The sequence below is a fragment of the Pseudomonas sp. GW821-FHT09D08 genome (assembly GCF_059416305.1).
This window is the reverse complement of the sequence record NZ_JBWKOX010000003.1, coordinates 501,726-559,396: the sequence shown is the minus strand read 5'-3', so window position 1 is coordinate 559,396 and position 57,671 is coordinate 501,726. Positions and strand designations below refer to the sequence as shown.

At 61.7% G+C, this 57,671-nt stretch carries 47 protein-coding genes (1 of these 47 only partly in view); 27 read left to right on the top strand and 20 right to left on the bottom strand.

The genetic code is table 11. The annotated features are described in order from the left end of the window. Both AC07OP_RS08780 and treR read right to left on the bottom strand, forming a co-directional pair. Positions 1-1,046 carry the 5' portion of a membrane-targeted effector domain-containing toxin gene (locus tag AC07OP_RS08780; RefSeq protein ID WP_495100474.1) on the bottom strand. It extends 2,014 nt beyond the left edge of the window, so the window shows 1,046 of its 3,060 coding nt (coding positions 1-1,046); the start codon lies at positions 1,044-1,046; its stop codon lies off the left edge, out of view. Between the two features lie 65 nt (positions 1,047-1,111). Beyond that, positions 1,112-1,816 (bottom strand): trehalose operon repressor, encoded by a 705-nt coding sequence (treR, locus tag AC07OP_RS08775; protein ID WP_092358326.1) that lies wholly within the window; start codon positions 1,814-1,816, stop codon positions 1,112-1,114. Between the two features lie 238 nt (positions 1,817-2,054). Between treR and treP the strand changes: the two genes are divergently transcribed. The 5 genes from treP to AC07OP_RS08750 all read left to right on the top strand — a co-directional run bounded on the left by treP (position 2,055) and on the right by AC07OP_RS08750 (position 9,462). Next, the gene (gene treP, locus AC07OP_RS08770; protein ID WP_495100475.1) at positions 2,055-3,497 is read left to right on the top strand and encodes a PTS system trehalose-specific EIIBC component; all 1,443 of its coding nucleotides are present in this window, start codon (positions 2,055-2,057) and stop codon (positions 3,495-3,497) included. Between the two features lie 56 nt (positions 3,498-3,553). Next, positions 3,554-5,200, top strand: a complete 1,647-nt coding sequence (treC, locus tag AC07OP_RS08765; protein WP_092358330.1) for an alpha,alpha-phosphotrehalase — start codon at positions 3,554-3,556, stop codon at positions 5,198-5,200. 164 nt (positions 5,201-5,364) lie between these two features. Next, complete coding sequence (locus tag AC07OP_RS08760) at positions 5,365-6,585, top strand: maltoporin (protein ID WP_027605435.1); 1,221 nt, start codon at positions 5,365-5,367, stop codon at positions 6,583-6,585. A gap of 61 nt (positions 6,586-6,646) precedes the next feature. Then, positions 6,647-9,172 carry a phosphoenolpyruvate--protein phosphotransferase gene (gene ptsP, locus AC07OP_RS08755; RefSeq protein WP_495100476.1) on the top strand — a complete coding sequence of 842 codons (2,526 nt, stop codon included), beginning with the start codon at positions 6,647-6,649 and terminating at the stop codon, positions 9,170-9,172. 2 nt (positions 9,173-9,174) lie between these two features. Then, positions 9,175-9,462 (top strand): PTS sugar transporter subunit IIB, encoded by a 288-nt coding sequence (locus AC07OP_RS08750; protein ID WP_495100477.1) that lies wholly within the window; start codon positions 9,175-9,177, stop codon positions 9,460-9,462. 187 nt (positions 9,463-9,649) lie between these two features. Here AC07OP_RS08750 and mltF read toward each other — a convergent pair whose 3' ends face one another. Next, on the bottom strand, positions 9,650-11,110 hold the full coding sequence (gene mltF, locus AC07OP_RS08745) for a membrane-bound lytic murein transglycosylase MltF (RefSeq protein WP_027605438.1): 1,461 nt from the start codon (positions 11,108-11,110) through the stop codon (positions 9,650-9,652). Between the two features lie 286 nt (positions 11,111-11,396). On the opposite strand from mltF, the gene purL reads away from it, so the two are divergent. Both purL and AC07OP_RS08735 read left to right on the top strand, forming a co-directional pair. Then, positions 11,397-15,293 carry a phosphoribosylformylglycinamidine synthase gene (purL, locus tag AC07OP_RS08740; protein WP_115487230.1) on the top strand — a complete coding sequence of 1,299 codons (3,897 nt, stop codon included), beginning with the start codon at positions 11,397-11,399 and terminating at the stop codon, positions 15,291-15,293. Between the two features lie 4 nt (positions 15,294-15,297). Continuing rightward, positions 15,298-15,609, top strand: a complete 312-nt coding sequence (locus tag AC07OP_RS08735; protein WP_141155938.1) for a YqfO family protein — start codon at positions 15,298-15,300, stop codon at positions 15,607-15,609. 94 nt (positions 15,610-15,703) lie between these two features. On the opposite strand, the gene AC07OP_RS08730 is transcribed toward AC07OP_RS08735, so the two are convergent. Beyond that, entirely contained in the window at positions 15,704-21,421 is a 5,718-nt protein-coding gene (locus tag AC07OP_RS08730; RefSeq protein WP_495100478.1) for a membrane-targeted effector domain-containing toxin, read from the bottom strand. Between the two features lie 251 nt (positions 21,422-21,672). Between AC07OP_RS08730 and AC07OP_RS08725 the strand changes: the two genes are divergently transcribed. From AC07OP_RS08725 to AC07OP_RS08715, 3 genes are all read left to right on the top strand, one after another. Next, the gene (locus tag AC07OP_RS08725; RefSeq protein WP_131697962.1) at positions 21,673-22,311 is read left to right on the top strand and encodes a DUF6036 family nucleotidyltransferase; all 639 of its coding nucleotides are present in this window, start codon (positions 21,673-21,675) and stop codon (positions 22,309-22,311) included. Further along, a complete protein-coding gene (locus AC07OP_RS08720; protein WP_495100479.1) occupies positions 22,295-22,744 on the top strand; it encodes a hypothetical protein in 450 nt (149 codons plus the stop codon). The genes AC07OP_RS08725 and AC07OP_RS08720 overlap by 17 nt, the downstream gene beginning before the upstream one ends. A gap of 360 nt (positions 22,745-23,104) precedes the next feature. Then, positions 23,105-23,368 (top strand): DUF6124 family protein, encoded by a 264-nt coding sequence (locus tag AC07OP_RS08715; protein WP_495100480.1) that lies wholly within the window; start codon positions 23,105-23,107, stop codon positions 23,366-23,368. A 124-nt stretch (positions 23,369-23,492) separates the two neighbouring features. On the opposite strand, the gene nagE is transcribed toward AC07OP_RS08715, so the two are convergent. The 7 genes from nagE to AC07OP_RS08680 all read right to left on the bottom strand — a co-directional run bounded on the left by nagE (position 23,493) and on the right by AC07OP_RS08680 (position 31,997). After that, positions 23,493-25,199, bottom strand: a complete 1,707-nt coding sequence (nagE, locus tag AC07OP_RS08710; RefSeq protein WP_495100481.1) for an N-acetylglucosamine-specific PTS transporter subunit IIBC — start codon at positions 25,197-25,199, stop codon at positions 23,493-23,495. Positions 25,200-25,225: 26 nt separating this feature from the next. After that, positions 25,226-27,736: a phosphoenolpyruvate--protein phosphotransferase gene (ptsP, locus tag AC07OP_RS08705; protein ID WP_495100482.1), complete on the bottom strand. Its 2,511-nt coding sequence runs from the start codon at positions 27,734-27,736 to the stop codon at positions 25,226-25,228. 29 nt (positions 27,737-27,765) lie between these two features. Then, on the bottom strand, positions 27,766-28,776 hold the full coding sequence (locus AC07OP_RS08700) for an SIS domain-containing protein (RefSeq protein WP_495100722.1): 1,011 nt from the start codon (positions 28,774-28,776) through the stop codon (positions 27,766-27,768). After that, positions 28,769-29,875, bottom strand: coding sequence for an N-acetylglucosamine-6-phosphate deacetylase (gene nagA / locus AC07OP_RS08695; RefSeq protein ID WP_495100483.1), 1,107 nt, complete (start codon positions 29,873-29,875; stop codon positions 28,769-28,771). Before nagA ends, AC07OP_RS08700 begins: the two co-directional genes overlap by 8 nt. A gap of 10 nt (positions 29,876-29,885) precedes the next feature. Next, complete coding sequence (locus AC07OP_RS08690; protein WP_027605447.1) at positions 29,886-30,644, bottom strand: GntR family transcriptional regulator; 759 nt, start codon at positions 30,642-30,644, stop codon at positions 29,886-29,888. Positions 30,645-30,907: 263 nt separating this feature from the next. Continuing rightward, positions 30,908-31,411, bottom strand: a complete 504-nt coding sequence (locus tag AC07OP_RS08685) for a L,D-transpeptidase family protein (RefSeq protein WP_027605448.1) — start codon at positions 31,409-31,411, stop codon at positions 30,908-30,910. A 37-nt stretch (positions 31,412-31,448) separates the two neighbouring features. After that, positions 31,449-31,997 (bottom strand): NUDIX hydrolase, encoded by a 549-nt coding sequence (locus tag AC07OP_RS08680; protein WP_092489929.1) that lies wholly within the window; start codon positions 31,995-31,997, stop codon positions 31,449-31,451. 146 nt (positions 31,998-32,143) lie between these two features. Between AC07OP_RS08680 and AC07OP_RS08675 the strand changes: the two genes are divergently transcribed. From AC07OP_RS08675 to purT, 5 genes are all read left to right on the top strand, one after another. After that, entirely contained in the window at positions 32,144-32,746 is a 603-nt protein-coding gene (locus AC07OP_RS08675; protein WP_015885706.1) for a CoA pyrophosphatase, read from the top strand. A gap of 35 nt (positions 32,747-32,781) precedes the next feature. After that, positions 32,782-33,306 (top strand): gamma carbonic anhydrase family protein, encoded by a 525-nt coding sequence (locus AC07OP_RS08670; protein ID WP_065939223.1) that lies wholly within the window; start codon positions 32,782-32,784, stop codon positions 33,304-33,306. Continuing rightward, positions 33,303-33,518, top strand: a complete 216-nt coding sequence (locus AC07OP_RS08665; RefSeq protein WP_027605451.1) for a DUF1289 domain-containing protein — start codon at positions 33,303-33,305, stop codon at positions 33,516-33,518. Before AC07OP_RS08670 ends, AC07OP_RS08665 begins: the two co-directional genes overlap by 4 nt. A gap of 164 nt (positions 33,519-33,682) precedes the next feature. Next, positions 33,683-34,150 (top strand): VUT family protein, encoded by a 468-nt coding sequence (locus tag AC07OP_RS08660; protein ID WP_281112847.1) that lies wholly within the window; start codon positions 33,683-33,685, stop codon positions 34,148-34,150. A 69-nt stretch (positions 34,151-34,219) separates the two neighbouring features. Continuing rightward, on the top strand, positions 34,220-35,401 hold the full coding sequence (gene purT, locus AC07OP_RS08655; RefSeq protein ID WP_141155932.1) for a formate-dependent phosphoribosylglycinamide formyltransferase: 1,182 nt from the start codon (positions 34,220-34,222) through the stop codon (positions 35,399-35,401). Positions 35,402-35,466: 65 nt separating this feature from the next. On the opposite strand, the gene AC07OP_RS08650 is transcribed toward purT, so the two are convergent. From AC07OP_RS08650 to AC07OP_RS08640, 3 genes are all read right to left on the bottom strand, one after another. Beyond that, positions 35,467-36,777 (bottom strand): MFS transporter, encoded by a 1,311-nt coding sequence (locus AC07OP_RS08650; RefSeq protein ID WP_495100484.1) that lies wholly within the window; start codon positions 36,775-36,777, stop codon positions 35,467-35,469. Positions 36,778-37,023: 246 nt separating this feature from the next. Continuing rightward, positions 37,024-38,262 carry a transporter associated domain-containing protein gene (locus tag AC07OP_RS08645; RefSeq protein WP_495100485.1) on the bottom strand — a complete coding sequence of 413 codons (1,239 nt, stop codon included), beginning with the start codon at positions 38,260-38,262 and terminating at the stop codon, positions 37,024-37,026. Positions 38,263-38,274: 12 nt separating this feature from the next. Continuing rightward, positions 38,275-39,087, bottom strand: a complete 813-nt coding sequence (locus tag AC07OP_RS08640; protein ID WP_065939219.1) for a cytochrome C assembly family protein — start codon at positions 39,085-39,087, stop codon at positions 38,275-38,277. Positions 39,088-39,321: 234 nt separating this feature from the next. Here AC07OP_RS08640 and ffh point away from each other — a divergent pair, with 234 nt between their 5' ends. The 9 genes from ffh to thrC all read left to right on the top strand — a co-directional run bounded on the left by ffh (position 39,322) and on the right by thrC (position 47,687). Continuing rightward, positions 39,322-40,698 (top strand): signal recognition particle protein, encoded by a 1,377-nt coding sequence (ffh, locus tag AC07OP_RS08635; protein WP_003175900.1) that lies wholly within the window; start codon positions 39,322-39,324, stop codon positions 40,696-40,698. 250 nt (positions 40,699-40,948) lie between these two features. Continuing rightward, positions 40,949-41,200: a 30S ribosomal protein S16 gene (rpsP, locus tag AC07OP_RS08630; protein WP_003238923.1), complete on the top strand. Its 252-nt coding sequence runs from the start codon at positions 40,949-40,951 to the stop codon at positions 41,198-41,200. Positions 41,201-41,205: 5 nt separating this feature from the next. After that, the gene (rimM, locus tag AC07OP_RS08625; protein ID WP_495100486.1) at positions 41,206-41,742 is read left to right on the top strand and encodes a ribosome maturation factor RimM; all 537 of its coding nucleotides are present in this window, start codon (positions 41,206-41,208) and stop codon (positions 41,740-41,742) included. After that, positions 41,724-42,497 (top strand): tRNA (guanosine(37)-N1)-methyltransferase TrmD, encoded by a 774-nt coding sequence (gene trmD / locus AC07OP_RS08620; protein ID WP_016977714.1) that lies wholly within the window; start codon positions 41,724-41,726, stop codon positions 42,495-42,497. Before rimM ends, trmD begins: the two co-directional genes overlap by 19 nt. 45 nt (positions 42,498-42,542) lie before the next feature. Further along, positions 42,543-42,893, top strand: a complete 351-nt coding sequence (rplS, locus tag AC07OP_RS08615; RefSeq protein ID WP_003175895.1) for a 50S ribosomal protein L19 — start codon at positions 42,543-42,545, stop codon at positions 42,891-42,893. A 112-nt stretch (positions 42,894-43,005) separates the two neighbouring features. Then, complete coding sequence (gene xerD / locus AC07OP_RS08610; protein WP_115487219.1) at positions 43,006-43,902, top strand: site-specific tyrosine recombinase XerD; 897 nt, start codon at positions 43,006-43,008, stop codon at positions 43,900-43,902. A 142-nt stretch (positions 43,903-44,044) separates the two neighbouring features. Then, complete coding sequence (locus AC07OP_RS08605; RefSeq protein ID WP_027605460.1) at positions 44,045-44,776, top strand: thioredoxin fold domain-containing protein; 732 nt, start codon at positions 44,045-44,047, stop codon at positions 44,774-44,776. 129 nt (positions 44,777-44,905) lie between these two features. Further along, a complete protein-coding gene (locus tag AC07OP_RS08600; RefSeq protein ID WP_065939217.1) occupies positions 44,906-46,210 on the top strand; it encodes a homoserine dehydrogenase in 1,305 nt (434 codons plus the stop codon). A gap of 67 nt (positions 46,211-46,277) precedes the next feature. Next, positions 46,278-47,687, top strand: coding sequence for a threonine synthase (gene thrC, locus AC07OP_RS08595; RefSeq protein ID WP_027605462.1), 1,410 nt, complete (start codon positions 46,278-46,280; stop codon positions 47,685-47,687). A gap of 85 nt (positions 47,688-47,772) precedes the next feature. On the opposite strand, the gene AC07OP_RS08590 is transcribed toward thrC, so the two are convergent. Then, positions 47,773-47,994: a hypothetical protein gene (locus AC07OP_RS08590; protein ID WP_495100487.1), complete on the bottom strand. Its 222-nt coding sequence runs from the start codon at positions 47,992-47,994 to the stop codon at positions 47,773-47,775. Positions 47,995-48,304: 310 nt separating this feature from the next. On the opposite strand from AC07OP_RS08590, the gene AC07OP_RS08585 reads away from it, so the two are divergent. Then, positions 48,305-48,589, top strand: a complete 285-nt coding sequence (locus tag AC07OP_RS08585; protein WP_115487217.1) for a DUF3509 domain-containing protein — start codon at positions 48,305-48,307, stop codon at positions 48,587-48,589. Positions 48,590-48,759: 170 nt separating this feature from the next. Here the strand turns inward: AC07OP_RS08585 and AC07OP_RS08580 are convergent, their stop codons facing one another. Both AC07OP_RS08580 and AC07OP_RS08575 read right to left on the bottom strand, forming a co-directional pair. Continuing rightward, positions 48,760-49,644, bottom strand: coding sequence for a TIGR02285 family protein (locus AC07OP_RS08580; protein ID WP_495100488.1), 885 nt, complete (start codon positions 49,642-49,644; stop codon positions 48,760-48,762). Then, positions 49,644-50,843, bottom strand: coding sequence for a CaiB/BaiF CoA transferase family protein (locus AC07OP_RS08575; RefSeq protein ID WP_495100489.1), 1,200 nt, complete (start codon positions 50,841-50,843; stop codon positions 49,644-49,646). Before AC07OP_RS08575 ends, AC07OP_RS08580 begins: the two co-directional genes overlap by 1 nt. 148 nt (positions 50,844-50,991) lie before the next feature. Here AC07OP_RS08575 and AC07OP_RS08570 point away from each other — a divergent pair, with 148 nt between their 5' ends. After that, positions 50,992-51,534: a YaeQ family protein gene (locus AC07OP_RS08570; RefSeq protein WP_027605467.1), complete on the top strand. Its 543-nt coding sequence runs from the start codon at positions 50,992-50,994 to the stop codon at positions 51,532-51,534. A 95-nt stretch (positions 51,535-51,629) separates the two neighbouring features. After that, positions 51,630-53,339: a single-stranded-DNA-specific exonuclease RecJ gene (gene recJ / locus AC07OP_RS08565; RefSeq protein WP_495100490.1), complete on the top strand. Its 1,710-nt coding sequence runs from the start codon at positions 51,630-51,632 to the stop codon at positions 53,337-53,339. 136 nt (positions 53,340-53,475) lie between these two features. Here the strand turns inward: recJ and AC07OP_RS08560 are convergent, their stop codons facing one another. The 3 genes from AC07OP_RS08560 to AC07OP_RS08550 form a co-directional block, all read right to left on the bottom strand. Continuing rightward, entirely contained in the window at positions 53,476-54,756 is a 1,281-nt protein-coding gene (locus AC07OP_RS08560) for a virulence factor family protein (RefSeq protein ID WP_495100491.1), read from the bottom strand. Next, positions 54,756-57,398, bottom strand: a complete 2,643-nt coding sequence (mprF, locus tag AC07OP_RS08555; protein WP_141155926.1) for a bifunctional lysylphosphatidylglycerol flippase/synthetase MprF — start codon at positions 57,396-57,398, stop codon at positions 54,756-54,758. Before mprF ends, AC07OP_RS08560 begins: the two co-directional genes overlap by 1 nt. 48 nt (positions 57,399-57,446) lie before the next feature. Next, the coding region (locus AC07OP_RS08550; RefSeq protein ID WP_495109906.1) for a hypothetical protein at positions 57,447-57,671 on the bottom strand (225 nt) is incomplete at its 5' end.

Below are 57,671 nucleotides of genomic sequence, written 5' to 3'. Positions count from 1 at the left end.
GCTTGATTGATCAGGCGGTGGTCCCAGGTGCCCCAGTCGACAAACAACTGGTCGAGTTGGTGGGACAGGCCCTTGTCCACCCAGTCCGGCGGCAAGGTACCCGCCAGGGCCTGGGCGGTGCGATAGATCAGCACGGGGGTGAGCAGCATCTGTTTCCACGTCACGGCATCGGTGTCGTCCTGCTGCACCTGGGCTGACAGTGGAAAGTGAGCCATGAAGCGTGCGCGATTATCCGGGTGGCTGGTCTGGTTCAGCAGCCAGAAATGCAGGTCAGCTGCGGTCTCGAAACAGTGGAAGGCCTGGGACTCACCCGGAACGTAGAGAATTTGCCGGCCATCGCCGTCGACGATGCGCAGGATATCCGTAGCGGTATGTCCACCAATATCCAGCGCCGCCACACGCAGTCCGCCGACTGAAGGGGCCTTGGCTTGCAGGTTGGACAGGGTTGGAGGCCAGCACAGATTGCTGGCCAGGGCTCGAATCACCGTCTGCAACTGCGACTTGCTGAGATGCCCGGCCTGTTGTGCTTGCAGGGCCTCGGCCAGGCAGTTGACCTTGGCCAGGGTGCGAAAATCATCGAAGTGAGCGCGCCAGAATGCATCCATGCGCGTGGTGTAGCGATCGCTGAAATTGATCGCCCAGAAGTCCTTGAGCACCGCGCTGGCGGACAGCGGCACTTCGTTATGCTGATCGAATAGCCGCGCCTCGGCACCCTCGCGATAAAAGCCACCATCCCCGTCGAGCAGGTCGGCATTGTCCTGGTCATGGACCTCGAAGCGGTGAATGACCAACTGCGTCAGCGTCATCGACGCCTGGGGTTTTTCGTTGTGGCTCCAGCCCGTAAACGTCGCCGGATCACCGACGCCGCCGTTGAAGCGGTGCCAGTGCACGTGATCGGGATCCAGGGTCGCCAGACCGTGTTTTGCGAGAATCTCGCGGGCGGCCTCGATGGCCATCCTCTGCATGTTCGGGCACGCATCCAGCACGATGGGCGCCAGGGCCCTGAGTTGTTGCTGAGCGGCGGGGGAGGTATTGGCAAGCGGCATGCTGCTCTCCTTAAGGGGGAAGAGCCGAGCATGCCAAGCCGTTTAGACGGGCGTTGGGTAGATAGTTAGCGCCTGGCGATATCGGAGAAGTAAAACTTATCCAACGTATGCCGCGACTCGGTGTACTCGAACTGCCGCCCGTCCTGCAAAAACGTCTGGTTGCTCACCACGATCACATGGCTCTGACCTTCGAGGTCCAGGTGCGTCTGGTCGTCCTTGCTGCGGGGCAGGGCTTCGATGGTGCGCTGGGCGTAGCTGATCTGCAGTTGCAAGGTCTGCTCGATGAAGGCGTAGATCGACTGTTCGGCAATCGCCTGGTCCAGGCCGGGGATCAGGTCGGCGACGAAGTGGTTGATGTCGAGGATCACCCGTTTGCCGCCGATGCGCCGTACCCGTTTGATGCGTGTGATGACGCTGCCGGGTTCGGCCTCGATGTGTTGCAACAGCGGGCCTTCCAGGGGGAGCTGGGTGAATTCGACCACTTCGGTGCGTACGTCATCGCCCAGGTCGGCGTGGGTTTCGTGGAAGCTGACGATGCCGCCGAGTTGGAACTCAATCGGGTTGGGCGAGAGCACGAAGGTGCCCTTGCCGTGGATCTTTTGCGCAAACCCACGTTCCTGCAGTTGCTCGATGGCGCGACGCACGGTGCCTCGGCTGGCCTGGTAGCTGTCCATCAATTCGGTTTCGGAAGGCAGGCGCGTGCCGCGTTGCAGGCGTTCGGTGGTGATGCTGGCAAGCAGATCGGTATAGATCTGGTTGTATTTGCTCATGGGTAGGGCTCTGTGCCGCGTTGGCGTTCAAGGCAGGAACCTTAGAGGCAGAGCGGCGGTTTGTCCATTAGACCCAAGGATTTCTGCGGCTTGCAGCGCAGCGGTGTCCTACAGGGAGTAAACAAAATCAAACTCGTACAGACGAGTTGTTGCTTTAACTCGTCTGTACGAGTACTTTTGCCTTCGGCGTGCTGCCAATGACTGCCCCCAAATAAAAAAATCAAAGTGGAAACCAAGCATGAGCCACGACTATTCCAACATTGCCCGCGAGATCCTCGAGCACCTCGGGGGCCGCGACAACCTTGAGCAAGCTGCCCACTGCGTGACCCGCCTGCGCCTGGCGCTCAAGGACCCGAGCCTGGTCAACGGCAGCGCGTTGAATCAGGTCGATCTGGTCAAGGGCTCGTTCTTCACCGGCGGTTTGTTCCAGGTGGTGATCGGCCCCGGCGAAGTGGAAAAGGTCTACGCCGCCCTGCGCGAACAGACCGGCCTCGCCGCCGCCACCATCGCCGATGTGAAGAAGAAGGGCGCCGACAAGACCAACGCCATGCAGCGCCTGGTGCGGGTGTTCTCCGATGTGTTCATGCCGATCCTGCCTGCGCTGATCATCGCCGGCCTGCTGATGGGCGTGAACAACCTGATGGGCGCCAAGGGCATGTTCATCGAGGGCCAGACGCTGCTGGAGGCGTATCCGAACCTGGATGGCCTGTGGAGCCTGATCAACCTGATGGCCAACACCTCGTTCGTGTTCCTGCCGGCGTTGGTGGGCTGGTCGGCGGCCAAGCGCTTTGGCGGCAGTGAAATCCTCGGCATCGTGCTCGGCCTGATGCTGGTGCATCCCGATCTGCTCAATGCCTGGAACTACGGCAAGGCGGTCGCCGGGCTCGACGGCCAGAGCCTGCCGTACTTCGATATTTTCGGTTGGTTCAAGATCGAGAAAGTCGGCTACCAGGGGCAGATCCTGCCGATCCTGATGGCGGCGTATGTGATGAGCGTCATCGAGAAATGGCTGCGCGCTCGCGTGCCCAACGCCATTCAATTGCTGGTCGTGCCGATCACCACCATCGTCGTCACCGGCGTGCTCGCGTTGGCGATCATCGGCCCGGTGACCCGTCACCTCGGCATCCTGATCACCGAAGGCGTGGTCACCCTGTTTGACCTGGCGCCGATGGTCGGCGGAGCGATTTTCGGCCTGCTGTACGCGCCGCTGGTGATCACCGGCATGCACCACATGTTCCTCGCCGTGGACCTGCAATTGATCTCCACCCAGGGCGGCACCTTTATCTGGCCGATGATCGTGATGTCCAACCTGGCCCAGGGCAGCGCCGCGCTCGCGGTGTTCTACACCACCCGCAATGCGCGGGATAAAAGCATGGCCTCGACCTCAGCGATTTCCGCTTACTTCGGCATCACGGAACCGGCGATGTTCGGGGTGAACCTGCGCTTCAAGTTTCCGTTTTATGCGGCCCTGGTGGGCTCGGCGCTGGGCAGCATTTTCCTGTCACTGAACAAGGTGCAGGCCTCGGCCATCGGCGTCGGTGGTTTACCTGGGTTTATCTCGATCGTGCCGCAATCCATCGCGATGTTTGTGATCGGGATGGTCATCGCGATGGTCGTGCCGTTTGCACTGACCTGTGCGTTGAGCATGAAGATTGTTCGGCCGGGTTATCGCGTCGCCTGATCAATCGCCATCAAGGCCCGAGAGGCCAGCACAAAACTCTATTGAAGGAACCCACCATGCAAGACTGGCAACACTCGGTGATCTACCAGATCTACCCCAAGAGCTTCCACAGCCACGCGGGTAACGCCACCGGTGACCTGCTGGGCATCGTGGACAAACTCGACTACCTCAAATGGCTGGGCGTGGATTGCCTGTGGATCACCCCGTTCCTGCGCTCGCCGCAACGGGACAACGGCTACGACATCAGCGACTACTACGCCATCGACCCCAGCTACGGGACCATGGCCGACTGCGACCGGTTGATCAGCGAAGCGGCCAAGCGTGGCATCAAGCTGATGCTCGACATTGTGGTCAACCACACCTCCATCGAGCATGAGTGGTTCCAGCAGGCGCGCAGCAGCCTCGACAACCCCTACCGCGATTTCTACATCTGGCGCGACCAGCCGAACAACTGGGAATCCAAGTTCGGCGGGTCGGCCTGGGAATACGAGGCGCAAACCGGCCAGTACTTCCTGCACCTGTTCGACCACACCCAGGCCGACCTCAATTGGGACAACCCCCAGGTGCGTGCCGAGGTGTTCAAGTTGATGCGCTTCTGGCGTGACAAGGGCGTGGGCGGTTTCCGCCTGGATGTGATCAACCTGATCTCCAAGCCCGCCGATTTCCCCGAAGACAACAGCGACGGCCGCCGCTTCTACACCGACGGCCCGAACGTGCATGAATACCTGCAGGAGATGCACCGCGAAGTATTTGAAGGCCATGACCTGATCAACGTCGGCGAGATGTCGTCCACCAGCCTGGAACACTGCATCCGCTACTCGCGGCCAGAGTCGAAAGAGCTGTCGATGACCTTCAACTTTCATCACCTGAAAGTCGATTACCCGAACCTGCAGAAGTGGGTGAAGGCTGACTTCGACTTCCTGCAACTCAAGCAGATCCTCTCCGACTGGCAACTGGGCATGCAGGCCGGTGGCGGCTGGAACGCGCTGTTCTGGTGTAACCACGATCAACCCCGGGTGGTCTCGCGGTTTGGTGACGACGGTGAGCATCGTGTGGTCTCGGCCAAGATGCTCGCCACCGCGCTGCACTTCCTCCAGGGCACGCCGTTCGTGTACCAGGGCGAAGAACTGGGCATGACCAATCCGGGCTTCGACAGCATCGATCAGTACCGCGATGTGGAGACCCTGAACATCTTCCGCCTCAAGCGCGATGCCGGTGAATCCGAAGCGGCGAGCATGGCGGCGATCATGCAGAAGTCCCGCGACAACGGCCGTACGCCGATGCAGTGGAACGCGCAGCCGAATGCGGGTTTCAGCACCGGCGAGCCCTGGATCGGCCTCCCGGCGAATGCCGCGCAGATCAACGTTGAACACCAGCTCGACGATCCCGACTCCGTGCTGCATCACTACCGCGCGCTGATCGCCCTGCGTCGTCACGAACCGCTGATTCAAGAAGGGGTTTACCGCCAACTGCTGCAAGACCATTTGCAGGTCTGGGCGTACCTGCGCGAAGGCCACGGCGAGCGCCTGCTGGTGCTGAACAACTTCTATGGCCAGCCCTGTGAAATCCAACTGCCTGGCGACGTGATCGGCGCAGCGACCGAGCAACGCCTGCTGATCAGCAACTACCCCGACTGCCCACCACGCACGGCCACGGTCGTCTTGCGTCCCTACGAATCGTTCGTGCTGCACCTGATTGATTGATACGCCCCCTGTAGGAGCGAGCTTGCTCGCGAAAAACCTGAGAGCGCCGCGTTAAACCAGTATCGCTGCGTAATCGTTAGCGTTCTTCGCGAGCAAGCTCGCTCCTACAGGGAATCGTGTCGTGCAAGGACAGTAATAAAACAATAAAAATAGAAGGAACATTCATGAAAACAACAATAAAGCTGGGCCTCGTTGCATCCTGCCTGAGCCTGCCATTCGGCGCGCAGGCCCTGGAATTTGCCGGTTACTTGCGCAGCGGCGCGGGGACCTCGACAGGCAGTGGCAAGCAGCAGTGTTTCCAGTTGCCGGGGGCGCAAACCAAATACCGACTGGGCAACGAATGCGAGCAGTACGCCGAACTGGAACTGCGTCAGGACCTGCTGACCCTCGACGACGGCTCGGTGCTCAGCGTCGACGCCATGGCATCGCTGTACAACCAATACGACCGCGCCCTTAAATTCCAGGGCGAAGACAACGGCTCGGCGCGCATGCCGCAGATGTATGCGCAGTGGTCGAACCTGCCTGCCCTCAATGGCGGTTCGCTGTGGGCCGGTCGGCGTTACTACAAACGCAACGACATCCATATTTCCGACTTCTACTACTGGAACCAGAGCGCCACCGGCGGCGGTATCGAGGACGTGCTGATCGGCGACCTCAAGTACAGCTACGCCATTTCGCGCAAGGACAACCTGTACCAGAAGGAATACGCCACCCGTCACGACTTCAACGTCGCGGGCTTCAAGACCAACCCCGGCGGCGAGCTGGAGCTGGGCTTGAGCCATATCGAAAAGGCCGGCGGGCGTGACACCCACAGCGGCTGGGCACTCACCGCGCAGCATGTGCAAAAACCCTTCCTGGGCGGCAAGAACAAATTCGCTTTGCAGTACGGCGAAGGCCCCGGCACCGGCCTGGGCTACACCGGCAATACCTTCCTGGATAACAGCAGCAAAAGTTATCGCGCCGTGGAGTTCTTCGACTGGCAGGTGACCCCGCGTTTTGGTGGGCAGATCGAGGCGGTGTACCAGAAGGATATTCGCCCCGGCAGCCAGGACCAGACCTGGATGTCCATCGGCGTACGCCCCGCGTATGCGATCAGCGAACAATTCAAACTGGTCACCGAGCTTGGGCATGATCAGGTCGATGCCACCGGCGGCACGCGCAAGCTGAGCAAATTTACCTTCGCCCCGACCTGGTCGCCCAACGGCCCGGATTTCTGGGCGCGGCCGGAAGTGCGTTTGTACTACACCTATGCGACCTGGAACGAAGCGGCCAAGCGTGCAGCGAATGAACTGGCGGCGGGCTCGGCGTTGTCCGACACCGGCGCCTATGGCACCGCGCGGCATGGGTCGAACGTGGGCGTGCAGGTTGAATACTGGTGGAAATAAGTTATCCATGGGGAAGGCATCTACCCAAGGATTTTTACAGAACAAAACAGCAGGTGACGTCATGACCGCAACTCAACCCCTGGAATTGCTGGCGCCCTTGTCCGGCGTGCTGCTGGCACTGGACAAGGTGCCTGACCCGGTGTTCGCCAGCCGCATGATCGGCGACGGCCTGTGCATCGATCCCACCTCGCAGACCCTGTGCGCGCCCCTGGCCGGGGTGATCAGCAATATCCAGGACAGTGGGCATGCGGTCAGCGTCACCGACGACAACGGCGTGCAGGTGCTGATGCATATCGGCCTGGACACCGTGAGCCTGGCGGGCAAGGGCTTCACCCGCCTGGTCGAGGAAGGCCAGCGGGTGGAGGCCGGGCAAGCCTTGATCGAATTCGATGCCGACTATGTGGCACTCCACGCACGCAGTTTGCTGACCTTGATGCTGGTGGTCAGCGGCGAGCCGTTCACGCCATTGGCAAGCGGCCTGGTGGAATTGGGCCAACCGGTGTTGCAGGTTGCGCCCGGCAACCGGGTAGAGGAGGCCGATGAGGAGGAGGGCGATGCACGCTTCTCCAAGCCGTTGACCTTGCCCAACGCCAACGGTTTGCACGCGCGCCCGGCCGCCGTATTGGCCCAGGCGGCGAAAGGTTTTAACGCGAGCATTTACCTGCACAAGCAAACCCAGAGTGCCAACGCCAAGTCGCTGGTGGCGATCATGGCGCTGCAAACCGTGCAGGGCGATACCTTGCAAGTGAGTGCGGCCGGTGACGACGCCGAGGCGGCGATCCAGGCGCTGGTCGCGCTGTTGCTTGAAGGTTGCGGCGAGTCCATCGCGGCACCGGCTGCACAGCTTGAAGCGCCGGTGCCGGTATCGTTGGCGACGCTGCTGCGAGGCGTTTGCGCATCGCCGGGATCGGCGTTTGGCCAGGTGGTCCAGGTTGCTGAGCCCGAGCTGAAGGTGACTGAACAGGGGGCGGGAGAAACCTTCGAACGTGCTGCTTTGGCGCGTGGCCTGTTGGCTGCAACCGAAGCGCTGCAAGCCCTGCAAACCCAGGCGGCAGGCAGTGCCCAGGCTGAGATTTTCCGCGCCCATCAGGAATTGCTCGAAGACCCGACGCTGCTGGAACAAGCCCACGGTCTGCTGGCCGAAGGCAAGAGCGCCGCTTTCGCTTGGAACAGCGCCACGGTCGCCACTGCCCAGCTGTTCCAGAACCTGGGCAACGCCCTGTTGGCCGAACGTGCGGCGGACCTGGCGGATGTCGGCCGGCGTGTGCTGAAGCTGATCCTCGGTATTCAAGACCGCGCCTGGGACCTGCCCGACCGCGCGATCCTGGTCGCCGAGCAACTGACGCCTTCGCAAACCGCCAGCCTCGACACCCAAAAGGTACTGGGGTTTGTCACCGTCGGCGGCGGGGCGACCAGCCATGTCGCGATCCTGGCGCGGGCCCTGGGCCTGCCTGCCATGTGCGGGGTCGGGCCTGAAGTGCTGGCGCTGGCCAACGGCAAACAGGTCCTGCTCGACGCCGACAAGGGCGAGTTGCACCTGGACCCCAACCTGGCCGAGATCGAACAGCTGGAAGCTGCGCGTAAGCAGCACGTGCTGCGACGTCAGCGTGACGTGGCGCAGGCGTCAGTGCCGGCGATTACCCGCGACGGCCATCACGTCGAGGTGACCGCCAACGTCGCTTCGTTGCAGGAAGTGGAGCAATCCCTGGCCCTGGGGGGTGAAGGCGTCGGCCTGCTGCGCTCGGAGTTTTTGTACCTGGATCGCAATCGCGCCCCAAGCGTGGATGAGCAGGCCGCCACCTACAGCGCCATCGCCCGTGCCCTGGGCACCGAGCGCAATCTGGTGGTGCGCACCCTGGACGTCGGCGGCGATAAACCCCTGGCTTACGTGCCGATGGACAGTGAAACCAACCCGTTCCTGGGCCTGCGCGGTATACGCCTGTGCCTGGAGCGCCCGGAGCTGTTGCGTGAACAGTTGCGCGCGATCCTCGCCAGTGCCGGGCTGGCACGCCTGCATATCATGTTGCCGATGGTCAGCCTGCTGTCGGAGCTGCATCTGGCGCGCCAGATTATGGAGGAAGAAGCCCAGGCCCTTGGGCTCAGCGCGTTGCCCAAACTGGGCATCATGATCGAGGTGCCGTCGGCGGCCCTGATGGCCGATGTGTTTGCGCCCCATGTGGATTTCTTCTCCATCGGCACCAACGACCTGACCCAATACACCCTGGCCATGGACCGTGATCACCCGCGCCTGGCCAGCCAGGCCGATAGCTTTCACCCGGCGGTATTGCGCCTGATCGCCACCACCGTCACGGCCGCCCATGCCCATGGCAAGTGGGTGGGTGTATGCGGCGCACTGGCGTCCGAAGCCCTGGCGGTGCCGGTGTTGATCGGGCTGGGGGTGGATGAACTGTCGGTCAGTGTGCCGCTGATCCCCACCATCAAGGCCACCGTGCGCGGGCTGGACCTGGCCGGCTGCCAGACCATCGCCCGTCAGGTACTGGGCCTGGAAGAGGCCGCCCAGGTGCGCGAGGCCATGCGCCTGTACCACGCGGCCACCGTTGAAACCTCACCCGTCATGGAGCACTGAGCATGTTCGAGAAATTGCAGCGGGCGTTCTGGAAAGCCCTGACCCCGGATTTGATTGCCGAGACGGTGGCGGTGCCGACACAGGGGCTGTTGTCGGCCGAGGTGCTGAGTGCGCTGGGAGGTGCGGATAACCTCAAGTCGCAACAGCGTGTGGCGCTGACGCGGGTGAGGGTGCAATTGCAGGATGCTGAGAAGTTTGATGCTGCGGCGTTAAAGGCCGCGGGGGTCTCTGGGGTGATGGTATTGACGGGTGGGGTGGTCCATTTGCTCATCGGGCTCGAAGCCAAGTAGGCGTACATCGCCGCCTGTAGGAGCGAGCTTGCTCGCGAGAAACGTCAATGATAACGCGTGCTTCCTGAATGAACGCGGTGCCTGTGAGTTTTTCGCGAGCAAGCTCGCTCCTACAAAAAGCCTTAACTGACTGGCATTAGGGCAAGCCCCCTCCCACATTGATTTTGTGGTATTGGGAAGATCAGTTTTACAGCTGCGGGGTGTCTTCCGGCGGCTTGGTTTTATCCACACCCGGCACATGCAGATTACCTTCCACCACCTGGTTACCCTCCAACTGCGGCTGGGTCACCCAGGTCAGGATGTCGTAGTAGCGCCGGATGTTCGCCACGAAGTGCACCGGCTCGCCGCCCCGGGCGTAGCCGTAGCGGGTCTTGCTGTACCACTGCTTCTGCGACAGGCGCGGCAGCATCTTCTTCACGTCCAGCCACTTGTTCGGGTTCAGGCCTTCCTTCTTCGCCAGGATGCGCGCGTCGTCCAGATGGCCGGTGCCGACGTTATAAGCAGCGAGGGCGAACCAGGTGCGGTCGGGCTCGGCGATCTTGTCGTCCAGCTCGTCCTTGATCTTGGCCAGGTACTTGGCGCCGCCCATGATGCTTTGCCTGGCATCCAGGCGATTGGACACGCCCATGGCCTGGGCGGTGTTCTGGGTCAGCATCATCAGGCCGCGCACGCCGGTCTTTGAGGTGACCGCCGGTTGCCACAGCGATTCCTGATAGCCGATAGCCGCAAGCAGGCGCCAATCGACTTTTTCTTCCTTGGCGTAGGCGCGAAAGTGTTTCTCGTATTTGGGCAGCCGCTGCTGCAAATGCTGGGCGAAGGTGTAGGCGCCGACATAGCCGAGTACATCGACGTGCCCGTAATAGCGGTCTTTAAGGCGTTGCAGGGTGCCGTTCTTTTCCACCTTGTCCAGGTAGCTGTTGATCTCGTTGAGCAGGCTGTTGTCGTCGCCGGCGGCCACGGCCCAGCTCTGGTTGCTGGCATTGCCGAGGTCGAACGCCACCCGTACGTTGGGGAAGTACACCTGGTTCATCGCCACTTCGTTGGAGTCCACCAGGGTCAGGTCGATTTGCCCCTCGTCCACCATGCGCAGCAGGTCGACCACCTCGACGGCATCGGATTCTTCGTATTCGATGGCCGGGTTCTGCTTCTTAAGCGCCGCCAGTTGTTCGGCGTGGGTGCTGCCTTTGAGCACCATGATCTTCTTGCCCACCAGGTCCGCCGCGTTCGTCGGGCGTGACTGGCCGTTGCGGTAGATGATCTGCGGGGTGACTTCCAGGTAAGGATGGGAGAACCGCACCTGTTGCTGGCGCTGCTCGCTGCTGACCAGGCCGGCGGCGGCGAGCACCGGGCCGTTGGGTTTGCCCAACTGGCCGAACAGGTCGTCAAGGTTGTCGGCGGTCTCGATTTCCAGCTTCACGCCCAGGTCATCGGCAAAACGCTTGACCAGTTCGTATTCGAAACCGGTTTCACCGTTGCGGTCCTGGAAGTAAGTTGCCGGGCTGTTTCGGGTAATCACCCGCAATACGCCATCCTCCTTGATTCGCTCGAGCGTGCTGGGTTTATCAACACAGGCGCTGAGCATCAGAAAGAGTCCGGTGACGATGAGCCATCTGGCGCATCGCGGGCGCAAAGCAGTTGGGGAGAACATCTGCGCAGTATACGCAAACGGCCCACGGCGCCATATCTCGACAGCGGCGGACTTGTCTGCTAGCGCCGCCAAAACTGTGCTGCAGCCCGCAGAAACGTGGCTTGGCGCCCGATTGTGACGGTTAAAATAACTGCGCGGAATGCCTTGGATAACGCCCCGATAGCGTGCAAACCGTGCCAACTGACGTTCGGCAGCCGCCAGCGGTGCCGTTTCGGGTGCCGTTGGCGATGGTTTACGCTAGAATGCACGGCCTCAAAGCACACCCCTTCCCGAGGCTGTCCCGAAGATGTTGATCCTGCGCGGCGCTCCTGCCCTTTCTGCCTTTCGCCACAGCAAACTCCTTGAACAACTGAGCCAGAAGGTTCCAGCGGTTACAGGCCTGTATGCTGAATTTGCTCACTTCGCCGACGTTACCGGCGTCTTGACCGCCGACGAACAGCAAGTGCTCGCACGCCTTCTGAAGTACGGCCCCAGCGTTCCCGTTCAAGAGCCGACCGGCCGCTTGTTCCTGGTTCTGCCGCGGTTCGGCACCATCTCGCCCTGGTCGAGCAAGGCCAGCGATATCGCCCGCAACTGCGGCCTGGAGAAGATCCAGCGCCTGGAGCGTGGTATCGCGTTCTACGTCGAAGGTGGGTTCAGCGACGCCGAGGCCGAGCTGATCGCCAGCAGCCTGCACGACCGCATGACCCAGATCATCGTCAGCCAGCTGGAACAGGCTGCCGGCCTGTTCAGCCACGCCGAGCCCAAGCCGTTGACCGCGATTGACGTGCTGGGCGGTGGCCGCGCGGCGCTGGAGAAGGCCAACACCGAGCTGGGCCTGGCCCTGGCCGAAGACGAGATCGACTACCTGGTCAACGCCTTCACCGGTCTCAAGCGCAACCCCCACGACATCGAACTGATGATGTTCGCCCAGGCCAACTCCGAGCACTGCCGTCACAAGATCTTCAACGCCAGTTGGGACATCGACGGCGAAAGCCAGGAAAAAAGCCTGTTCGGCATGATCAAGAACACCTACGTGATGCACAGCGAAGGTGTTCTGTCGGCTTATAAGGACAACGCCTCGGTGATCGTCGGTTCGGTCGCCGGCCGTTTCTTCCCGGACCCTGAAACCCGCCAATACGGCGCGGTGCAGGAGCCGGTGCACATCCTGATGAAGGTCGAGACCCACAACCACCCGACCGCGATTGCCCCGTTCCCGGGCGCAGCCACCGGTTCCGGCGGCGAGATCCGCGACGAAGGTGCCACCGGCCGTGGCGCCAAGCCAAAGGCCGGCCTGACCGGTTTCACCGTGTCCAACCTGCAGATCCCGGGCTTCGAACAGCCATGGGAAGTGCCGTACGGCAAGCCTGAGCGCATCGTGACGGCGCTGGACATCATGATCGAAGGCCCGCTGGGCGGCGCCGCGTTCAACAACGAGTTCGGCCGTCCGGCGCTGACCGGTTATTTCCGTACCTTCGAACAGTCCATCACCACGCCCCGTGGCGATGAAGTGCGCGGCTACCACAAGCCAATCATGCTGGCCGGCGGCATGGGCAACATCCGTGAAGAACACGTCAAGAAAGGCGAGATCCTGGTCGGCTCCAAGCTGATCGTGCTCGGCGGCCCGGCGATGCTGATCGGCCTGGGCGGCGGCGCTGCTTCCTCCATGGCCACCGGCACCAGCTCGGCAGACCTCGACTTCGCCTCCGTACAGCGCGAAAACCCTGAGATGGAACGCCGCTGCCAGGAAGTCATCGACCGTTGCTGGCAGTTGGGTGACAAGAACCCCATCAGCTTTATCCACGACGTCGGTGCCGGCGGTTTGTCCAACGCCTTCCCGGAGCTGGTCAACGATGGCGACCGCGGGGGCCGCTTCGAACTGCGCAACATTCCAAACGACGAGCCGGGCATGGCCCCGCACGAAATCTGGAGCAACGAATCCCAGGAACGTTACGTACTGGCGGTCGGCCCTGAAGACTTCGCGCGCTTCCAGGCCATCTGCGAACGCGAGCGTTGCCCGTTTGCCGTGGTCGGCGAAGCCACTGCCGAGCCGCAACTGACGGTCACCGACAGCCACTTCGGCAACAGCCCGGTGGACATGCCCCTCGAAGTGCTGCTGGGCAAGGCCCCGCGCATGCACCGTTCGGCGGTTCGTGAAACCGAGCTGGGCGATGATTTCGACCCAAGCACGCTGGACCTGACTGACAGCATTGAACGCGTGCTGCACCACCCGGCCGTGGCGAGCAAAAGCTTCCTGATCACCATCGGCGACCGCACCATCACCGGCCTGGTGGCCCGTGACCAAATGGTCGGCCCATGGCAGGTGCCGGTGGCCGACGTTGCCGTCACCGCCACCAGCTTCGACGTCTACACCGGCGAAGCCATGGCCATGGGCGAGCGTACGCCGCTGGCCCTGCTGGACGCCCCGGCGTCGGGCCGCATGGCCATTGGTGAAACCCTCACCAACATCGCCGCGTCGCGCATCGGCAAGCTGTCCGACATCAAATTGTCGGCCAACTGGATGTCCGCTGCCGGTCACCCCGGTGAAGATGCGCGTCTGTACGACACCGTGAAAGCGGTCGGCATGGAGCTGTGCCCGGAGCTGGGCATCACCATTCCGGTGGGCAAGGACTCCATGTCCATGGCCACCCGTTGGAACGATGAAGGCGTGGACAAGAGCGTCACCTCGCCGCTGTCGCTGATCGTCACCGGCTTTGCGCCGGTCACCGACATCCGCCAGACCCTGACCCCGCAACTGCGCATGGACAAGGGCACCACCGACCTGATCCTGATCGACCTCGGCCGTGGCCAGAACCGCATGGGCGCCTCGATCCTCGCGCAAACCCACGGCAAGCTCGGCAAACAGGCGCCGGACGTGGATGACGCCGAAGACCTGAAAGCCTTCTTCGCCGTGATCCAGGGCCTCAACGCCGACGGCCACCTGCTGGCCTACCACGACCGTTCCGACGGTGGCCTGCTGACCAGCGTGGTCGAGATGGCCTTTGCCGGTCACTGTGGCCTGAACATCGTGCTCGACAGCGTTGCCGAGGATGCGTCCGAAATCAACGGCATCCTCTTCAACGAAGAGTTGGGTGCGGTGATCCAGGTTCGCCAGGACGCAACCCCGGACGTACTCGCACAGTTCAGCGCCGCTGGCCTGGACGACTGCGTCGCGGTGATCGGCCAGCCGATCAACAACGGTGAAATCAATATCTCCTTCAACGGCGACACCGTGTTTGCCGGCCAGCGCCGCTTGCTGCAACGCCAGTGGGCCGAGACCAGCTACCAGATCCAACGCCTGCGTGACAACGCCGACTGCGCCGAGCAGGAATTCGACGTGATCCTGGAAGAAGACAACCCGGGCCTGAGCACCAAGCTCAGCTTCGACGTCAACCAGGACATCGCCGCGCCGTACATCAAGAAAGGCATCCGCCCACAAGTTGCCGTGCTGCGTGAGCAGGGCGTCAACGGCCAGGTGGAAATGGCGGCCGCGTTCGACCGCGCCGGCTTTAATGCGATCGACGTGCACATGAGCGACATCCTCGCCGGTCGCGTTGACCTCAACGAGTTCAAAGGCCTGGTGGCCTGCGGCGGTTTCTCCTACGGCGACGTACTGGGTGCCGGCGAAGGCTGGGCCAAATCGGCCCTGTTCAACAGCCGTGCCCGCGACGCGTTCCAGGGCTTCTTCGAGCGCAACGACAGCTTCACCCTGGGTGTGTGCAACGGTTGCCAGATGATGTCCAACCTCCACGAGCTGATCCCGGGCAGCGAGTTCTGGCCGCACTTCGTGCGTAACCGCTCGGAGCAGTTCGAAGCCCGTGTCGCCATGGTGCAGGTGCAGGAATCCAACTCGATCTTCCTGCAAGGCATGGCCGGTTCGCGCATGCCGATCGCCATCGCCCACGGTGAAGGCCATGCCGAGTTCGAAAGCGAAGAGGCGTTGCTCGAAGCCGACTTGTCCGGTTGCGTGGCCATGCGTTTCGTCGACAACCACGGCAAGGTCACCGAAAGCTACCCGGCCAACCCGAACGGCTCGCCGCGTGGGATCACCGGCCTCACCAGCCGCGACGGTCGCGTGACCATCATGATGCCGCACCCGGAGCGCGTGTTCCGCGCCGTGCAGAACTCCTGGCGCCCGGAAGAGTGGAACGAAGACGGTGCGTGGATGCGCATGTTCCGCAACGCCCGCGTGTGGGTGAACTAAGGCGGTGTACAAGCTTGCCTTCTTTGTGCCCGACAGCCATGTGGAGACGGTGAAAGCCGCCGTCTTCGCTGCTGGCGGTGGGCGCATCGGCGACTACGACCGCTGCGCCTGGCAAGTGCTGGGCCAGGGCCAGTTTCGCGCGTTGGACGGCAGCCAGCCGTTTATCGGGCAGGTTGGCCAGGTTGAAGTGGTTGAAGAATGGAAGGTCGAGCTGGTGGTGGCCGATGAGTTGATCAACGCGGTGGTCGCCGCGTTGAAACTCAGCCACCCCTATGAGACACCGGCTTATGAAGTGTGGCCGTTGGCGGATTTCTGATCCGCCCGCTGTAGAAACAAGAAACCCGCTGGGCCGGTTTGGCCAGCGGGTTTTTTGTGGGTGGTCATGAACCCGGTGTCAAAGCCTCAATGGCTCAGGGTGCGGGGGTCAACCCGACTTCTGCCTTCAATGCACTGATCAACATGTTTTCGTAGCTGAACCGCTTGCCCTGCATCGGCTCCCAGCGGTCGACATAAAACAGGCCATTGTGGTCGACCTTGATCGGCGTCGACACGATCTCGCCGCTGCGCGAACGATGCAGCAGGATGTTCTGCGAGGGCGACGGGCGTTCGATCAGGAACAGGCCGGGCCGGTTCAGGCGTGTCCTGTCCACCGCTGCGAAAGGCGTCGGGGCTTTGGTGCCGGCAACCCCTGCGTCGAGAATGAAGTCGCTGCGCAAGGCCCTGGTGTAAGGGCTGATGCCTTCGGAGACGGTCTCCCAGGCCCCCGCTCGAATGTTTTGCGCCAGCGCCGGGGCGGTGTCCCGCACATGCAGGCTGACGGCACCCTGGAGTTCCGCGAGGCCAGGCACGCTCAGGTGGGTGTTGGTGTGCGCGCTGCCCACGAAGGCCACCCACTTGTGGGGCCCGTGTGCGGCCTGGTCGGCGTCGATGACCTTGGAGGCGAAGTAACTGAACAGCTGGTTGCGTGAGACATCCGCGTCCCCCAACCCCTTGATGTGGTAACTGGCGGTGCAGTCCAGGGCGCGGATGCGCATGCCGTGTCTTGCCGCGATCTGGATCACTTCGGTGTAGGTATCGCTGCCGTTGTAGCCCGGCATATGGCCCCGATCCAGCTGGGAGAGGTAGCGCTTGAGGTTGTCCGGCAGCCGTTGGGTCTGCAGAAAAATATCCAGCTCGTGCTGGTGCAAATCGGTCAGCAGATGCTCCACGTACAGCGTCTTGAACTCCAGTTCCTTGAGCTTTCCCATGTAATCGCGCAGCAGGCGTTTGCTCGATTGCGCATTGTGCCCTTCACCGATCACCAGCCCCGAAAACTCACTGTGACGGATTTTCTCCAGCAATGCCTCGGGGGTGTTCGGCAGGCCCAGTACGGATGGCTCGGGCCGGGCTGGCGGCACTTGGCTGGCCAGGTACGTGTCGGCATCCGCACTCAGGCGCGCGCGGGTATCCACAAATGCCCTGAAGGCTTCCTGATGCTCCGGGTTCTGCGGGAAGTAGCGCGTGTCCAGGCCATGCCGTGTGCTGGTCTGTCGGACGATGCTCTCCCGGAGCGGGACGGCAATGTCGTACTCGCTGTAATGCGCTGCGGCCACAGGCGCAGCGCTGGGCGATGTTGCCGGTTCGGGGGCTTTGTACGGGGTGCGCATGGTCAATTGGTAATCGCCTCTGGCCAGCGCTTCACCCGCCAAGGGGGTGTCGATCCACACGCCCACGGGTTGGTCCGTACCCACATCCACCACGCGCAGGGCGACCGCGTCCTGCAGGTCCGCCAGGCCAGGCGTTTGCTCGAAAGTACGCAGCCGGGAATGATCCACCAGGGCCACCCAGCGTTCATCCTGCTCGTCGAGGGCATCGGTCTGAATGGCTTTGTGGGAGTAATAGTTTCTGATGCTGTTGCCGCGTGGCGTCGTCGGTGGGGTGTCGCCCATTTGCAGGGCGTCGTCCAGCAAGTACGAGGTTGAGGCATCCAGGGCCTTGATCTTCACGCCCTTTTCCTGAGCCTTGCGTACCAGGGCGACGTAGGAGTACTCGGCGTTCTCGGCCAAGCCAAAGGCTTTGTCGACGGTCTTCAGGTGCCGCTCGATGTGCTGCCAGGATTTTCCGCTGTTGAGCTTCTCCAGTTTTGGACGAAATACATCACCGGGCAGGTACTCGATATAAAGGTGTTTGAAACCCTTGCTGATCAACGCCTCCATGTGTGTGACCAGCAGCTGTTTACTGGCAATGGAGCCGGGCACCGCGCCAATGACCAGGTTCTTGTTACCGCTGAAGGCATCGCTGGCGATCAGTTGTGCAAACGACGTGCTGGCGTCCAGGGCCGGAAGCTCGGCGCGGGCCGGCAACGGGTCAAGGGTCTTGAAAAAGTCCTGGGCGTCGGTGGCCAGGCGTTCGGCCTGTTGCAGGTAAGCGGTACGAAGGGATTTGAGTTCAATGGCGGCGCTTCCCAGGATCACGTCTTGCGAGCCGAAATCCCACTCCGACCGCAGCAGTATCCCGGTGCGCACATCCGGGTCGAGCACCAGTTCCAGTTTGTTGGCGTACTTTGCCGGCATCTCATAAGGCTTGAGCGGCTCTGGTGTGTCGGGCAATTTTTCATACTTGGGCGCGCCACCGGTGACGCCGGTGCGGTGCCAGACGCCTTGTGCATCGGGCGCGGCCACGCGAGTCGTGGAGATCAGTTTGCCGGTAGGCGGATCGAGTCGGTACAGCAAATAACGTCCGATCGGGTCCGGGGTGTTTTTTGCCCAAAGCAACTCGCCGTCGAACAGCACCGCCTGCATGTCTGCCGGCGCAAGTACCGGGGGTTGCAGGGAATGCACCAGCTTCAGGGTCTCGCTGGTCGCGGTGGCGCTCTGGGCGGCCTCGCGCAGGGCCGGTCTTGCCAGCTGTTTAAGGGAAACCAATGCCGGACGCAGGTCGGTGAACGCCGCGCCGGCGCTGTTCAGCACATAACCGATCAGGTGTTCCACGGCGGCACTTGTATCGCCTTGTTGATAGGCGTTCAGGGCCAGCATGCCGTCCTTGAACGCCAGCAGCATGCCCAGGCTCAGGCTGACGATGGGAAACGGTGCGGTAGCAATGGCGGTGACCCATTCCACGCAGGTCCAGAGGATGCCCGTGATCATCTGGGTGCGATTGGCCGTGGTGCCTTCAACGTCGTCGATCCTGCGCTGCTGCTTCATGTCGTACAGGGCCCGACGCAGATCCAGCAGGGGCGGCTGTGCACGGGTTGCGTCATAGCGTGCCGGGCTGGTGTCGGTTTTGTTCAGGTCCTCGGGCAACTGCGCCTTGGCGGTTTCCAGAAAGGTACGCACTTTAACCTGGGATTGGGCACCGACCCGTAGGGTGAAATAGGCGACCATGCCGGGCACCTTTTTCAGCAGGTAGTTGAACTGCCTGGCCTCGCGGAAGCTGATGCCATCCGGTGCGTTGGGGGTATAGAGCAGCGTCGGAAAATCAGCATGGCTGAAGAGGAAAGTGCCCATCACCCATTCGCCATTGATCATCAGGCGATGAATGGCGTAGGTGCCGCGTGTCTCGGTGGCCGTTTCCCCCATGCTGGCGATACTGCGCTCCAGCCAGTCCCAATCGACCCCGGCGATGTGGCCCTCGAGCCGGCACTCCAGGGCGGCGTTCTGCATCTGGCGCTGGGTGATACTCAGCGTTGCATTGCGCCGCAGGTCATAGTCCGCGCTGCCGACATTCAGCAATCGGCTCCGCACTTCGCTGATATAGCGCGCGCCGACCCAGGTGCCGGTGACCGAGCGGGCGACTTTCTCGGCGGTCAATGCGCTCAGGTTAATCCCCTTGGGGCCTTTGAATTGGGCGGCGCGGGAGAACTTCTCGTCGAGGAACCCCACACCGTCGGCATAACCGTCGCGGTACAGCTGGGTGTAGGTCAGGGGCGGCGGGGTCAATGAACCGAGCAGCGCCGGCGGTGAAAATGCCCAGACGGTGTCGGGGTCGACATCGTTCTGAGGACGTCCCAGCAGCAGGTTCAGGCGTTTTTTTGCCTGGTCATGCAGATAGTCAGCGAAGCTGAGAAACTGCGCGTCAGACAGCGGAAAATCCTCGTAGGTGAGCAACGCGCCTTCACTGTCCTCGGCCAGTTTCAACAGCTTGCGGCGGTTGTCGGCGTGGGTGGAGCGGTACCAGTTCGGGGTGCTGAATTCGTAGTCGTCGACGCGGGTCGCCAGCACATGGGCGGACATCGCCTTGAGGCAGTCGGCGTGGCTGCCGACGTTGCCAAAGCTGATCGCTGTGTACTCGCGGTCTTGAAACTTGAAGCTCAAGCCGCTCAGCACCCGCTTCATCGCTGCGCGAAAACGCAGGGCGACCCGCTTGATCAGGTAGTCGGTCAGGCTGCCAGGCGGGTGTTTTGCACCGTTGTCCAGGCTCCAGCCGAGGATGTGCTGCTGGCACGCAAGCTCAGTGTCGAAGGCCTGGAATTGCTGCTCCCTTGGTGCCTCGGGCGTGCACAGCAGCAGGCGGGTGACCGCGCCGCTGGCGTCGGTTTGGCGCACTACCCATATGTCCTGCAACTGGGCCTCGTGCAGTGACAGGGTGGCGGCGCTCAGGCGCGCGTCGGTGCCCTGGCGCACGTCCTGCACCAACTGGAAATCTTCTTCACTCAGATGACCCTGGAGCATGGCGGTGTAGGCCAGCGCGTTGATCCGCTGGTCGAGCATCTGTTCGATCGCGCGGCTGAGCGCAGGCTTGGCGTGCATCTGCTGTTGCAGCTCGCCGAACTCGATACGCGGCTGCAGGGTGGTCAATACCTGTGCCAGCCAGGCGGGGGTCAGGTCCTGATAGGCCGGCGGCAACGGTGCCTCGTGGTAGGTCAGCGTGGTTTTGTTCAGGAAGTCCGAACCCGGCTCGGCATCACCGGCCTGCAGTCCGCGCAGGGCCAGGTCAACCAGGCTGCGGTCGTGTTCGTATTCACCGATGGGATCGACGTAGCGCCGGGTGTTGACCAGCAGGTGTTCCGGCGCCAGGTCGTGGATGTCCAGCTCATCGCTCAAGCGTTCGAGCAGTCGATAGCGGGCCAGGGCTTCAGGGGTAGCGACCGGGCCCAGCAGGTCGAGCAGATCCTGGCGCGCCGTGTTATAGCTCGCCAGGTGAGCGGCGAGCGCGGCCCGCCGCGGTTCGCTGGCGCTGCGATACCAGTCCGGTGCACTGTGGCGCAGGTGGCGCTCCAGCAGGCGTCGGCTGCGCCATTGCAGGCGCGCTTCTAAGTCCGGCAAGGCAGCCGCGATGGCCTGGTCCAGGGCGTCGATCAGCACAGCGGCCTCGTGGGCCGGATTGTCTACCAGGCTCAAGGCGCGCTCGATGTCCTCGGTGCGCTTGTCGACCAGGGCAGCGTAGGTGTGTTCGAACAGCGGTTTGTCGGTGATCGGCGTCAGTTCCAACGGCCAGATGGCGCCGGGCGTTACATCGCGATAACGCACGGGCAACAGTGCCATGAAGTCGCGTCGCTGCCCGGCATCCTCCAGGCCCTGGAACAAGTGCGTATTGAGTTGCGTCAGCGAGCCGAATGCCTCGATCCCGCGCGAAGGCGTGAACAGCATCACTTCCCCTACCGGCACAGCGCTCAGGTCGGTGACCACGGGGCTGGACGTTTCGGTCAGCACAAAGGCGCCGGCCAGCTCCACCGTCCGGTCCTGATAACGAAAGCTCAGCGCATACAGGCCTGGGCGCAACGTAGCGCCCAGCGGTACACGCGCAAGCATGGCCTGTTGCTGCGGATGCAGCAGGCGGTCCTGGGCACTGACCGTCGTTTCATTGGCCAGGGCGGTGTAGCCGGCTTCAAAGGTCATGAAGGATTTGCGCGGCTTGCCGTCGATTTGCTCGTTGCGATCGAGTGCCAGCAGATAGGTATTCAAGCTGGACTTGAGTGCTTCGACTCGGGCGAGCAGATCGCCCTGGGTGATGTCCTGATAGAGCGCGCGGCTCTTGGCCAGGAACTGCTGGCGGTAACGCTTCAGGATGCCATTGGTTTTTTCCAGGTAGGCCAGTTCGGTAGACGGTGTGTGTTCGGGCACCAGCGGCTTTTCGATCTGGAGCAGGTGGTGCCCGATCTGATTGAGGTGGCCTTTGATACCTTCAAAGGTCTGGGATGTTGTGCTCACGGGTACGCTCTCCATGCGGGGATAAGAACCTTGAGCATGCGCAGGCGGGCCATTGGCAGGGAGGTAGATAAGTAGGTTTTTTGATTGGTGGGAATAAATCTAACCGGCGACAACCTGCATGTTTCCTACAACCCTTTCAGGTTGTCCCTAGGAACCTGCCTCAATAACCTTCGCCGGTCGCTGACAATTCAGTGATCGGGGTTTGAACTCAAGACCCGTTCAGTAACGTTGCACCGGCTTGAGATTCAATAATGGAGTTACCAGACGTCGTTGTTCCTAGGCTCAATACGAGTACTGCACTGGGGCAAGCATTGGTTTCAATGTTCAAGTCCATCGAGGTGGAGTTAATGCTTGAGGGCGCCGCGTCAGGCGCGGTCAAGGTCATCGTATTCGGTGGTTGCGCTGTTCATTTATATACGCACCACCGTGTTTCCACTGACGTGGATGCAGAGATTTATTGCGCGAATATTCAGGACAAGCTGCGTCTGCGGACATTGCTGGCCGAGTTTCCAGAGCAGTTTTTCGACCAGCAGTCTGGCCGTGTAATGGAACTGAATTACGATCTTCAGTACAACACGGGTTTTGGCCCGCTTCACGAAGATTACTGGGAACGCAGTCTTCCCCTCGAAGAGTTTCCTGATGAGTCTGCATTGCATCTGCGTATAGCTGCGCCTATCGATATTGCAATTTCCAAACTGGGTAGAGCGACTGATCAGGACATTGGCGATATCATGGCGTTGCTTAGGGCCGGCTTCATTGTGACCACTGAGTTCCGCCGGCTGGCGTTGCAGGCGATTGATATGTATGTTGGTAATAAAGAGCCACCTAGATCCATTCTGACCAATATTTTGCACGATTATCTGGACACTGAAGTTGACGAAGCCTTTTGATGGTCCAGTCCTCTCTTGCGCCTTGGGGACTCTGGTCAAAGAACCTTTGAGTCAGGCTGATGACACTGCTCTTGTCAGTGCAGCGAAAGCGGTTTGGTACTCGGAAGCGAACCTTGTGGGCGAGGTGAAAGCTTTTCTGGAGGAACACTCCAGTGAGGTGGAACTTCGTCGCGCAGGCTACTTGCTTGAGCGATTCACGCGTTTTTCGTGTGCGACAGACAGTCGGGTAATGGAAGCGTTGAAAGCGCTTGAGTTGTTTTCTGCTTCCAGACAAAACGTGAAACCACAAGGTACTGTTGCGCTTCGCCGTCGTCGTGATGAGCTGGCAGTGTCTTGGGGGTTGAGTGAAGGGCTGGGTTTGAAGGCTCAGGCGTTGATACCTTTTCAGACCCGCCATTACGAGGCGCAACAACGTGCAGCAGCGCCTACCTAAGCGTTGGTCGCGATCAAAGGACCCGGTTTAGGCCGGTTTTTTATTGTCTGCGATATCTTCAGCTCTCGGAGATTTCCCACAAGCTGTTCAGGTTGTCCCTCGGAACTCCCCTCACTAACCTTCGCCAGTCGCTGCTTATTCAGCGACCGGGACTGCAAGCCCGCCGAAGTTATGTTGGAGCTCATTAGCGCCGCTATAATCGTGGCGCTTTTCATGGTCATCGCTTTTATGGTGGCTGTGTGCGGGAGACCTTCGGGTCTACCCGGGATGCTCCTTCCTTGGTCTTGCAGGCCCGCACACAGCTGCCACCCATCATCTGCAAGTGATGTGGGTAGTTCCCATTATTTGAGGAGCATTACCATGATCAAAGACAGTCCAAATCCCCCATCCGCCTCTCCACCCACCGACCAACTCTTCACCGTACGTCCCCATCTGAACAGCGAAACCTTGCTTGCCAACGCATCCCAGGACCTGGCGTCCGTGCAGGCGCTGGCGGCCCATCTGGCGTTTGATATCGACGGCTCGCAGCGTGATGCGGTGCTGGGGATTCATCGGATGGTGGAGGGGATCCAGTTGATGGTGGATCGAGTGCTGGATTTATCCGAGGTGCCTGCGCAGCAGTAATTCGGCGCCGATGAGGCCCATTCGCGAGCAAGCCCGCACACATTTTGATCGGTGCCCGACTTGGCAATACGATCAAATGTGGGAGCGGGCTTGCTCGCGATTGGCCAGTACGGTCACCGCCGCTCTATACCCCGGCGCCTACCTCACGACCACCAACCAAGCGCTCCAATGCTTCTCCCAACCCCGATGCCTTGTCACCCATCAACAGGTGCCAGACCCCGCTATCCAGCTGGCGCACACCTTGGCAACCCAACGCCGTCAGTTGAGCTTCGGACACCATCGAATCATCACCCAACTCCACCCTCAGCCGGGTCATCGCCACCGCTTCCAGCTGGCGCACATTGCCTCGACCGCCCAGTGCGGCCAGCCATTGTTCGGCCTCCTGCACATTCACCGCAACCGGCTTATCCACAGGCGCAGCCGTTACGGGAGCGGGGGCCACAAACCCTGGCATCGCCAACCGAATCTCATCGGCAATGCTGTCCGCCAGCGGCCCGACCACCACCTGCAAACTGCCGCCATTGCCAGGCCGCACCACGGCCATGGCGCCCAGGGCTTTCAACTCGGCATCCACGGCTTTGTTGCGGTCAACCATGTCCAACCGCAGGCGCGTGGTGCAGGCGCCCACACTGAGCAAATTGGCCGCACCGCCCAAGGCCCGGATATAAGCCGTGGCGCGCTGGTTATCAGTCATCGCTTCAGCCTGTGCCACCTGGATATCCTCGCGGCCCGGGGTCTTCAGGTTGAAGCGGCGGATGCAGTAGCTGAACACGCTGTAGTAGATCGCCGCGTATGCCAGGCCCACCGGGATCACCAGCCAGCCATTGGTGGATTTGCCCCAGCCCAGCACCATGTCGATAAACCCACCGGAGAAGGTAAAACCCAGGTGGATGTTCAGCAGATTGGTCACCGCCATCGACAGGCCGGTGAGCAGTGCATGGATCAGGTACAGGAACGGCGCGAGGAACATGAAGGCGAATTCAATCGGCTCGGTCACCCCGGTGAGGAACGACGTCAGGGCCATGGACAGGAAGATCCCGCCCATCACCTTGCGCCGCTCCGGCAGGGCGTTGCGGTACATCGCCAGGCAGGCGGCGGGCAGGCCGAACAGCATCACCGGGAACATGCCGGTCATGAACTGGCCACCTTTGGGGTCGCCGGCAAAATAGCGGGTCAGGTCGCCGGTGACGACGGCACCGGTGACCGGGTCGGTAAAGGTACCGAATACAAACCACGCCATATTGTTGAGGATATGATGCAGGCCGGTGACGATCAGCAGGCGGTTGAACACGCCAAATACGAACGCGCCGAAGCTGCCGCTCTCCATCAGCAATACGCCGAAGCTGTTGATGCCGTGCTGGATCGGCGGCCAGATCAGGCCGAAGATCACCCCCAGCGCCACCGCCGAGAACCCGGTGACAATCGGCACAAACCGCCGCCCGCCGAAGAACGCCAGGTATTCCGGCAGCTTGATGTCCTTGAAGCGGTTATACAGCGCACCGGCCATCAGGCCGCTGGCGATACCGGCGAGCATGCCCATGTTGATGCTGCTGTCCATCACCTTGAGGGTGGAGATCATCACCAGGTAGCCAATCGCCCCGGCCAGTCCCGCCGTGCCGTTATTGTCACGGGCAAAGCCCACGGCGATGCCGATGGCGAAGATCAGCGCCAGGTTGGCGAAAATCGCCTGCCCGGCATCGTGCATCACCGCGATGTTCAACAGGTCGGTATCACCCAATCGCAGCAGCAGGCCGGCAATCGGCAGGATGGCGATGGGCAGCATCAGCGCGCGGCCCAGGCGTTGCAGGCCTTCGATAAATAATGGGTACATGGCGGGTCTCCTTTTTCTTGTTGTTGTCAGCTCAGCGGCCAGTGGTGTTGACAGGCTTGGCGAACCGCCTTGGCGCTGCTCAGGTCAAGCAGGCCAAGGCTCAGTTGCCGGCATTGCGCCGCGTCCAGGTGGCGGACGCGGTCCTTGATTTCTGCGATTTGCGGCGGGCTGACGGACAACTCGCTGACCCCCAGGCCGACCAGCACCGGCGTGGCCAGTGGGTCGGACGCCAGGGCGCCGCACACGCCGACCCAACGTTTGTGTTTCGCCGCGCCGGCGCAGGTCTGGGCGATCAGCCGCAACAGCGCCGGGTGCAGCGCATCGACACGCGCGGCGAGGCCCGCATGGTCGCGGTCCATGGCCAGGGTGTACTGGGACAGGTCATTGGTGCCGATGGACAGGAAGTCCGCATGTTCGGCCAATTGTTCGGCCATCAGCGCCGCAGCGGGCACTTCGATCATCACCCCCAGTTCGGGGCGTTGGCTCAGTTCCAGCTCTGCACACAACTCATCCAGGCGCTGGCGAATCTGCAGCAGTTCGTCGACTTCGCTGACCATCGGCAACAGGATGCGGCAGCGTTGCAAGGGGCTGACTTGCAGGAGGGCGCGCAATTGCTGATCGAGCAGTTCAGGGCGCACCTGGGCCATGCGAATACCGCGCAGGCCCAGCACCGGGTTGGCTTCGACGGGCAGCGGCAGGTAATCGAGCTGCTTGTCGCCACCGACGTCGATGGTGCGGATGATCACCGACTTGTCGCCCATGGCATCCAGCACGGCTTGATAGGCGTGGCATTGTTCCTGTTCATCCGGCGCGGTGCGGCGGTCGACGAAGAGGAATTCGGTGCGCAGCAGGCCGACGCCGTCAGCGCCGTTTTCAAAGGCCACCTGGGCCTCGGCGCTGGAGGCGACATTGGCGGCCACTTCGATGTTCACGCCATCGCGGGTTTGCGCCGGTTGTTGGGCCTGGGCCTGTTGCTGCCGGCGACGCAGTGTCTGCGCGTCGCGGATCCGGTGGACTTCGGCATGACGCGCCGCGCTGGGGGCCAGTTCCAGGCGGCCGTTGCCGGCGTCGAGCACCACGCGCTGGCCGTGCGGCACATCGAGCACCTCAGCGCCCAACGCGACGACACATGGCAAGCCTTTGCCCCGCGCCAGGATGGCGACATGGGACGTGGCGCCCCCCTCGGCCATGCAGATCCCGGCAGCCTGTTGTGCGCTCAGTTGCAGCAAATCCGAAGGAGTCAGTTCATGGGCGCTGACAATCGCTCCCGCAGGCAATTCGAAATGCCAGGCTTCACCTAACAGTGCGCGCAGGACCCGTTGCTGCAGGTCGCGTAGGTCGTTGGCGCGTTCGGCGAACAGCGGCTTGCCCAGGGCCAGCAATACCGCGCACTGCGCCTGGATAGCATCGCGCCAGGCATGGGTAGCGGCGCTGCCGTGTTCGATAGCTTCGGTGGCGGCGTCCAGCAGGGCGGGGTCTTCGAGCAGGGCCAGGTGGGCGGCGAAGATCTCTTCTTCTTCGACGGCCTTGCGTTGGCGCGCCTGGTCCAGGGTGCTGCGGATTTCACCGCGCACCTGCTCCAGGGCTGCGTCCAGGCGTTGCAGTTGTTCGTCAGTGACGTGATGGCCGGGGTCCGAAGGCAACTCGATACCCGCCAGCCGAAACAACGGCCCGCAGACCAGTCCCGGTGCGGCGCATACGCCCTGCAACACATCAACTTCCGTGGTTGCCCGGCGCGGCATGGCGACGACCGGTGCGTGGTGTTCTGCCTTGACGGCGGCGGACAAGGCCGCGACCAGCGCCTGCAGCGCGGCCTCGGCGTCCTTGCCGCGACAGGTCACGCGCACCTCGTCGCCTTCGCCAATGCCCAGCCCCATGAGGCCGATCAGGCTGTCGCAGGCGGCCGACCTGGCGCCGAAGTGCACCAGCGCCTGGCTGCTGAAACCCTGGGCGGTCTTGCGAATCAACGCCGCCGGCCGTGCGTGCAGGCCGCCACGGTGAGTCACGCGCACGCTGGCGCTGGCTTCGGCGACGGCGTTATCCACAGCCGTTTGCTGCGCTGCGTTCGCACGCGGCACAACCTGCACCAGGGGGTCGCCCAGCCTGACGGTTTTCGCGGCCAGCGGGCGCAGTTCAAAGTGTTCGCCATTGGTGAGGATGATCAGGCTGACCAGGCTTTTGCACTGGCGGGCGATACGGTCCAGGTCAAAGCGCACCAGCGCCTGGCCGTTGCTGACCCGTGCGCCTTCCTTGACCAGCAGGGCAAACCCTTCGCCGTTCAATTCGACCGTGTCGATGCCGATGTGCAGCAGCACTTCGGCGCCGTTGTCAGCGCGTATCGTCAAGGCGTGGCCGGTACGGGCGACATGGATGACCACACCATCGCACGGCGCATGCAGGCAATCGTTGAGCGGGTCGATAGCCATGCCGTCGCCCAGGGCGCCGCCGGCGAACACGTCGTCAGGCACATTGCCCAGGGCCAGTAACGGCCCGCTGAGGGGGGCGTTGAGGGTCAGTTCATTATTGTTGTTGGGCATGGGCACGGTACTCATCAGGAAAGCGCGACTCAGTGAGTGCGGGTAACTTTGCTCAGGTGGCGCGGCTGGTCCGGGTCCAGGCCTCGGGCGACGGACAGGCCGGCCGCCATGACATAGAAACTCTGGATCGCCAGGATCGGGTCCAGGCTCGGGTGTTCGGCGCGGCTCAGGGTCAGGTCGCGTTCGGCGATATCGTCCGGTGCTGCGAGCAGCACGCGGGCACCGCGTTGGCGCATATCGGCGGCCAGGCTCAACAGGCCGGCTTGTTCGGCACCGCGCGGGGCGAACACCAGCAGTGGGTAGTTTTCATTGATCAAGGCCATCGGCCCGTGACGGACCTCGGCACTGCTGAAGGCTTCGGCCTGGATCGCCGAGGTTTCCTTGAGCTTGAGCGCGGCTTCCTGGGCGATGGCAAACCCGGCGCCACGGCCGATCACCATCAGTTGCTGGCAACCGCGCAGCGCCTCGATGGCGGGCGTCCAGTCCTGCCCGGCGGCTTCACGCAGGCCTTCGGGCAGGGCCTGGCAGGCTTGCAGCAAGTCGGGCTCCTGGTTCCAGTGGCCGATCAGCAGCGTGCTGGCGCTGAGGGTGGCGATAAAGCTCTTGGTCGCGGCCACGCTGAGTTCCGGCCCGGCGCACAGGGGCACATGGAATTCGCAGGCGGCTTCCAATGGTGAGTCTTCGGCGTTGACCAGCGAGATGCTCAAGGCGCCACGCTTGCGCAGCAGGCGCAGGCTGTTGACCAGGTCCGGGCTTTGCCCCGACTGGGAGAAACCGAACGCTACCTGGCCGCTGACTTTCATGGGTGCTTGCAACAAGGTCACCACCGACATCGGCAACGACGCCACCGGGATGCCGACATGCTGCATGGCCAGGTAGGCGAAGTAGCTGGCGGCGTGGTCCGAGCTGCCCCGCGCAATGGTCATCGCCACTTGCGGCGGCTGGCGGCGCAGGCGGCCGGCGACTTCTTCCAGCAACGGTTCCAGGCGTTGCAGTTGCGCCGCGACGGCGTCACCGGAGGCCAAGGCCTCTTCAAGCATTTTTGAAGACAATGGTTTCTCCTTCGACCATGACGTCGGTGAGGTGCAGGGAGCGGTCCAGGCGCACGCAGTCGGCAAAGCTGCCGGTTTGCAGGCGACCGCGTTGTTCCAGGCCCAGGTAGTCCGCCGGAAATTGCGACAGGCGTTGTGAGGCTTCGCTGATGGGCAGGCCGATTTTCACCAGGTTGCGCAGCGCCTGATCCATGGTCAGGGTGCTGCCGGCCAGGGTGCCGTCGGCCAGGCGCACGCCGCCCAGGCATTTGGTCACGGTGTGGCTGCCCAGCTTGTACTCGCCGTCGGGCATGCCGGCGGCGGCGGTGGAGTCGGTGACGCAGTACAGGCACGGGATCGCGCGCAGGGCCACGCGCATGGCGCCGGGGTGCACGTGGAGCAGATCCGGGATCAGCTCGGCGTACTTGGCGTGGGCCAGTGCTGCGCCGACGATGCCCGGTTCGCGGTGATGCAACGGGCTCATGGCGTTGTACAAATGGGTGAAGCTGGTGGCGCCGGCGGCGAGGGCGGCGACGCCTTCTTCATAGCTGCCCAGGGTGTGGCCGATCTGCATGCGCACGCCGCGCTCGCTGAGGGCGCGGATCAGGGCGTCGTGGCCGGCGATTTCCGGGGCGATGGTGATCACCCGGATCGGCGCCAGGCGCAGGTAGGCTTCGACTTCGGCCATCAAGGCGGTGTGGGCGAAGTTGGGTTGCGCGCCGAGTTTTCCCGGATTGATGTAGGGGCCTTCCAGGTGCACACCGAGTACCCGGGCGCTGCCCGTAGGACGCTGCTCGCAGAAGCGCCCGAGTTGCCCCAGTACGCTGGAAATTTCCTCCACCGGCGCGGTCATGGTGGTGGCCAACAGCGACGTCGTACCAAAACGCACATGGGTGCGGGTGATGGTCTCGAAAGCGTCGGCACCTTCCATGATGTCTTTACCGCCGCCGCCGTGGACGTGCAGGTCGATAAACCCCGGCAGCAGGTAGGGCAAGTCGTTTTCAGCCGGGTCGCAAGGCTCGCCCTCGATGGCGATGACCTTGCCGTGCTGGTGCACCAGGCGGCCGCGAATCCAGCCGTGGGGCGTGAGGATATTGTCTTCGGACATGGGCAGTTCTCTAAGGCCGCAACTCGGCGGCAAAGTCATAACGGCGAAGCTCTGCGACAAAGTCGTAGTAGTCGTTGCGGCAGTAGGTGTCGGTGATTTCGATCGGCGTGTTGTCGGCGGTGTAGCCGACCCGGGTCATCAGCAGCATGGCGGTGCCGGGGGCGATGCCCACCAGCCGGGCGAATTCGTCCGAGGCGTTGATCGCCTGGATGTGTTGCAGGGCGCGAACGATAGGTTTGCCGATGCCTTCCAGGTATTCGTACAGCGAATGGCCGATGGCTTGCGGCTGCGGCAGTACCGAGGCGGGCATGGCGGTCATCTCGATGGCCATTACCGTGTCATCGGCTTTACGCAGGCGTTTGAGGCGCGCCACCTTGTCGGTCGGCGACAGGCACAGGCGGATCAGTTCTTCGTGGGTCGGCGGGGTGATCTCGCGCTCCAGCCATTGGGAGCTGGGCACAAAGCCCTTGAGGCGCAACATCTCGCTGAACCCCGACAAGCGCGACAGCGGCTGCTCCAGGCGTGGCGTGATAAAGGTGCCGGAGCCCTGGCTACGGCGGATCAGGCCTTGGGCGAACAACACTTCCAACGCTTTGCGGGCGGTCACCCGCGAAATGCTCAGCTGTTCGCTGAGGGCGCGCTCCGAGGGCAGGGCCTGTTCGGATTTCCACTGGCCGGCATGGATCGCCGCTTCCAGGTTGCGGGCCAATTGCAGGTACAGCGGCGTGGATTGTTTGTCGTCGGGACGCAGCGTCAGGATGGGGTTCATCTATGAGGTTTCCGATGCGGTTATTGGAGTGTTGTCGCCCGGTATTGGCCGGAAGCTAATACCACTTAAATACCATGTCAATGCTGCCAAAACGGTGCGAGTACCGGTTTCAGGGCGCCTTAATGGTGCCTGGTATCAAGTGGTATTAGAGAGGTCTTTATCGCGCGCAGAAGTGCGCAGCCCGCGCGATGAATTGGTATTCACCGGCATGCCTGGGCGGAGGAGGGAAAGATTTTTTAATTAAATTACGAACGGTCGAAGATTTACGGGCGGATCTCGATCAGCGTGCCGTCCTTGACCAGGTTCCAGACTTCGCGCATGTCGACGTTGCGCATGCCGATGCAGCCGTCGGTCCAGTCCAGGGTGTGAAACCACTGCTCCGGGTACTCTTCGGTGTCGGGCGTGCCGTGGATCATGATCATGCTGCCGGGCTTCACCCCTTCGCGGCGAGCGCGGGCGGCATCGCTGATATTCGGGTAGGAGATGTGCATGGACAGGTAGTAGCGGTCGCTGGTCTTGCGCCAGTCGATCCAGTACAGGCCTTCCGGCGTGCGGCGGTCGCCCTCGATCAGCTTGTGGCCCTTGGGGTTCTTGCCCAGGGAAATACGATAGGTCTTGAGGGGCTTGCCGTCGTTGATCAACTGCAATTGGTGGGCGGACTTGAGCACCAGGACTTTTTCGACCGTCTTGCCGCCCAGGGTTTCCACGGTAGAGGCCGGCGAAAGCGTGGCGAACGACAGGCAGATCAGAGCAAGCAACCAACGCATTAAAACGGTATCCCTGTGGCGACGAGCTGCCGAATGGTTATTGGGCGGGCTTGGAAAGAGGTGGCACGGCTTCGCTACGCACCGGGAACGACTGCTGGCGGCGGTCAGCGAAAAAGTATTCTAGGGTACGCCCGACCGTGCGGAAAGCCAGCTCGGACCAAGGGATGTCCGCCTCGTCGAACAGCTGCACTTCGAGGCTTTCGGGGCCTGCGGCGAAGTCCAGGTCGACCAGTTCGGCACGGTAGAAGATATGCACCTGGCTGATGTGCGGCACATCGATCAGGGTGTAAATGCTCAGGTTGCGCACCCGGGCGCAGGCCTCTTCCAGGGTTTCGCGCATGGCGGCCTGTTCCACGGTCTCGCCGTTTTCCATGAAACCTGCGGGCAGGGTCCAGTAACCCAGGCGCGGCTCGATGGCGCGGCGGCACAGCAGCACTTTATCGCCCCATACCGGCAGGGTGCCGGCGACGATATTGGGGTTTTGATAGTGAATGGTCGAGCAGTGATCACACACGAAACGCAGGCGAGCGTCGCCTTCGGGAATGCGCTGGGTAACCGGTTTACCGCACTGGCTGCAGAAATTCATGCTGGGGTTCCTGGAAAGTGCGTCTATCTTGGCTTGGCTGGCAGGGCCCTGCAAGTTGTCGTTTAGCGACATGCTCCGGGTTTTGGGGTTGGGCGCCCGGCGGCTTTGGTGCATGATGCAAGGTAGCCAACAGACCGAGATGACTCATGCTGGACGAGCTACTTCGCCGGGTAAGCAATCACACCCCCCACACGCTGGAAACCGATGGGCGTTTCCCCGAGGCCGCGGTGCTGGTGCCGATTACCCGCAGTGACGAACCTGAGCTGATCCTGACCCTGCGCGCCAGCGGCCTGTCGACCCATGGTGGCGAAGTGGCCTTTCCCGGCGGGCGCCGCGACCCCGAAGACCCGGACCTGATCTTCACCGCCCTGCGTGAAGCCGAAGAAGAAATCGGCCTGCCCCCCGGCCTGGTGGAAGTCATCGGCCCGCTGAGCCCGCTGATCTCCCTGCACGGCATCCGGGTCACGCCCTATGTGGGGGTGATCCCCGACTACGTCGAGTACCTGGCCAACGATGCCGAGATTGCCGCCGTCTTCAGCGTGCCTTTGGATTTTTTCCGACAGGACCCGCGCGAACATACCCACCGAATCGATTACCAGGGCCGCAGTTGGTACGTGCCCAGTTATCGCTTCGGCGAATACAAGATCTGGGGCCTGACGGCAATCATGATCGTCGAGTTGATCAACCTGCTTTATGACGACGCCCAGATCAGCCTGCACCAGCCGCCCAAGAGCTTCATCAATACCTAAGCCGTCGTTTGAACGGCCAGCCGTGAGGGAAAACCATGAAATACCGCCTGGGCGACGCCCGCGTCGAGACCCATCCACACAGCTGGGTGGCGCCGAATGCCACGCTGGTGGGCAAGGTCAAGCTGGAGGAGGGCGCCAACGTCTGGTTCAACGCGGTGCTGCGTGGCGACAACGAGCTGATCCTGATCGGCAAGAACAGCAACGTGCAGGACGGCAGCGTGATGCACACCGACATGGGCTACCCGCTGACCCTGGGCACCGGCGTGACCATCGGCCATAACGCCATGCTGCATGGCTGCACGGTCGACGATTACAGCCTGATCGGTATCAATGCGGTGATCCTCAACGGCGCCAAGATCGGCAAGCACTGCATCATCGGCGCCAACTCGTTGATCGGTGAAGGCAAGGAAATCCCCGATGGTTCCCTGGTGATGGGCTCGCCGGGCAAAGTGGTGCGTGAATTGACCGACGCACAGAAGCGGATGCTGGAAGCCAGCGCTGCGCACTATGTGCATAACGCCCAGCGTTACGCGCGGGATCTGGTAGAGCAGGAAGAATGAGTGCAGTTGAACGACCTGTTGCCTCGCCCTGCGTGAGTATTTGTGCGCTGGATGATGACGATATCTGCACCGGCTGCCAGCGCACCGTGGATGAGATTACGCGTTGGAGCCGCATGGACAACGCCGAGCGGCGGGTGGTGTTGGGGTTGTGCCATGAGCGGGCGGTGGCGGGGGGGTTGGTGTTTATGGCTTCTGGTAAATCCGGCGCCTGATGGATCGCCATCGGGAGCAAGCCCCCTCCCACATTTTGACCGCATTCCTACAGATTAAACGCGGTTAAGTGTGGGAGGGGGCTTGCCCCCGATGAGGCCCTCCCAGACGACATATTTCCAAATGTGAAGTACCCTGTGCCCCTTGTTCACAGGTCCATCGCCCCATGCTCTTCCTGATCGCCTACATCAGCAGCGTCGTGCTGATCAACTTCGCCTTCTCCACCGCCCCGCACCTGGACGTCATCTGGTCGGCCTGGGGCGGCCTGGTGTTTATCCTGCGCGACATGGTGCAAACCCGCTTCGGCCATGGGGCGATCATCGCCATGCTGGCGGCGCTGGCGTTGTCGTATATCACCTCCGACCCCTCCATTGCCCTGGCCAGCGCCACGGCATTCGCGGTGTCGGAATGCATCGACTGGCTGGTGTTCAGCATCACCAAGCGCCCGCTCCACGACCGCCTGTGGATAAGTTCGGCGCTGAGCATTCCCCTTGATACCTTTATCTTCTTCGGCCTGATCGGTGCGCTCACCCCTGCCGTGGTGGGCACCGCCTTGGCGTCGAAGTTCGCCGGGGTCACGGCGGTGTGGCTGATCATGGCCTGGCGCATCCGCAAGCGGGCCGTCGCCAACTGAGGCCAATTTTTACAGTTCATGTAAAATGCCGGCCTTTCTCCCCATGATCCGCTCCCCTGAGGACCTGAGATGACCCGAATCGGAACTCCATTGTCGCCAACCGCGACCCGCGTTTTGCTGTGTGGCTGCGGTGAGCTGGGCAAGGAAGTGGTGATTGAACTGCAACGCCTGGGCGTAGAAGTGATTGCCGTGGATCGCTACGCCAACGCGCCGGCCATGCAGGTTGCCCATCGCAGCCATGTGATCAACATGCTCGACGGCGCCGCCCTGCGTGCGGTGATCGAAGCGGAAAAGCCGCACTTCATCGTGCCGGAAATCGAAGCCATCGCCACCGCGACCCTGGTGGAGCTGGAGGCCGAAGGCTTCACCGTGATCCCGACCGCCCGCGCCACGTCGCTGACCATGAACCGTGAGGGCATCCGTCGCCTGGCCGCCGAAGAGCTGGACCTGCCGACCTCGCCGTACCACTTCGCCGACACCTTCGAAGACTACAGCAAGGCCGTCCAGGACCTGGGCTTCCCCTGCGTGGTCAAGCCGGTGATGAGCTCGTCGGGCAAGGGCCAGAGCCTGCTGCGCAGCGTCGACGACGTGCAGAAAGCCTGGGACTACGCCCAGGAAGGCGGGCGTGCCGGTAAAGGCCGGGTGATCATCGAAGGCTTTATCGACTTCGACTACGAAATCACCCTGCTGACCGTCCGTCACATCGGCGGCACCACCTTCTGCGCGCCGGTCGGCCACCGTCAGGAGAAGGGCGACTACCAGGAATCCTGGCAGCCGCAAGCCATGAGCCCGGTTGCCCTGGCCGAGTCCGAGCGCGTGGCCAAGGCGGTGACCGAGGCGTTGGGCGGTCGTGGCCTGTTTGGCGTGGAGCTGTTCATCAAAGGCGATCAGGTGTGGTTCAGCGAAGTGTCGCCGCGCCCCCATGACACCGGCCTGGTGACCCTGATTTCCCAGGACCTGTCACAGTTTGCCCTGCATGCGCGCGCCATCCTCGGCCTGCCGATCCCGTTGATCCGTCAGTTCGGGCCTTCGGCTTCGGCGGTGATTCTGGTGGAAGGGCAGTCGACCCAGACCGCATTCGCCAACCTCGGCGCGGCCTTGAGCGAGCCGGACACGGCGTTGCGTCTGTTTGGCAAGCCAGAAGTGAATGGCCAGCGCCGCATGGGCGTGGCGTTGGCGCGGGATGAGTCGATCGAGGCTGCGCGGGCCAAGGCGACCCGTGCTGCCCAAGCGGTTGTGGTAGAGCTCTAAAAGCATCGGGGCAAATCCCCTCCCACACTCGAATCTGGGAGGGGGCTTGCCCCGATAGCTGTTTATCAGGCAACCCTGTTCAAATCATTATTCCGCGTCTCTTTCAGGCACAGCACCGCAATCAAGCTGAGCAACGCCGCCGCCGACACATACCCGCCGACATAACTCAGCCCACCCATCGCCACCAGCTTGGTTGCGAAGAACGGTGCGGCCGAAGCACCCACGATCCCACCCAGGTTATACGCCGCCGAAGCCCCGGTATAACGCACGCGAGTCGGGAACAATTCCGGCAACAGCGCACCCATCGGCGCGAAGGTCACGCCCATCAGGAACAGCTCCAGGGCCAAAAACAGTGCCACGGCCCAGGTAGAGCCGTGGGTCAGCAATGGCTCCATGGTGAAACCCGACAGAATCGCCAGGATCGCGCCGACGATCAGCACCGGCTTGCGCCCGTAGCGATCACTGGCCAAGGCCGCCAACGGTGTGGCCAGGCCCATGAACAGCACTGCAAAGCACAGCAACCCCAGGAACGTCTCGCGGCTGTAGCCCAGGGTCGAAACGCCGTAGCTCAGGGAAAAGGCCGTGGTGATGTAGAACAGCGCGTAGCACACTACCATCGACGCGGCGCCCAGCAGGACCGGCAACCAATGCTGGCTGAACAGCTCCACCAGCGGCACTTTCACCGGGGCTTCCTTCGCCACGGCATTGGCGAACACCGGGGTTTCATGCAGCTTCAGGCGCGCATACAGGCCGACCATCACCAAGGCTGCGCTGAGGATGAACGGGATGCGCCAGCCCCAACTGCGGAACTGCTCGTCATTCAGGCTCATCGCCAGGATCAGGAACAAACCGTTGGCCGCCAGGAATCCGATCGATGGGCCCAGTTGCGGGAACATGCCGAACCAGGCGCGCTTGCCTTTCGGCGCGTTCTCGGTGGCCAGCAACGCTGCACCGCCCCATTCCCCGCCAAGCCCCAGGCCTTGGCCGAAGCGCAGCACACACAACAGGATAGGTGCCCAGGCACCGATGCTGTCATAACCGGGCAGCAAGCCGATCAGCGTGGTGCACACACCCATCAGCAGCAGCGAGGCCACCAGGGTCGATTTGCGGCCGATGCGGTCGCCGAAGTGGCCGAACAGCGCCGAGCCCAGCGGGCGCGCGATAAAGGCGATACCGAAGGTCAGGAACGACGCCAGCATCTGCGCGGTACCGGAAGTCTGCGGAAAGAACACCGGCCCGATCACCAGCGCGGCAGCCGTGGCATAGATATAGAAGTCGTAGAACTCGATGGCGGTGCCGACGATGCTCGCGGTGGCGACACGTGCGGTCGAGTTGGTCGGGGCGGCGGTCGCGGCCTCGTTATAGGTGGTGCTCATGGCGGTATCCCTGACGGTCATTGCGCGTTTGGACGCGGATTATTATTGGGTCGAACACCCTTGGATCAGGGTTGTGCGCGGGGCGGCTCGGGATGGGAGCGAACACCGGTCGGACATGGTAAAGCGGTGCCTGGACACGCTGAGTGCGGGTAGCACGCGGTCGGGCGGGGGCTTGGGTAAGCCGCAGGGATTATAGGAAGGGGTTTGGAATTACAACAAGTGACTGGATTGCGGTTTATCAGGAAGTCATGCGGCCACAGGCATGTGGCTGGTATGCCAGATCAGCACCTTGCTGACGCGGTTGTCCTCGGTCTCGAGGATTTCCAGGCGGTAGCGGCCGATCTTCAGGCACACCGCGCAATCCGGAATGGTTTCCAGGGCCTCGGTGACCAGGCCGTTGAGGGTCTTGGGGCCATCGCTGGGCAGGTGCCAGCCCAGGCTCTTGTTCAATTCGCGGATCGACGCGGCGCCGTCGATGATATAGCGGCCATCGGGCTGCGCTTCGATATGCGGGTTGTCCGCACTTTGCTCGTTTTCGAATTCGCCGACGATTTCTTCGAGAATATCTTCCAAGGTGACGATACCCAGGACTTCGCCGTATTCATCCACCACCATGCCCAGGCGGCGCTGCTGCTTGTGGAAGTTCAGCAATTGCAGCTGCAGGGGCGTGCTTTCCGGGACGAAGTAGGGTTCGTAGGAGGCCGCGAGCAAGGCTTCCTTGGTCAGGCTGGCGTCCGGCAGCAGATGCTGGATCAGCCGGGTGTTCAGTACGGCTTCGACCTGGTTGATGTCACTGTGGAACACCGGCAGGCGAGTGCGCGGGGAGGTGCGCAGTTGCTCGATGATTTCTTCGATCGAGTCATCCAGGTTGATACCGTCCACTTCGCTGCGGGGCACCAGGATGTCATTGACGGTGATGTTGTCCAGGGCGTGGATGCCCGGCATGCCTGGGGTACGGCTGTCGTCGGCCTCGGGCTGCGCTTCATCGTCGTGGTCGGGCAGTGGCTCGTCGCTGTTTTTCACCACGCCGGGCTTTCGGGCAAACGGGCGCAGCAGCAACAGGCTGATGCCATTGAGCAGCCAGGCGGCGGGGTAGAGGATTTTCAACGGCACGCCCAGCAATGTGTTGCCAAAGCCCAGCACCGCGTGCGGATGCCGGGTTGCCAGGGCGCGGGGCAGGTAGTCGGCCAGGATCAGCAGGACGGCGCAGGAGATCAGCCAGCCGAGCCACGGGCCGTTCTGTGCCCAGGCATAAATCGCCAGCAGGGTGCAGAGGATGACCACGGCCGCACGGCACAGGCTATTGCACAGGATCAGGCTGTGGCGCGGGAAGCTCAGGCGGGCGGCAGCCTTGTCGCCCTGGCGTGTACCGGGTCGCAGGGCCAGGAGGTGTTGTTGTGCGGCTTCGATGGCGGTAAACAGCGCCGCCCATAACACCAGCAGGGCGATTACCGCGAGCATCGGCCCCAGGGGCAAGTTGTCCATTTTGGCTGCCCGTCAGATATGCAGGATGTATTCGCGAACCAGCTTGCTGCCGAAATAGGCCAGCATCAGCAGGCAGAAACCGGCCAGGGTCCAGCGAATCGCCTTGTGCCCGCGCCAGCCAAGGCGGTTGCGGCCCCACAGCAATACGCTGAACACCACCCATGCCAGGCACGCCAGCAGGGTCTTGTGCACCAGGTGCTGGGCAAACAGGTTTTCGACGAACAGCCAACCGGAAATCAGCGACAGCGACAGCAGCGTCCAGCCGGCCCACAGGAAACCGAACAGCAGGCTTTCCATGGTTTGCAGCGGCGGGAAGTTCTTGATCAGCCCGGAAGGGTGCTTGTGCTTGAGCTGGTGGTCCTGCAACAGCAGGAGCAAGGCCTGGAACACCGCGATGGTGAACATGCCGTAGGCCAGGATCGACAGCAGGATATGGGCGAGGATGCCTGGCTCTTCATCGATCACCTGCACCGTGCCGGTGGGGGCGAACTGCGCGAGCAGCACCGTCAGCACGCCCAATGGGAAGAGCAGGACCAGCAGGTTCTCGACAGGAATCCGATAACAGGCCATCAGCGTCAGCGCAATCACCGCCGCGGCGATCAGGCTGGCGGCGCTGAAGAAGTCCAGGCCCAGGCCAACCGGCGTCATCAGGTGGGTGAACAGGCTCGCGGCATGGGCCAGCAGGGCGAGGACGCCCAGGCCGACCAGCAGGCGTTTGTCCGCCTTGGCGCCTTGGGCCAGACGAGAGCCCTGATAGAGGGTCGCAGCGGCATACAAGATGGCGGCGGCGAGGCTGGGTAGCAAACTGGGTGACAAGGGGAGCATAAATCCTGATAGACAAGCCCGAAAGGCGCTGAGTTTGGCATACACCTGCGTTCCACGAAAGACTCCAGGGCCAGACAGCGGGTGTGCATGGGCGCAGTCTTCGCTATAATCCGCGACCTGCCCACGCCGCAGGCTCGCCGAACGCTGTGTTTAATAGCGATTTACCACAGCCTGGGCCGCCATTACCTCGGTCTACCAATGCATTTCGATGAATAGGGCCTGAAAGGATCGCGCATGTTTGAAAACCTGACTGACCGTCTCTCGCAGACGCTGCGCCATGTAACCGGCAAGGCCAAGCTGACCGAGGACAATATTAAAGACACCCTGCGCGAAGTGCGCATGGCGTTGCTGGAAGCCGACGTCGCCTTGCCTGTGGTCAAGGACTTCGTCAACTCGGTCAAGGAGCGCGCGGTCGGCACTGAAGTGTCCCGCAGCCTGACCCCGGGCCAGGCCTTTGTGAAAATCGTCCAGGCCGAACTCGAAAGCCTGATGGGCGCGGCCAACGAAGATTTGAACCTCAGTGCCGTGCCACCGGCCGTCGTGCTGATGGCCGGTCTGCAGGGTGCGGGCAAGACCACCACCGCCGGCAAGCTGGCGCGCTTCCTTAAAGAGCGCAAGAAGAAGTCCGTGATGGTGGTATCGGCCGACGTGTACCGTCCGGCGGCCATCAAGCAGCTGGAAATGCTCGCGGGCGAAGTGGGCGTGACCTTCTTCCCGTCCGACCTGAGCCAGAAGCCGGTCGACATCGCCAACGCTGCTATTAAAGAAGCAAGGCTCAAGTTCATCGACGTGGTCATCGTCGATACCGCCGGTCGCCTGCACATCGATGAAGAGATGATGGGCGAGATCAAGGCGCTGCATGCCGCGATCAACCCGGTCGAGACGCTGTTCGTGGTCGACGCCATGACCGGCCAGGATGCGGCCAACACCGCCAAGGCCTTCGGCGACGCGCTGCCGCTGACCGGCGTGATCCTCACCAAGGTCGACGGCGACGCCCGTGGCGGTGCCGCGCTGTCGGTGCGTGCCATCACCGGCAAGCCGATCAAGTTCATCGGTATGGGCGAGAAGAGCGAAGCGCTCGAGCCGTTCCACCCTGAGCGTATCGCCTCGCGTATCCTCGGCATGGGTGACGTGCTCAGCCTGATCGAGCAGGCCGAAGCGACGCTCGACAAGGACAAAGCCGATAAGCTTGCGAAAAAGTTGAAGAAGGGCAAGGGCTTCGACCTCGAAGACTTCCGTGACCAGCTGCAACAAATGAAGAACATGGGCGGCCTCGGCGGCCTGATGGACAAGCTGCCGAACATCGGCGGCGTGAACCTGGCGCAAATGGGCAATGCCCAGGGCGCGGCAGAGAAGCAATTCAAGCAGATGGAAGCCATCATCAACTCCATGACCCCGGCCGAGCGCCGCGACCCTGAGCTGATCAGCGGTTCGCGCAAGCGTCGGATCGCCATGGGTTCCGGCACCCAGGTGCAGGACATCGGGCGCTTGATCAAGCAGCACAAGCAGATGCAGAAGATGATGAAGAAATTCTCCGCCAAGGGCGGAATGGCCAAGATGATGCGCGGCATGGGCGGTATGTTGCCCGGCGGCGGCATGCCGAAAATGTAAAGTATTCGAGCGGGAGTTCACTCCTGCTCCGACCCACAGGGATGTGGGATCTCCAGCAAACCCGCCGTTGGCGGGGGCTGACCTGCCGTTTTAACCGACGGCTCTCTAGCAGATCTGAATGGCACGCTGATAGGCGCCAGAAAAAGACATTTGCAAAAGTCCGGATATTCCTTAGAATATGCGGCCTTTCGGGCACCTATGCCCGCTGTGCATTTAGATTTGCAGCACCGACTACAGGAACGATGTTCACATGCTAACAATCCGTCTTGCCCTTGGCGGCTCCAAAAAGCGCCCGTTTTACCACTTGACCGTAACTGACAGCCGCAACCCACGTGACGGCTCTCACAAGGAACAAGTAGGTTTCTTCAACCCGATCGCTCGTGGTCAAGAAGTCCGCCTGTCCGTGAACCAAGAGCGCGTAGCCTACTGGCTGAGCGTTGGTGCACAACCGTCTGAGCGTGTTGCCAAGTTGTTGAAGGACTCGGCTAAGGCCGCAGCCTGAGCAATATGAACGCGACGCCAACTGTTGCTGATGATTTGATCGTTATCGGCAAGATTTATTCTGTTCATGGCGTTCGCGGCGAAGTGAAGGTGTATTCCTTTACTGATCCGACTGAAAACCTGTTGCAGTACAAGACCTGGACGCTCAAGCGCGACGGTAGTGTGAAACAGGTCGAGCTGGTCAGTGGACGCGGGAGCGATAAGTTCCTGGTCGCAAAGCTCAAGGGTCTTGATGATCGTGAAGAAGCTCGTCTTCTGGCCGGTTATGAGATCTGCGTGCCGCGCAACCTGTTCCCTGAATTGACCGACGGCGAGTACTACTGGTACCAGCTGGAAGGTCTGAAGGTTATTGATCAACTCGGGCAATTGTTCGGGAAAATCGATCATCTTCTGGAAACCGGCGCCAATGATGTAATGGTGGTCAAGCCTTGCGCTGGCAGCCTGGATGATCGCGAACGCCTGTTGCCGTATACCGAGCAATGCGTGTTGGCTGTCGACCTGGCGGCGGGCGAGATGAAGGTGGAATGGGACGCGGACTTCTAAGCGTGGCTAATTTGCGCATTGAAGTGATCAGTTTGTTTCCCGAGATGTTTTCCGCCATCAGCGAGTACGGCATCACCAGTCGGGCGGTGAAACAGGGGCTGTTGCAGCTCACCTGTTGGAACCCGCGAGACTACACGACGGATCGACATCACACTGTGGACGATCGCCCATTTGGCGGTGGCCCGGGCATGGTGATGAAGATCAAGCCCCTGGAAGACGCGTTGGTTCAGGCCAAGGCAGCCGCCGGGGAGAAGGCGAAGGTAATTTACCTGTCCCCTCAAGGCCGTCAGCTGAAGCAGGCTGGGGTCCGCGAACTGGCGAATGAGGAAGCACTGATCCTGATTGCCGGTCGCTATGAAGGCATTGACGAGCGGTTTATTGAAGCTCATGTCGATGAAGAGTGGTCGATTGGGGACTATGTCCTGTCTGGCGGCGAGCTGCCGGCGATGGTCCTGATAGATGCGGTTACACGACTGCTGCCTGGAGCTTTAGGGCATGCGGACTCCGCGGAGGAAGATTCCTTCACGGACGGTTTGCTGGATTGCCCGCACTACACCCGACCGGAGGTGTATGCGGATCAGCGTGTTCCCGACGTATTGCTAAGTGGCAATCACGCACACATCCGGCGTTGGCGTTTACAGCAGTCCCTTGGTCGGACCTATGAACGACGCGCCGATCTTCTGGAAAGCCGCTCGCTTTCTGGAGAAGAGAAGAAGCTGCTCGAGGAATACATCCTCGCGCGGGACGATAGTTAACAACGTATCGATGGTAGGTCCATTGACTTACCTTAGGAGCACAGCATGACTAACAAAATCATCCTTGCACTCGAAGCAGAGCAGATGACCAAAGAGATCCCTACCTTTGCCCCGGGCGACACCATTGTCGTTCAGGTGAAAGTGAAGGAAGGCGACCGTTCGCGTCTGCAAGCGTTCGAAGGCGTGGTAATCGCCAAGCGTAACCGTGGTGTGAACAGTGCTTTCACTGTTCGTAAAATCTCCAACGGTGTTGGCGTAGAGCGTACTTTCCAGACCTACAGCCCGCAAATCGACAGCATGGCCGTCAAGCGTCGCGGTGACGTACGTAAAGCCAAGCTGTACTACCTGCGTGACCTGTCCGGTAAAGCAGCTCGCATCAAGGAAAAACTGGCTTAAGTCCAGCTTCCCGATGCAGAAAAAAGCAGCCTACGGGCTGCTTTTTTGTGCCCGCGATTTGAGGTCCGGGATAGGATCTACCTGATTCCGCCACTTTTCTGTTCGAGTCCCTATGCCTGCCATCGACCACCCCCTGATCGACCGTTTCCTCGATGCCCTATGGCTGGAAAAAGGCCTGTCAGATAACACCCGCCAGGCCTACCGCAGCGACCTGGCGCTGTTCAACGGCTGGCTGCAGGAAAAAAACCTGGAACTGATCAATGCTGGTCGCGAGCTGATCCTCGATCACTTGGCCTGGCGCCTGGAGCAGAACTACAAACCCCGTTCCACTGCACGATTTCTCTCCGGTGTACGTGGCTTTTATCGTTATTTGCTCAGGGAAAAACTGATCGCCCTCGATCCGACCCTGCAAATCGATATGCCGCAACTGGGTAGGCCCTTGCCCAAATCCCTGTCGGAAGCCGACGTCGAGGCCTTGCTCGCTGCGCCCGACCTCAGCGAAGCCATCGGCCAGCGTGACCGCGCCATGCTGGAAGTGTTGTATGCCTGTGGCCTGCGGGTCACGGAGCTGATCAGCCTGACCCTGGAGCAAGTCAATCTGCGCCAGGGGGTGCTGCGGGTAATGGGCAAGGGCAGCAAGGAACGGCTGGTGCCGATGGGGGAGGAGGCGATTGTGTGGGTCGAGCGCTATATGCGCGATGCCCGCAGCGAGCTGCTGGGCGGGCGGCCCAGCGATGTGCTGTTTCCCAGCCAGCGTGGCGAACAGATGACCCGCCAGACGTTCTGGCATCGTATCAAACACCAGGCCAAGGTCGCGGGGATCGGCAAGAGCCTGTCGCCCCACACCTTGCGCCATGCATTCGCCACCCATTTGCTTAACCACGGTGCGGATTTGCGCGTGGTGCAAATGCTGCTCGGGCACAGCGACTTATCCACCACCCAGATCTACACCCATGTGGCGCGTGCGCGCTTGCAGGATATGCATGCCAAGCACCACCCGCGAGGCTGAAAAGCGCCAATTTATGCCGCCACGGGCTGCCCTGCGGCCCAACTGTGGTAGGCTTTGCCGGTTAGCAAAGGGGACCGCCCGCACTCGTGTTTCCGTATTGGCGCGCCTGCACCCGTCCCTGCATCTGCCTTCAGGAGTTTCCATGCGCTTGACCCAGATTATTGCCGCCGCAGCCATTGCGTTGGTTTCCACCTTTGCCGTCGCCGATGACGCTGCCGAGCAGACCATCCGCAAGAGCCTGGCCAACCTGCAGCTCGATACCCCAATCGAAAGCATCAGTGCCAGCCCGATGGCCGGCCTGTATGAAGTCAAGCTCAAGGGCAGCCGCGTGCTTTACGCCAGTGCGGACGGTCAGTACATCGTCCAGGGCTACCTGTTCCAGCTCAAGGACGGCAAGCCGGTCAACCTGACCGAGAAAGCCGAGCGCCTGGGTGTATCCAAGCTGATCAACGGCATCCCGGTGGCTGAAACCGTGGTTTACCCGGCCATCGGCGAGACCAAGACCCATATCACCGTGTTCACCGACACAACCTGCCCGTACTGCCACAAGTTGCATGCCGAAGTGCCTGCGCTGAACAAGCTGGGTGTGGAAGTCCGCTACGTAGCGTTCCCGCGCCAGGGCCTGGGTTCGCCGGGCGACGAGCAGTTGCAGGCCGTATGGTGCTCGGCCGACAAGAAAGCGGCCATGGACAAGATGGTCGATGGCAAGGAAATCAAGGCCGCCAAGTGCGCCAACCCGGTGTCGAAGCAATTTGCCCTGGGCCAGTCCATCGGCGTCAACGGTACACCGGCCATCGTTTTGGCTGACGGCCAGGTGATTCCGGGCTACCAGCCGGCACCACAAGTTGCCAAACTGGCGCTGGGTGCCAAATAAACCAGCATCGTCGAACCTTTGACGATCATGGCCTGTGGATAAGTCGACGGGCCATTAATTGAAAGCCGCAGTTGTGCGGCTGTTTTCCACGGCCGACCTAGCGTCGGCCGTTTCATGGGGAGTTCTTCAGTGAAACCGGTCAAAGTAGGCATCTGTGGGTTAGGGACCGTCGGTGGCGGCACCTTCAACGTACTTCAGCGTAATGCTGAAGAAATTTCCCGCCGTGCAGGGCGCGGGATTGAAGTGGCGCAAATTGCCACGCGTTCGCCAAAGCCTCAGTTCCAAACGACCGGTATTGCGATTACCAACGATGTCTTCGCCGTGGCCACCAACCCTGAAATCGATATCGTCATCGAGCTGGTGGGCGGTTACACCGTGGCCCGCGAGCTGGTGCTCAAGGCGATCGAAAACGGCAAGCACGTGGTCACCGCCAACAAGGCGCTGATCGCCGTACACGGCAACGAGATCTTCGCCAAGGCCCGCGAGAAAGGCGTGATCGTGGCGTTCGAGGCCGCGGTTGCCGGTGGTATCCCGGTGATCAAGGCGATCCGTGAAGGCCTGTCCGCCAACCGCATCAACTGGGTGGCCGGGATCATCAATGGCACCGGTAACTTCATCCTCACCGAAATGCGCGAGAAGGGCCGTACCTTCGAAGACGTACTGGCCGAAGCCCAGGCCCTGGGGTATGCCGAAGCCGACCCGACATTCGACGTGGAAGGCATCGACGCGGCGCACAAGCTGACCATCCTGGCGTCCATCGCCTTTGGTATCCCGCTGCAGTTCGACAAGGCCTACACCGAAGGCATCACCCGGCTGACCACTGCCGACGTGAACTACGCCGAAGCCCTGGGCTACCGCATCAAGCACCTCGGTGTCGCGCGTAGCACCCCGGCGGGTATCGAGTTGCGTGTGCACCCGACGCTGATCCCGGCCGATCGCCTGATCGCCAACGTCAATGGCGTGATGAACGCGGTGATGGTCAACGGTGATGCCGCTGGTTCCACCCTGTTCTACGGCGCCGGTGCAGGCATGGAGCCGACCGCTTCGTCGGTGATCGCCGACCTGGTGGACGTGGTTCGCGCCATGACCAGCGACCCGGAAAACCGTGTACCGCACCTGGCCTTTCAGCCGGATTCGCTGTCGGCCCACCCGATCCTGCCGATCGAGGCCTGCGAAAGCGCCTACTACCTGCGCATCCAGGCCAAGGATCACCCGGGCGTGTTGGCCCAGGTGGCCAGCATCCTGTCGGAGCGCGGTATCAACATCGAGTCGATCATGCAGAAGGAAGTCGAGGAACAGAACGGCCAGGTGCCGATGATCCTGCTGACCCACCGGGTGCTCGAGCAGCACATCAACGATGCCATCACCGCGCTGGAAGCCTTGCAAGGCGTCGTGGGCCCGGTGGTGCGGATTCGCGTCGAACACCTGAACTAACCGATCTGTTCCAGAGGTCCCGTGTGTGCGGCGGCCTCTGTTCGAGAATGTTTTAGAGGAGCCAGTCATGCGTTACATCAGCACCCGCGGCCAGGCACCGGCCCTGAATTTCGAAGACGTCTTGCTGGCAGGCCTTGCCACTGACGGCGGCCTGTACGTGCCGGAAAACCTGCCACGTTTTACCCAGGAAGAAATCGCTTCGTGGGCCGGCCTGCCGTACCACGAGCTGGCGTTCCGGGTGATGCGCCCATTCGTCACCGGCAGCATCCCCGATGCGGATTTCAAAAAGATTCTGGAAGAGACCTACGGCGTGTTTTCCCACAGCGCCATCGCGCCTTTGCGCCAGCTCAACGGCAACGAATGGGTGCTCGAGCTGTTCCATGGCCCGACCCTGGCGTTCAAGGACTTCGCCCTGCAACTGCTGGGTCGTCTGCTGGACTACGTGCTGGAGAAGCGCGGCGAGCGTGTGGTGATCATCGGCGCCACCTCCGGTGATACCGGTTCGGCCGCCATCGAAGGCTGCAAGCACTGCGAAAACGTCGACATCTTCATCCTGCACCCGCACAAGCGTGTCTCGGAAGTACAGCGCCGCCAGATGACCACCATCTTCGGCGAGAACATCCATAACATCGCCATCGAAGGCAACTTCGATGACTGCCAGGAAATGGTCAAGAACAGCTTCGCCGACCAGGGCTTCCTCAAAGGCACACGCCTGGTGGCGGTGAACTCGATCAACTGGGCGCGGATCATGGCCCAGATCGTCTACTACTTCCACGCCTCGCTGCAATTGGGTGGCCCGGCGCGCTCGGTGTCGTTCTCGGTGCCGACCGGCAATTTCGGCGACATTTTCGCCGGCTACCTGGCCCGTAACATGGGCCTGCCGATCAACCAGTTGATCGTCGCCACCAACCGCAACGACATCCTGCACCGCTTCATGAGCGGCAACCAGTACGTCAAGGAAACCCTGCACGCCACCTTGTCGCCGTCCATGGATATCATGGTGTCGTCGAACTTCGAACGCCTGCTGTTCGACATGCACGGTCGCAACGGCGCAGCCATCGCCGGCTTGATGGACACCTTCAAGAGCGGCGGCGGTTTCAGCGTCGATGAAGAGCGCTGGACCGAAACCCGCAAGCTGTTCGACTCCCTGGCCGTGGACGACGCGCAGACCTGTGAAACCATCGCCGAAGTCTACGCTCAGACCGGCGAGCTGCTCGACCCGCACACCGCCATTGGGGTGAAGGCCGCCCGCGAATGCCGCCGCAGCCTGGATATCCCGATGGTGATCCTCGGCACCGCCCATCCAGTGAAATTCCCGGAAGCGGTGGAGAAGGCGGGTGTCGGCAAGGCGCTGGAACTGCCGGTGCATCTGACCGACCTGTTCGAGCGTGAAGAACGTTGCACGGTGCTGCCGAATGACTTGAAGGCGATGCAGGCGTTTGTCAGCCAGCATGGCAATCGTGGCAAGCCTTTGTAAGGCAGGTCACGAAGACAAAAACGCCGCTTTCCCTTCCTTGGGTCAGCGGCGTTTTTTGTTTCTGGCAGGCCCGATAGCGTGCCGGTTACAAGAGCAACTTAATCGCTACTCCAGTAATCGAAGCAATCGTTGCGACCACGGCCATTGCTACGCCCATGGGGTACCAGAAAGTTTCACAGTTTATTTTCAGGGATTCCGATCTGAGCTTGTCTTGCTCAGCCTGCATGCGTGATATTTCTGCGTAGATGCGCCTTACATCGGCATGCATTCTCTCCATCGTCGCCATTCGCTCATCGTTTTCCACCATCGCATTCCTCCTTCGCAATAAGGGCCTTTGGCATACGCTTTCCCCACGTGGCACTGTGATCAGCGCTCATCGAGTATAGGATTCACCCATGGCCTGCGCGGCAGGGGAAGCCCAGAACAGCCGCCCATTGCGTAAGCATTTATGTGCCGCCGTTTTTTGCCTGTCATGTTGCAAGCGCATGCTGGAAACGTCATCCCCGACAACCCCGCATAAACGAAAAAGCGAACTTTCCTACGTCACAACCAGTCACTTAGGATAGATGCAGCTCCCGTTTACAAGAATGTTTGCGAACTATTGAGTGGTGATCGAGATGGAAAGTATCAGCCTATTGCTCGAAGAAGCACTGAGCCCTTATCAGGTGACATTGACCACCGCAGGTGTGCAGGAAGAGTGCCTGGTAACCGTGAAGAACCCAGCCGGTGCGATCGTGGTCGAGCGTGAAGTCGACCGGGCGCAATTGCTCGATAAGCGCGTATTGGTGGATGTGGTGGATTGCCTTTTGCGCGACCTCAAGATCGCTGAAGGACGCCTGGAACCCTCGGTCATCGCGGCCTTGCGCAACGCCGCCCAGACCCGCAGCGCTGCCGTTGCATGAAGAATTGTTTATAGATGGAAACTTCCCACGTCATGGCCGGTCAGATTTTGTAACAGCAAGAGCAAACATTGTGCTCCGGTGTTTGTGCCTTGCTGTACTGGTCTTTGTAGGCCACGTTTAACCCCGAAGTGTCTCCCCACTCTTCGGGGTTTCTTTTTGCCTGGGGTTTGTCACGGCGCTGGCGAGTCCTGGAAAAAGCTCGGGTTGTCTCGCAGGTAATGTTCACGCATGACAGGGTCCAGCCAGGCGGCATAGGACTGCTGTACGTGTTCCAGCGGGAGGCTGAGCAGAACCTGGTTGATCCGTTCCATGGCCTCGCGCCCCTCAGGTGTATCCGAGCAGCCGATATGCGTGCGCTGGTAAGGCGCTGTGCCTTTGATGGGGTAGAAACTCAGGTCTTCGGCCGCGATCCCCTGTTGCATCGCGTGGTAGCGGATTTCCGGCCAATAGCCCAGCACTGCCTCCAGCCGGCCCAGGCGCTGCATCTGCAGCAAGCTGCCAAGGGCATCGTTGCCGTAGTGCAGTGCCAGTTTGTGTGTGTCGGCCTGTTTCAGTCGCTCATCGATAACGGCGCCGTAGCTGCGTTCCGCGATCGCGCCGAGCCTTGCCTCATGGGCGTCGAAGAAGGCCTGCAGGTCAAACTGGCCATCTACGATAAAGGCCGCCAGGGCGCCCTGCTGGCTGCGTCGGATCGTGACGCCATTACTGGCGACCACAAACGCCTGCCTGGAAAATACGATGTACCTGGCCCGCTCGGCCGTCCACAGCAAGGATGGATCGCAGGTGAGCGTGGGCTCGCGCAGCATCTGCATGCCGCGCGCGCGATTGACGTGCATTACCTGGTGGCGATATTCCGGCAAGTGCTCGATCAGTATCGGCAGCAACTCGTCCAGGGCGCCCTGGCCTTTGCCTGGCCCTTCGAAGATGGTCAGCGGCGGCAAGTCGCGCAGCAACCAGATCAACGTGCCCTCGGCACTCGCCGGCACGGGCCAGCCGCCGGCCAGCATGACGGCCAGGGACAGCGCACTGAACCAGTGCCTGCAACCGTGGGACATCAGATGGCGCCTTGCTCACGCAGGCGGACAATGGCGGCGGCGTCGTATCCCAACTCGCCCAGCACCACGCCGTTGTGTTCACCCAGTTGCGGCCCCACCCATTCGCAACTGCCCGGTGTGTCCGACAGCTTGGGCACGATGCCCGGCATCTTGAAGTCCTTGCCGCCGGGAAGCCGGGCCTCGAGGAACATCTCGCGTGCGAGGAATTGCGGGTCGCCCAGCATGTCCTCGGCGCTGTAGATCCGGCTGGCGGGAACCTCGGCCTTGTTGAGTTGCTCCACCACCTGCTCCAGCGGCAGCGAGTTCACCCAGCGATCAATCACGCCATAGAGTTCATCGCGACGGCTGTCGCGCCCGTCATTGCTGGCCAGTTGTGGATCGTTCGCCAGGTCGTCACGGCCGATGGCACTCATGAAGCGTTTGAAGATGGCATCGCCGTTGGCACCGATCTGTACGTGCTTGCCGTCCGCGCTGGTGTGGATCGACGACGGCGTGATGCCGGGCATGATGTTGCCGGTGCGCTCGCGAATAAACCCGAATACGTCGAACTCGGGGATCATGCTTTCCATCATGGCGAAGATGGCTTCATACAGCGCCACATCCACCACCTGGCCCACACCGCCGTTGATCTCGCGATGACGCAGCGCCATCAAGGCACCGATGACCGCCCACAGCGCGGCGATGGAGTCGCCAATGGAGATTCCCGTGCGCACCGGCGGGCGATCTTCGAAACCGGTGATATAGCGCAGCCCGCCCATGGACTCGCCCACTGCGCCAAATCCGGGCTGGTCTTTCATCGGTCCGGTCTGGCCAAAACCCGAGAGGCGCACCATCACCAGTTTCGGGTTCAGCCCATGCAGGGTTTCCCAGCTCAGGCCAAGCTTCTCCAGCACGCCGGGGCGGAAGTTTTCGATCAGGATGTCGGCGTCTGCCAGCAGTTGCTTGAGAATCGCCAGCCCGTCCGGGTGCTTGAGGTTCAACGTCAGGGACTTTTTGTTGCGCGCCTGCACAAACCACCACAACGAGGTGCCTTCGTACAGCTTGCGCCATTTACGCAGCGGATCGCCGCCGTCCGGGGACTCGACCTTGACCACCTCGGCACCGAATTCAGCACAAATGCGTGAGGCGAAGGGTCCGGCGATCAGGGTGCCGAGTTCGATGACTTTCAGGCCGGCAAGCGGTTTGGCATTAAACGACATGGGGATCCTTGTCTGCGCGGAACGGTGGTGTGAAGCCTTTTAACATAGGCGAGCAGCCCAGGGATAAGGATGATGCAGCGCAGGATTCGTTGAATGACCTCGCCATCGGTTAGACTGGCCGCCTTTCCCTGTCTCTAGAAGCCCGTTCATGGCCCAGCCGTCCACGACCTACAAATTCGAACTCAACCTCACCGACCTCGACCGTTCGGTGTACGAGAGCGTCAAGCAGACTATCGCTCGCCACCCCTCGGAAACTGAAGAACGCATGACCGTGCGCCTGCTGGCCTACGCCCTTTTTTATAACGAGCAGTTGGCGTTCGGTCGTGGCCTGTCAGATGTAGACGAGCCAGCCCTGTGGGAAAAAAGCCTGGATGATCGGGTTTTGCATTGGATCGAAGTCGGCCAGCCGGATGCCGACCGCCTGACCTGGTGCTCGCGTCGCACTGAGCGTACCAGCCTGCTGGCATACGGCAGCTTGCGCGTTTGGGAAGGCAAAGTGGTGCCGGTGGCGAACACCCTGAAGAATGTCCACATCGCAGCAGTGCCCCAGGAGATTCTGGAGGTCCTGGCCAAGGACATGCCCCGCGTGATCAAGTGGGACGTGATGATCAGTGAAGGCACGATCTTCGTCACCGACGACCGTGGCCAGCACGAAGTGCAACTGCAATGGCTGGTCGGCGAACGCGGTTGAAAATGTGGGAGGGGCTTGCCCCCTCCCACATTTGATCTGTGTTCCCTTCAGAGTTGTCGTTTAACCGTTGTATTCAAGAGAAGCTCCCGTCACCCATGCGTATCGATCCCCGCCCGTTGCCCGCCGTCCTGCCCTTCCTGGGGGAATTGCCACCGCTGTTGACCCGTCTCTACGCCGCACGTGGCGTGCGGTCCGAGGCCGAGCTGGACAAGAGCCTGGCGCGGTTGATTCCCTATCAGCAGCTCAAGGGTATCGACGCGGCGGTGGACTTGCTGGTGACGGCATTGGAGCAACGCCAGCGCATCCTCATCGTCGGTGACTTCGACGCCGATGGTGCCACCGCCAGCACCGTAGGCACCCTGGGCCTGCGTTTGCTCGGTGCGGCCCATGTCGATTACCTGGTGCCCAACCGCTTCGAATACGGCTATGGCCTGACCCCGGAAATCGTCGCGGTGGCCCTGCAGCGCGAGCCGCAGTTGCTGATCACCGTGGACAATGGCATTTCCAGTGTCGAAGGCGTGGCGGCGGCGAAAGCGGCGGGGTTGCAGATATTGGTGACCGATCACCACTTGCCCGGGGATGAGCTGCCGGCGGCAGATGCCATCGTCAACCCGAACCAGCCGGGCTGTGAGTTCCCGAGCAAGGCCCTGGCCGGCGTGGGCGTGATCTTCTACGTGCTGATGGCCCTGCGCGCGCGTTTGCGCAGTTTGGGCTGGTATGAAAACAAGCCTCAACCCAACATCGGCGAGCTGCTCGACCTGGTCGCCCTGGGCAGCGTCGCCGACGTGGTGCCCCTGGACGCCAATAACCGCATACTCGTGCATCAGGGCCTGGAGCGTATTCGTGCCGGTCGCGCACGGCCGGGGATCAAGGCGATCCTCGAAGTGGCCAAGCGGGATGCAGCGCGCATCACCTCCACCGACCTCGGCTTTATCCTCGGGCCACGCTTGAACGCCGCCGGGCGCCTGGACGATATGAGCCTGGGCATCGAATGCCTGCTCACCACGGATTTCGCCGCGGCACGGGAAATGGCTGCGCAACTGGATGGCATGAACCAGGACCGCAAATCCATCGAACAAGGCATGCAGCGCGAGGCCCTGGCTCAGCTCAAGGACTTGCCGGTGGACTCAATGCCCTACGGCTTGTGCCTGTTTGATCCGGACTGGCACCAAGGTGTGATCGGCATTCTTGCGTCGCGCATGAAGGAGCGCTATTTCCGCCCCACCATTGCCTTCGCCGATGCCGGCGATGGCCTGCTCAAGGGCTCAGGGCGCTCTGTGCAAGGCTTTCACATCCGCGATGCCCTGGCGGTGGTTGCGAGCCAGCATCCCAACCTGATCAGCAAATATGGCGGCCACGCCATGGCGGCGGGGTTGACCTTGCCCGAGGAAAATTTCCCACTGTTTGCCGAGGCCTTTGACGCCGAAGTGCGTCGGCAGCTGCGCGAAGAAGACCTCACCGGGCGCCTGCTGTCCGACGGAACCCTGGCGGTGGAAGAGTTTCACCTGGAACTGGCGCGCGCATTGCGGCATGCCGGGCCGTGGGGCCAGCACTTTCCCGAGCCGTTGTTCCATGGCGTGTTCCAGCTGGTCGAGCAGCGGGTGGTGGGGGAGCGGCACCTGAAAGTGGTGCTCAAGAGCGAATGCGGGTCGGTGAAGCTCGATGGCATTGCCTTCGGCGTCGACCGGGAAGTCTGGCCGAACCCGACCGTGCGTTGGGTGGAGTTGGCCTACAAGCTGGATGTGAACGAGTTTCGTGGTAATGAAACCGTGCAACTGATGATTGCCCACATCGAACCGCGCTAGATCTTACCCACGCCGCAAAAAACTGTGGGAGGGGGCTTGCTCCCGATAGCGTTGGGTCAGTCACAGCATTGTTGACTGATGCTCAGCTATCGGGGGCAAGCCCCCTCCCACAGTTTGATTTGTGTAAGGCTCGGGTTTATTCGGTTTTGGCCTGGTGCTTCACGATGATATCCACCAACCGCTTGGCCAGTGCCGGATAGTTCTCATCGAAGTGATGCCCGCCCGGCAGTTTCACCGCCTCGCCCACGGCGGTCTTGTCGGTGCAGCCACTCTCGTCGACTTCTTCGGCACCGTAGATGCACACCACCCTGTCAGCCGGCAGCTTGGCCATTTCCGGGCCGGTAGCGGCTTCTTTGCCGGCGTTGCCCAGCCAGCCTTCCACTTCGATTTCAAAGCTGCCGGTGCGGGCGAAGGCCAGCAGAATGATGACGTCCACACGCTGCTGCTCGTTTTCCGGCAGGCGGTTGTAGATCGCCGGCAGGACGTCCGCGCCGAAGGAGTAACCGGTCAGCACGAAGCGCTTGGTGCCCCATTTCTGCCGGTAGTGCTGCATCAGCTCGGTGAGGTCCTTGGCGCTTTGTTCCGGGGTCTTGTGCTGCCAGTAGTAGCGCAGGGTGTCGATGCCGACCACCGGGTAGCCTATCTTGGCCATTTCGCCGGCCACGTCGCGGTCGAGGTCACGCCAGCCGCCATCACCGGAAAGGAACAGCGTCACGGTGTCCTTGGCCTGGCCAGCCGGCACTTCCACCACGGGAATCGCCAGGCCGCCGTTGTCCGAACCCACCAGTTGCTTGCGCAGTTCGTTGTTCAGCACTTGCGGATAGTGAATGTCGTAGTCGCTGATGCTGGTGGTGGCGCGCGGGGTGTCACGTACGAAACTGGCGCTTTCATCGTCAGGGTTGTCGTTCCAGGCCACCAGCCAATTACCGTGTGCTGCGGTTTTCGGCAGTGGGTCCTTGCACCCTTCCTGCACCAACGCGAAGCCGACGGAGATGGCGTTGGCCTTGTCGTCGCTCTGAGTGGCCAGCCAGCGCCAGGCGAGGGCGGCGCCAGGGCCGATGCCGCTGACCAGGGTCGCGGGGCCCTTGAGCTGGCCCAGGGCGCTTTGCAGCGCTTGTTCCTGCAGCTTGCAGTCATCCTTTGGCAGGATCACCTGGACGATCTGCGCCTTGCCGCCCTGGCTCAGGGTAATCAGCTGGCTATCGGTCAGTGTTTCGTCAGCCATCACCGCCACCGCGACGCGGGCTTTCGGGGTGCCGGCCGGAGTCACGCGGGTCATCACCGAGCCGTCGGCCTGGGGCAGTTGCTCCAGGGTCGGCTGTGGGGCAGGGCGGTTCCAGAACCAAAAGCCGCCACCCAGGACCAGGGCGAGCAGCACTACAAAGGCCAATACATACCGCCAGGAGCGTCGAATCATCAGCGTTTCACCAATCCAGTCAAGCCGCCCGCGATCAGGGCGGCGGTATCGGCCAGTGCCACCAGCGGGTCAAGTCCCGCGGGCACAGCCATGTAACGGGGTTCCCAGTCAGGCTGGAACTTGTCTTTGAAGCGGCGCAAGCCTTGGAAGTTATACAGTTGCTCGCCGCGACGGAACACCATCGAGCCCAGGCGCTGGGTCAGTGGCGCGCCGCGTCGCGGTTGCAGGCCCGACAACGGCACCATGCCGAGGCTGAAGCGGGCGTAGCCGTGATTCTTATAGTGTTGAATCAGGCCGACCATCATGAATTCCATGGTCAGCTTGGGCGCATCCGGGTGGGCGCGCATCAGGTCGAGGCTGGCCAGGTCATGGTTGTAGGTCTCGAGCAGGTTGGCGAAGGCCACCGGGCGGCCTTCGAAGCGAATGATCGCGATACGAAAGTGCTTGAGGTAGTCGTCGCTGAAGCGTCCGAGGGAAAAGCCTTTTTCCCGCACATTCTTACCGGTAAGCCAGGCGTCCGAGATGACTTTTAATTCATCCATCGGTGCCGTGCCGGGTTCAAAGATCTCCAGGGACAGGCCATCCCGGGTGCCACGGTTCCAGGTGTAGCGCAGGTCCTTCATCTCTTTGCCCTTGGCTTCCAGGTCAAAGCGTTTCAGGTCGACGCGGGCTTCCTCGCCCAGCTTGATCGCGGTGAGGCCGATGTCCATGTAATAGGGCAGGTTCTCGGCGCGTACCTGATAGAACACCGGGCGCGCATGATGGATGTCGCACAGGTCGCGGAACTGCCAGATCATTTCGGCACGGGGCTGGGTCGGACCGATCGGGTCATACAAGGCCACCAGGCTGCGGCCGCGACGGGCATACATCAGGAACGCTTCGTCATTCGGGTGGAACAGCAATGCTTTGTCGCCGGTCAGCGCCAGGCCGCCGTCGGGTTGCGACGACGCCATCAGGATCTTGCTGGCGCGTTCCAGTTCATCGGGTGTCGGCAGGTGGATCACCGGGCGTGCGGTGCGCAGCAGCCAGGTCAGCGAGACGATGACCAGCAGCACGGCGGCGCCCAGCAGCGAACGCAGGCCGCGCGGGGCGTTGGCATCAAGGGTGAACTGCCACCACAGTTGATGGCTGTACGGTACATCTTGATACGCGAACAGCAGCAGCCAGATAGAAGCCCCCAGCACACAGACGCTGGCTACCAGGTACAGCGGTGAAAAAGGCAGCTCGGTCAGGCGGCTGGCGCGATAGAACGAGCGGCGGAAGATCGCCAGCAGTATCGCCGTCATGGTCATCAGGCTGGCTTCTTCCCAATCGAACCCCTTGAGCAGCGAGAGCAGGGCGCCCACCAGCAGCAGCACCATGGTCAGCATCCACGCAGCCGACAGGCGTCGACGCAGGCCCTGGGCCAGCAACAGGCACAGCACGCCGATCAGGCTGGCACCGAAGTGCGAGGCGTCAATCAGGCGGTGGGGGATCAGGAAGCCGATGTTTTCCAGGCGTGAGTCGATTTCTGGCGTGGCGCCGGAAAACAGCAGGACCACGCCGGACAAAAAAACCAGTACGGCCAGCACCGGCGCTGCCAAACCCGAGGCTACCCGCAGGCTTTGCTGAGTCTGGAACAGGCGCTGGGCCTCGTTGACCAGCAGGAACACACAGGCGATCAGCAGCGGCAGGACCACGTAGATCATGCGGTACAGCAGCAGGGCGGCGGCCAAGGGCGCGGCGCCGAGCTTGTCGGCGAATGCGGCAAGCAGGATGGCTTCGAATACGCCTACGCCCCCTGGCACATGGCTGAGTACACCGGCGGCCAACGCCAGCAGATACACCAGCAGGAACGGGCCGAAAGGCGGTGCTTCCGGCAGCAGCAGATAAAGGACGGTAGCGGCGGCGGCCACGTCCAGTGCGGTGATGATCAGTTGCAGGAACGTCAGGCGCCGGCCAGGCAGACGCAGGGTCCGACGCCCGGCTTTTACCAGCAGGTTGTCCGGGTAGGGCTGTTCCGGCAGGCGGCGGCGGTAGATGCCGATGCACAACATGGCCGACAGCAACAGCACTGCGCCGGCAACGCCGCCGAGCACCGTTTGTGGCAAATGCAGGTAGGTCGACGCTGCTGGCAAGTTGCTCAGCGTGGCCAATGCAGCCAGCGGGGGCAGGGCGCAGCCCAGTGCCAGGCTGGCGAACACGGTCATGTGGGCGACTTCCGAAGCCCCGATGCCATGGCGTGCATATAAACGGTAGCGTACCGAGCCGCCCGAGAGCATCGACAGGCCAATGGCATTGCCGATCGCAAAGGCAGTAAAGCCGCCAAGGGCCAAGGTTTTGGCCGGCAGGTTCACCCCGGCATAGCGTGCGCCGGAAAACTCATAGCCCAGCAGAATGACGAACCCCGCGACGGCGGCGGCGAACGCACCGAGCAATGCAGGTTTGGGCACTTCCAGGATCGAGTCATGGAGGGCGTAGAGATCCAGCTCCAATAGCAGGTGCCGACAGGCGATCAGGGCGATTGCGAACAGCAACAAGGTCACGGCCAGCCCGATGGGTTGCCGGTATTTGCTCAACAGATCCAGCCAGCGCAAGCGGGTGGGGGCGATAGGTTGTTCTGCTGTGACGGTGTCTTGTGGTTCAGACGAGTTGGCGCGCATCAATCACCTCGTGGATTGTGCGCGACAGGATGGAGGTATCCAGCCAAGTTACCAATCCCTATGGACAAAATAATTACAAATATTAACGCGGATCACCGGGTGCGGCGACTGCGGCCATTGGTCGTAGAGGCGTAAGCATAGCGTGCAATGAGATGGACTCAACAAACCGCGTACGGTTTCATGAAAGATGCCATGCCATTGTTTCAGAAGAACTTTTTCATCGGATACAAAAAAGGCCACTCTTTCGAGTAGCCTTTTTTGATGTTTGGTTGC

Coding starts and splice junctions, on each gene's coding strand:
- AC07OP_RS08650 (WP_495100484.1), bottom strand. CDS start 36,777: ATGAGCACCACCTATAACGAGGCCGCGACCGCCGCCCCGACCAACTCG.
- AC07OP_RS08725 (WP_131697962.1), top strand. CDS start 21,673: ATGGAGTTACCAGACGTCGTTGTTCCTAGGCTCAATACGAGTACTGCA.
- ptsP (WP_495100482.1), bottom strand. CDS start 27,736: ATGCCCAACAACAATAATGAACTGACCCTCAACGCCCCCCTCAGCGGG.
- rimM (WP_495100486.1), top strand. CDS start 41,206: ATGAACGCGACGCCAACTGTTGCTGATGATTTGATCGTTATCGGCAAG.
- AC07OP_RS08665 (WP_027605451.1), top strand. CDS start 33,303: ATGAGTGCAGTTGAACGACCTGTTGCCTCGCCCTGCGTGAGTATTTGT.
- rpsP (WP_003238923.1), top strand. CDS start 40,949: ATGCTAACAATCCGTCTTGCCCTTGGCGGCTCCAAAAAGCGCCCGTTT.
- AC07OP_RS08760 (WP_027605435.1), top strand. CDS start 5,365: ATGAAAACAACAATAAAGCTGGGCCTCGTTGCATCCTGCCTGAGCCTG.
- AC07OP_RS08560 (WP_495100491.1), bottom strand. CDS start 54,756: ATGATTCGACGCTCCTGGCGGTATGTATTGGCCTTTGTAGTGCTGCTC.
- AC07OP_RS08640 (WP_065939219.1), bottom strand. CDS start 39,087: ATGCTCCCCTTGTCACCCAGTTTGCTACCCAGCCTCGCCGCCGCCATC.
- AC07OP_RS08660 (WP_281112847.1), top strand. CDS start 33,683: ATGCTCTTCCTGATCGCCTACATCAGCAGCGTCGTGCTGATCAACTTC.
- purL (WP_115487230.1), top strand. CDS start 11,397: ATGTTGATCCTGCGCGGCGCTCCTGCCCTTTCTGCCTTTCGCCACAGC.
- ffh (WP_003175900.1), top strand. CDS start 39,322: ATGTTTGAAAACCTGACTGACCGTCTCTCGCAGACGCTGCGCCATGTA.
- xerD (WP_115487219.1), top strand. CDS start 43,006: ATGCCTGCCATCGACCACCCCCTGATCGACCGTTTCCTCGATGCCCTA.
- AC07OP_RS08590 (WP_495100487.1), bottom strand. CDS start 47,994: ATGGTGGAAAACGATGAGCGAATGGCGACGATGGAGAGAATGCATGCC.
- thrC (WP_027605462.1), top strand. CDS start 46,278: ATGCGTTACATCAGCACCCGCGGCCAGGCACCGGCCCTGAATTTCGAA.
- AC07OP_RS08750 (WP_495100477.1), top strand. CDS start 9,175: ATGTTCGAGAAATTGCAGCGGGCGTTCTGGAAAGCCCTGACCCCGGAT.
- nagA (WP_495100483.1), bottom strand. CDS start 29,875: ATGTCCGAAGACAATATCCTCACGCCCCACGGCTGGATTCGCGGCCGC.
- purT (WP_141155932.1), top strand. CDS start 34,220: ATGACCCGAATCGGAACTCCATTGTCGCCAACCGCGACCCGCGTTTTG.
- treP (WP_495100475.1), top strand. CDS start 2,055: ATGAGCCACGACTATTCCAACATTGCCCGCGAGATCCTCGAGCACCTC.
- AC07OP_RS08580 (WP_495100488.1), bottom strand. CDS start 49,644: ATGTCCCACGGTTGCAGGCACTGGTTCAGTGCGCTGTCCCTGGCCGTC.
- AC07OP_RS08570 (WP_027605467.1), top strand. CDS start 50,992: ATGGCCCAGCCGTCCACGACCTACAAATTCGAACTCAACCTCACCGAC.
- ptsP (WP_495100476.1), top strand. CDS start 6,647: ATGACCGCAACTCAACCCCTGGAATTGCTGGCGCCCTTGTCCGGCGTG.
- AC07OP_RS08585 (WP_115487217.1), top strand. CDS start 48,305: ATGGAAAGTATCAGCCTATTGCTCGAAGAAGCACTGAGCCCTTATCAG.
- mprF (WP_141155926.1), bottom strand. CDS start 57,398: ATGCGCGCCAACTCGTCTGAACCACAAGACACCGTCACAGCAGAACAA.
- AC07OP_RS08675 (WP_015885706.1), top strand. CDS start 32,144: ATGCTGGACGAGCTACTTCGCCGGGTAAGCAATCACACCCCCCACACG.
- AC07OP_RS08715 (WP_495100480.1), top strand. CDS start 23,105: ATGATCAAAGACAGTCCAAATCCCCCATCCGCCTCTCCACCCACCGAC.
- AC07OP_RS08605 (WP_027605460.1), top strand. CDS start 44,045: ATGCGCTTGACCCAGATTATTGCCGCCGCAGCCATTGCGTTGGTTTCC.
- nagE (WP_495100481.1), bottom strand. CDS start 25,199: ATGTACCCATTATTTATCGAAGGCCTGCAACGCCTGGGCCGCGCGCTG.
- AC07OP_RS08680 (WP_092489929.1), bottom strand. CDS start 31,997: ATGAATTTCTGCAGCCAGTGCGGTAAACCGGTTACCCAGCGCATTCCC.
- recJ (WP_495100490.1), top strand. CDS start 51,630: ATGCGTATCGATCCCCGCCCGTTGCCCGCCGTCCTGCCCTTCCTGGGG.
- AC07OP_RS08700 (WP_495100722.1), bottom strand. CDS start 28,776: ATGCTTGAAGAGGCCTTGGCCTCCGGTGACGCCGTCGCGGCGCAACTG.
- AC07OP_RS08690 (WP_027605447.1), bottom strand. CDS start 30,644: ATGAACCCCATCCTGACGCTGCGTCCCGACGACAAACAATCCACGCCG.
- treR (WP_092358326.1), bottom strand. CDS start 1,816: ATGAGCAAATACAACCAGATCTATACCGATCTGCTTGCCAGCATCACC.
- treC (WP_092358330.1), top strand. CDS start 3,554: ATGCAAGACTGGCAACACTCGGTGATCTACCAGATCTACCCCAAGAGC.
- AC07OP_RS08575 (WP_495100489.1), bottom strand. CDS start 50,843: ATGTCGTTTAATGCCAAACCGCTTGCCGGCCTGAAAGTCATCGAACTC.
- AC07OP_RS08685 (WP_027605448.1), bottom strand. CDS start 31,411: ATGCGTTGGTTGCTTGCTCTGATCTGCCTGTCGTTCGCCACGCTTTCG.
- trmD (WP_016977714.1), top strand. CDS start 41,724: ATGGGACGCGGACTTCTAAGCGTGGCTAATTTGCGCATTGAAGTGATC.
- rplS (WP_003175895.1), top strand. CDS start 42,543: ATGACTAACAAAATCATCCTTGCACTCGAAGCAGAGCAGATGACCAAA.
- mltF (WP_027605438.1), bottom strand. CDS start 11,110: ATGTTCTCCCCAACTGCTTTGCGCCCGCGATGCGCCAGATGGCTCATC.
- AC07OP_RS08645 (WP_495100485.1), bottom strand. CDS start 38,262: ATGGACAACTTGCCCCTGGGGCCGATGCTCGCGGTAATCGCCCTGCTG.
- AC07OP_RS08670 (WP_065939223.1), top strand. CDS start 32,782: ATGAAATACCGCCTGGGCGACGCCCGCGTCGAGACCCATCCACACAGC.